General features: G+C 70.0%; 57 protein-coding genes, 1 tRNA gene and 2 pseudogenes (1 of these 60 only partly in view). 41 read left to right on the plus strand and 19 right to left on the minus strand.

Annotation, left to right across the window (positions count from 1 at the left end; translation table 11 throughout):
- The 3 genes and pseudogenes from ACLNEE_RS06010 to ACLNEE_RS06020 all read left to right on the plus strand — a co-directional run.
- A pseudogene (locus tag ACLNEE_RS06010) lies at window positions 1-136 on the plus strand (photosystem II D2 protein (photosystem q(a) protein)); the annotation flags it as partial.
- Window positions 120-1,508, plus strand: a complete 1,389-nt coding sequence (psbC, locus tag ACLNEE_RS06015; protein ID WP_411424445.1) for a photosystem II reaction center protein CP43 — start codon at window positions 120-122, stop codon at window positions 1,506-1,508. The pseudogene ACLNEE_RS06010 and the gene psbC, both read left to right, overlap by 17 nt.
- Window positions 1,509-1,723: 215 nt before the next feature.
- On the plus strand, window positions 1,724-2,452 hold the full coding sequence (locus ACLNEE_RS06020; RefSeq protein ID WP_411424446.1) for a YcgJ family protein: 729 nt from the start codon (window positions 1,724-1,726) through the stop codon (window positions 2,450-2,452).
- Here the strand turns inward: ACLNEE_RS06020 and ACLNEE_RS06025 are convergent.
- Complete coding sequence (locus tag ACLNEE_RS06025) at window positions 2,439-3,029, minus strand: Maf family protein (RefSeq protein WP_411424447.1); 591 nt, start codon at window positions 3,027-3,029, stop codon at window positions 2,439-2,441. The two genes, ACLNEE_RS06020 and ACLNEE_RS06025, sit on opposite strands and share 14 nt — an antisense overlap.
- 45 nt (window positions 3,030-3,074) lie before the next feature.
- Here ACLNEE_RS06025 and ACLNEE_RS06030 point away from each other — a divergent pair, with 45 nt between their 5' ends.
- The 3 genes from ACLNEE_RS06030 to ACLNEE_RS06040 are packed head-to-tail and all read left to right on the plus strand — an operon-like array spanning window position 3,075 to window position 5,238.
- Window positions 3,075-3,455, plus strand: a complete 381-nt coding sequence (locus tag ACLNEE_RS06030; RefSeq protein ID WP_412006899.1) for an Npun_F0494 family protein — start codon at window positions 3,075-3,077, stop codon at window positions 3,453-3,455.
- Window positions 3,456-3,493: 38 nt separating this feature from the next.
- Window positions 3,494-4,993: a cobyric acid synthase gene (locus tag ACLNEE_RS06035; RefSeq protein WP_411424453.1), complete on the plus strand. Its 1,500-nt coding sequence runs from the start codon at window positions 3,494-3,496 to the stop codon at window positions 4,991-4,993.
- The gene (locus ACLNEE_RS06040) at window positions 4,993-5,238 is read left to right on the plus strand and encodes a 2Fe-2S iron-sulfur cluster-binding protein (RefSeq protein ID WP_411424449.1); all 246 of its coding nucleotides are present in this window, start codon (window positions 4,993-4,995) and stop codon (window positions 5,236-5,238) included. Before ACLNEE_RS06035 ends, ACLNEE_RS06040 begins: the two co-directional genes overlap by 1 nt.
- A gap of 38 nt (window positions 5,239-5,276) precedes the next feature.
- On the opposite strand, the gene mnmA is transcribed toward ACLNEE_RS06040, so the two are convergent.
- Window positions 5,277-6,491: a tRNA 2-thiouridine(34) synthase MnmA gene (gene mnmA, locus ACLNEE_RS06045; RefSeq protein WP_411424450.1), complete on the minus strand. Its 1,215-nt coding sequence runs from the start codon at window positions 6,489-6,491 to the stop codon at window positions 5,277-5,279.
- Between the two features lie 50 nt (window positions 6,492-6,541).
- Between mnmA and ACLNEE_RS06050 the strand changes: the two genes are divergently transcribed.
- The 3 genes from ACLNEE_RS06050 to ACLNEE_RS06060 all read left to right on the plus strand — a co-directional run bounded on the left by ACLNEE_RS06050 (window position 6,542) and on the right by ACLNEE_RS06060 (window position 10,273).
- Entirely contained in the window at window positions 6,542-8,278 is a 1,737-nt protein-coding gene (locus ACLNEE_RS06050) for an NAD(P)H-hydrate epimerase (RefSeq protein ID WP_411424451.1), read from the plus strand.
- A 154-nt stretch (window positions 8,279-8,432) separates the two neighbouring features.
- Complete coding sequence (locus ACLNEE_RS06055; protein ID WP_411424452.1) at window positions 8,433-9,359, plus strand: sigma-70 family RNA polymerase sigma factor; 927 nt, start codon at window positions 8,433-8,435, stop codon at window positions 9,357-9,359.
- Between the two features lie 65 nt (window positions 9,360-9,424).
- Complete coding sequence (locus ACLNEE_RS06060) at window positions 9,425-10,273, plus strand: histone deacetylase family protein (protein WP_412006900.1); 849 nt, start codon at window positions 9,425-9,427, stop codon at window positions 10,271-10,273.
- Between the two features lie 67 nt (window positions 10,274-10,340).
- Here the strand turns inward: ACLNEE_RS06060 and pdhA are convergent, their stop codons facing one another.
- Entirely contained in the window at window positions 10,341-11,471 is a 1,131-nt protein-coding gene (gene pdhA / locus ACLNEE_RS06065) for a pyruvate dehydrogenase (acetyl-transferring) E1 component subunit alpha (protein WP_412006901.1), read from the minus strand.
- 138 nt (window positions 11,472-11,609) lie between these two features.
- On the opposite strand from pdhA, the gene ACLNEE_RS06070 reads away from it, so the two are divergent.
- The 5 genes and pseudogenes from ACLNEE_RS06070 to ACLNEE_RS06090 all read left to right on the plus strand — a co-directional run bounded on the left by ACLNEE_RS06070 (window position 11,610) and on the right by ACLNEE_RS06090 (window position 17,540).
- Window positions 11,610-13,658 carry an ARC6/PARC6 family protein gene (locus ACLNEE_RS06070; RefSeq protein WP_411421738.1) on the plus strand — a complete coding sequence of 683 codons (2,049 nt, stop codon included), beginning with the start codon at window positions 11,610-11,612 and terminating at the stop codon, window positions 13,656-13,658.
- 126 nt (window positions 13,659-13,784) lie between these two features.
- Complete coding sequence (gene ffh / locus ACLNEE_RS06075) at window positions 13,785-15,254, plus strand: signal recognition particle protein (RefSeq protein ID WP_411421737.1); 1,470 nt, start codon at window positions 13,785-13,787, stop codon at window positions 15,252-15,254.
- A 50-nt stretch (window positions 15,255-15,304) separates the two neighbouring features.
- A pseudogene (gene rpsP / locus ACLNEE_RS06080) lies at window positions 15,305-15,541 on the plus strand (30S ribosomal protein S16); the annotation flags it as partial.
- A 170-nt stretch (window positions 15,542-15,711) separates the two neighbouring features.
- Entirely contained in the window at window positions 15,712-16,713 is a 1,002-nt protein-coding gene (locus ACLNEE_RS06085; protein WP_411421748.1) for a PhoH family protein, read from the plus strand.
- A gap of 89 nt (window positions 16,714-16,802) precedes the next feature.
- A complete protein-coding gene (locus ACLNEE_RS06090) occupies window positions 16,803-17,540 on the plus strand; it encodes a Bax inhibitor-1/YccA family protein (RefSeq protein ID WP_411421736.1) in 738 nt (245 codons plus the stop codon).
- Window positions 17,541-17,664: 124 nt separating this feature from the next.
- Here the strand turns inward: ACLNEE_RS06090 and ACLNEE_RS06095 are convergent, their stop codons facing one another.
- Complete coding sequence (locus ACLNEE_RS06095) at window positions 17,665-18,192, minus strand: hypothetical protein (protein ID WP_411421735.1); 528 nt, start codon at window positions 18,190-18,192, stop codon at window positions 17,665-17,667.
- A 90-nt stretch (window positions 18,193-18,282) separates the two neighbouring features.
- On the opposite strand from ACLNEE_RS06095, the gene era reads away from it, so the two are divergent.
- Genes era through ACLNEE_RS06115 form a run of 4 tightly spaced genes read left to right on the plus strand, consistent with a single transcriptional unit; the run spans window position 18,283 to window position 20,998 of the window.
- Complete coding sequence (gene era, locus ACLNEE_RS06100) at window positions 18,283-19,329, plus strand: GTPase Era (protein ID WP_411421734.1); 1,047 nt, start codon at window positions 18,283-18,285, stop codon at window positions 19,327-19,329.
- Between the two features lie 54 nt (window positions 19,330-19,383).
- Window positions 19,384-19,908 carry a phycobiliprotein lyase gene (locus ACLNEE_RS06105; protein ID WP_411421733.1) on the plus strand — a complete coding sequence of 175 codons (525 nt, stop codon included), beginning with the start codon at window positions 19,384-19,386 and terminating at the stop codon, window positions 19,906-19,908.
- 5 nt (window positions 19,909-19,913) lie between these two features.
- Window positions 19,914-20,648, plus strand: coding sequence for a tRNA (guanosine(37)-N1)-methyltransferase TrmD (trmD, locus tag ACLNEE_RS06110; protein ID WP_411421732.1), 735 nt, complete (start codon window positions 19,914-19,916; stop codon window positions 20,646-20,648).
- Window positions 20,642-20,998: a heavy metal-binding domain-containing protein gene (locus ACLNEE_RS06115; RefSeq protein WP_411421731.1), complete on the plus strand. Its 357-nt coding sequence runs from the start codon at window positions 20,642-20,644 to the stop codon at window positions 20,996-20,998. Before trmD ends, ACLNEE_RS06115 begins: the two co-directional genes overlap by 7 nt.
- Here the strand turns inward: ACLNEE_RS06115 and ACLNEE_RS06120 are convergent.
- Window positions 20,989-21,870, minus strand: a complete 882-nt coding sequence (locus ACLNEE_RS06120; protein WP_411421730.1) for an SPFH domain-containing protein — start codon at window positions 21,868-21,870, stop codon at window positions 20,989-20,991. The genes ACLNEE_RS06115 and ACLNEE_RS06120 overlap by 10 nt on opposite strands.
- 64 nt (window positions 21,871-21,934) lie before the next feature.
- Between ACLNEE_RS06120 and ACLNEE_RS06125 the strand changes: the two genes are divergently transcribed.
- From ACLNEE_RS06125 to larB, 5 genes are read left to right on the plus strand one after another with little or no spacing between them, the layout of a single operon-like run.
- A complete protein-coding gene (locus ACLNEE_RS06125; RefSeq protein ID WP_411421729.1) occupies window positions 21,935-22,387 on the plus strand; it encodes an NfeD family protein in 453 nt (150 codons plus the stop codon).
- 21 nt (window positions 22,388-22,408) lie between these two features.
- Window positions 22,409-22,894 carry a 2-C-methyl-D-erythritol 2,4-cyclodiphosphate synthase gene (gene ispF, locus ACLNEE_RS06130; RefSeq protein ID WP_411421728.1) on the plus strand — a complete coding sequence of 162 codons (486 nt, stop codon included), beginning with the start codon at window positions 22,409-22,411 and terminating at the stop codon, window positions 22,892-22,894.
- Window positions 22,895-22,950: 56 nt separating this feature from the next.
- Window positions 22,951-23,412, plus strand: coding sequence for a TIGR03792 family protein (locus tag ACLNEE_RS06135; RefSeq protein ID WP_411421727.1), 462 nt, complete (start codon window positions 22,951-22,953; stop codon window positions 23,410-23,412).
- A 58-nt stretch (window positions 23,413-23,470) separates the two neighbouring features.
- Entirely contained in the window at window positions 23,471-24,301 is an 831-nt protein-coding gene (locus ACLNEE_RS06140; protein ID WP_411421726.1) for an SAM-dependent methyltransferase, read from the plus strand.
- The gene (gene larB, locus ACLNEE_RS06145) at window positions 24,298-25,026 is read left to right on the plus strand and encodes a nickel pincer cofactor biosynthesis protein LarB (RefSeq protein ID WP_411421725.1); all 729 of its coding nucleotides are present in this window, start codon (window positions 24,298-24,300) and stop codon (window positions 25,024-25,026) included. The genes ACLNEE_RS06140 and larB overlap by 4 nt, the downstream gene beginning before the upstream one ends.
- A gap of 232 nt (window positions 25,027-25,258) precedes the next feature.
- Here the strand turns inward: larB and ACLNEE_RS06150 are convergent, their stop codons facing one another.
- From ACLNEE_RS06150 to ACLNEE_RS06165, 4 genes are all read right to left on the minus strand, one after another.
- On the minus strand, window positions 25,259-26,287 hold the full coding sequence (locus tag ACLNEE_RS06150; protein ID WP_411421724.1) for a DUF1517 domain-containing protein: 1,029 nt from the start codon (window positions 26,285-26,287) through the stop codon (window positions 25,259-25,261).
- Between the two features lie 25 nt (window positions 26,288-26,312).
- Window positions 26,313-26,516, minus strand: coding sequence for a sulfur carrier protein ThiS (gene thiS / locus ACLNEE_RS06155; protein ID WP_411421747.1), 204 nt, complete (start codon window positions 26,514-26,516; stop codon window positions 26,313-26,315).
- 123 nt (window positions 26,517-26,639) lie between these two features.
- Window positions 26,640-27,734, minus strand: a complete 1,095-nt coding sequence (locus ACLNEE_RS06160) for a thiamine phosphate synthase (RefSeq protein WP_411421723.1) — start codon at window positions 27,732-27,734, stop codon at window positions 26,640-26,642.
- 160 nt (window positions 27,735-27,894) lie between these two features.
- Entirely contained in the window at window positions 27,895-28,878 is a 984-nt protein-coding gene (locus ACLNEE_RS06165; RefSeq protein ID WP_411421722.1) for a bifunctional riboflavin kinase/FAD synthetase, read from the minus strand.
- Between the two features lie 77 nt (window positions 28,879-28,955).
- On the opposite strand from ACLNEE_RS06165, the gene ACLNEE_RS06170 reads away from it, so the two are divergent.
- On the plus strand, window positions 28,956-29,537 hold the full coding sequence (locus tag ACLNEE_RS06170) for a DUF3611 family protein (RefSeq protein WP_411421721.1): 582 nt from the start codon (window positions 28,956-28,958) through the stop codon (window positions 29,535-29,537).
- On the opposite strand, the gene surE is transcribed toward ACLNEE_RS06170, so the two are convergent.
- Window positions 29,522-30,328 carry a 5'/3'-nucleotidase SurE gene (gene surE / locus ACLNEE_RS06175; protein ID WP_411421746.1) on the minus strand — a complete coding sequence of 269 codons (807 nt, stop codon included), beginning with the start codon at window positions 30,326-30,328 and terminating at the stop codon, window positions 29,522-29,524. The genes ACLNEE_RS06170 and surE overlap by 16 nt on opposite strands.
- 59 nt (window positions 30,329-30,387) lie before the next feature.
- On the opposite strand from surE, the gene pheS reads away from it, so the two are divergent.
- The 4 genes from pheS (at window position 30,388) to ACLNEE_RS06195 (ending at window position 33,612) form a co-directional block, all read left to right on the plus strand.
- Window positions 30,388-31,395 carry a phenylalanine--tRNA ligase subunit alpha gene (pheS, locus tag ACLNEE_RS06180; RefSeq protein ID WP_411421720.1) on the plus strand — a complete coding sequence of 336 codons (1,008 nt, stop codon included), beginning with the start codon at window positions 30,388-30,390 and terminating at the stop codon, window positions 31,393-31,395.
- Between the two features lie 82 nt (window positions 31,396-31,477).
- Window positions 31,478-32,413, plus strand: a complete 936-nt coding sequence (locus ACLNEE_RS06185) for an NAD(+) kinase (protein WP_411421719.1) — start codon at window positions 31,478-31,480, stop codon at window positions 32,411-32,413.
- A gap of 15 nt (window positions 32,414-32,428) precedes the next feature.
- A complete protein-coding gene (locus ACLNEE_RS06190) occupies window positions 32,429-33,082 on the plus strand; it encodes a winged helix-turn-helix transcriptional regulator (RefSeq protein ID WP_411421718.1) in 654 nt (217 codons plus the stop codon).
- A complete protein-coding gene (locus tag ACLNEE_RS06195) occupies window positions 33,082-33,612 on the plus strand; it encodes a DUF192 domain-containing protein (protein WP_411421717.1) in 531 nt (176 codons plus the stop codon). Before ACLNEE_RS06190 ends, ACLNEE_RS06195 begins: the two co-directional genes overlap by 1 nt.
- Here the strand turns inward: ACLNEE_RS06195 and cbiE are convergent.
- The gene (cbiE, locus tag ACLNEE_RS06200; protein ID WP_411421716.1) at window positions 33,560-34,873 is read right to left on the minus strand and encodes a precorrin-6y C5,15-methyltransferase (decarboxylating) subunit CbiE; all 1,314 of its coding nucleotides are present in this window, start codon (window positions 34,871-34,873) and stop codon (window positions 33,560-33,562) included. The genes ACLNEE_RS06195 and cbiE overlap by 53 nt on opposite strands.
- A 29-nt stretch (window positions 34,874-34,902) precedes the next feature.
- Between cbiE and ACLNEE_RS06205 the strand changes: the two genes are divergently transcribed.
- The 4 genes from ACLNEE_RS06205 to ribD all read left to right on the plus strand — a co-directional run bounded on the left by ACLNEE_RS06205 (window position 34,903) and on the right by ribD (window position 39,326).
- A complete protein-coding gene (locus ACLNEE_RS06205) occupies window positions 34,903-35,133 on the plus strand; it encodes a hypothetical protein (RefSeq protein WP_411421715.1) in 231 nt (76 codons plus the stop codon).
- Window positions 35,134-35,161: 28 nt separating this feature from the next.
- A complete protein-coding gene (locus ACLNEE_RS06210; protein WP_411421714.1) occupies window positions 35,162-37,684 on the plus strand; it encodes a GH116 family glycosyl hydrolase in 2,523 nt (840 codons plus the stop codon).
- Entirely contained in the window at window positions 37,684-38,196 is a 513-nt protein-coding gene (locus ACLNEE_RS06215; RefSeq protein WP_411421713.1) for a DUF3122 domain-containing protein, read from the plus strand. The genes ACLNEE_RS06210 and ACLNEE_RS06215 overlap by 1 nt, the downstream gene beginning before the upstream one ends.
- A 65-nt stretch (window positions 38,197-38,261) precedes the next feature.
- A complete protein-coding gene (gene ribD / locus ACLNEE_RS06220) occupies window positions 38,262-39,326 on the plus strand; it encodes a bifunctional diaminohydroxyphosphoribosylaminopyrimidine deaminase/5-amino-6-(5-phosphoribosylamino)uracil reductase RibD (RefSeq protein WP_459382400.1) in 1,065 nt (354 codons plus the stop codon).
- Between the two features lie 31 nt (window positions 39,327-39,357).
- Here ribD and ACLNEE_RS06225 read toward each other — a convergent pair whose 3' ends face one another.
- Genes ACLNEE_RS06225 through ACLNEE_RS06235 form a run of 3 tightly spaced genes read right to left on the minus strand, consistent with a single transcriptional unit; the run spans window position 39,358 to window position 40,822 of the window.
- Window positions 39,358-39,891: a DUF427 domain-containing protein gene (locus ACLNEE_RS06225; protein ID WP_411421711.1), complete on the minus strand. Its 534-nt coding sequence runs from the start codon at window positions 39,889-39,891 to the stop codon at window positions 39,358-39,360.
- Window positions 39,892-39,908: 17 nt separating this feature from the next.
- Window positions 39,909-40,154, minus strand: a complete 246-nt coding sequence (locus ACLNEE_RS06230; protein WP_411421710.1) for a Nif11-like leader peptide family RiPP precursor — start codon at window positions 40,152-40,154, stop codon at window positions 39,909-39,911.
- On the minus strand, window positions 40,151-40,822 hold the full coding sequence (locus ACLNEE_RS06235) for an SOS response-associated peptidase (RefSeq protein WP_411421709.1): 672 nt from the start codon (window positions 40,820-40,822) through the stop codon (window positions 40,151-40,153). The genes ACLNEE_RS06230 and ACLNEE_RS06235 overlap by 4 nt, the downstream gene beginning before the upstream one ends.
- A 99-nt stretch (window positions 40,823-40,921) precedes the next feature.
- Here ACLNEE_RS06235 and ftsH point away from each other — a divergent pair, with 99 nt between their 5' ends.
- Entirely contained in the window at window positions 40,922-42,802 is a 1,881-nt protein-coding gene (ftsH, locus tag ACLNEE_RS06240) for an ATP-dependent zinc metalloprotease FtsH (RefSeq protein ID WP_411421708.1), read from the plus strand.
- Window positions 42,803-42,856: 54 nt separating this feature from the next.
- A complete protein-coding gene (argF, locus tag ACLNEE_RS06245; protein ID WP_411421707.1) occupies window positions 42,857-43,828 on the plus strand; it encodes an ornithine carbamoyltransferase in 972 nt (323 codons plus the stop codon).
- 56 nt (window positions 43,829-43,884) lie between these two features.
- Here argF and ACLNEE_RS06250 read toward each other — a convergent pair whose 3' ends face one another.
- Window positions 43,885-45,312 carry a hypothetical protein gene (locus ACLNEE_RS06250; RefSeq protein ID WP_412006903.1) on the minus strand — a complete coding sequence of 476 codons (1,428 nt, stop codon included), beginning with the start codon at window positions 45,310-45,312 and terminating at the stop codon, window positions 43,885-43,887.
- Between ACLNEE_RS06250 and ACLNEE_RS06255 the strand changes: the two genes are divergently transcribed.
- On the plus strand, window positions 45,311-45,580 hold the full coding sequence (locus tag ACLNEE_RS06255) for a type 2 periplasmic-binding domain-containing protein (protein ID WP_412006904.1): 270 nt from the start codon (window positions 45,311-45,313) through the stop codon (window positions 45,578-45,580). The two genes, ACLNEE_RS06250 and ACLNEE_RS06255, sit on opposite strands and share 2 nt — an antisense overlap.
- A 218-nt stretch (window positions 45,581-45,798) precedes the next feature.
- Here the strand turns inward: ACLNEE_RS06255 and ACLNEE_RS06260 are convergent, their stop codons facing one another.
- Window positions 45,799-46,503: an HD domain-containing protein gene (locus ACLNEE_RS06260; protein WP_411421703.1), complete on the minus strand. Its 705-nt coding sequence runs from the start codon at window positions 46,501-46,503 to the stop codon at window positions 45,799-45,801.
- Window positions 46,504-46,929: 426 nt separating this feature from the next.
- Here ACLNEE_RS06260 and lexA point away from each other — a divergent pair, with 426 nt between their 5' ends.
- Both lexA and ACLNEE_RS06270 read left to right on the plus strand, forming a co-directional pair.
- Window positions 46,930-47,541, plus strand: coding sequence for a transcriptional repressor LexA (gene lexA, locus ACLNEE_RS06265; protein WP_412006905.1), 612 nt, complete (start codon window positions 46,930-46,932; stop codon window positions 47,539-47,541).
- A gap of 128 nt (window positions 47,542-47,669) precedes the next feature.
- A tRNA-Ala gene (locus tag ACLNEE_RS06270) sits at window positions 47,670-47,742 on the plus strand.
- 1,144 nt (window positions 47,743-48,886) lie between these two features.
- Here the strand turns inward: ACLNEE_RS06270 and ACLNEE_RS06275 are convergent.
- Entirely contained in the window at window positions 48,887-49,423 is a 537-nt protein-coding gene (locus ACLNEE_RS06275) for a cytochrome b/b6 domain-containing protein (RefSeq protein WP_411421745.1), read from the minus strand.
- Window positions 49,424-49,592: 169 nt separating this feature from the next.
- Between ACLNEE_RS06275 and ACLNEE_RS06280 the strand changes: the two genes are divergently transcribed.
- Window positions 49,593-50,006, plus strand: coding sequence for a Crp/Fnr family transcriptional regulator (locus tag ACLNEE_RS06280; protein WP_412006906.1), 414 nt, complete (start codon window positions 49,593-49,595; stop codon window positions 50,004-50,006).
- Here the strand turns inward: ACLNEE_RS06280 and ACLNEE_RS06285 are convergent.
- Complete coding sequence (locus tag ACLNEE_RS06285; protein WP_412006907.1) at window positions 49,982-50,422, minus strand: DUF1499 domain-containing protein; 441 nt, start codon at window positions 50,420-50,422, stop codon at window positions 49,982-49,984. The two genes, ACLNEE_RS06280 and ACLNEE_RS06285, sit on opposite strands and share 25 nt — an antisense overlap.
- A gap of 134 nt (window positions 50,423-50,556) precedes the next feature.
- Here ACLNEE_RS06285 and pdxH point away from each other — a divergent pair, with 134 nt between their 5' ends.
- From pdxH to ACLNEE_RS06300, 3 genes are all read left to right on the plus strand, one after another.
- Window positions 50,557-51,225 carry a pyridoxamine 5'-phosphate oxidase gene (gene pdxH / locus ACLNEE_RS06290; RefSeq protein WP_411421699.1) on the plus strand — a complete coding sequence of 223 codons (669 nt, stop codon included), beginning with the start codon at window positions 50,557-50,559 and terminating at the stop codon, window positions 51,223-51,225.
- Window positions 51,226-51,356: 131 nt separating this feature from the next.
- On the plus strand, window positions 51,357-51,794 hold the full coding sequence (locus ACLNEE_RS06295) for a hypothetical protein (RefSeq protein WP_412006908.1): 438 nt from the start codon (window positions 51,357-51,359) through the stop codon (window positions 51,792-51,794).
- 212 nt (window positions 51,795-52,006) lie between these two features.
- Complete coding sequence (locus ACLNEE_RS06300) at window positions 52,007-52,579, plus strand: peroxiredoxin (RefSeq protein WP_411421697.1); 573 nt, start codon at window positions 52,007-52,009, stop codon at window positions 52,577-52,579.
- Between the two features lie 181 nt (window positions 52,580-52,760).
- On the opposite strand, the gene ACLNEE_RS06305 is transcribed toward ACLNEE_RS06300, so the two are convergent.
- Window positions 52,761-53,796, minus strand: partial view of an apolipoprotein N-acyltransferase gene (locus ACLNEE_RS06305; RefSeq protein WP_411421696.1) — the 3' portion only. It continues 560 nt past the right edge of the window; the window shows 1,036 of its 1,596 coding nt (coding positions 561-1,596); the start codon falls outside the window, past its right edge — the gene reads right to left on this strand; the stop codon is at window positions 52,761-52,763.

Consider the following 53,796-nt stretch of genomic DNA (forward strand, 5'->3'; position numbering starts at 1 on the left):
CCCCGAATTCGAGACCTTCTACACGAAGAACATCCTTCTGAACGAAGGCCTCCGCGCCTGGATGGCCCCGGCTGACCAGCCGCACGAAAACTTCGTCTTCCCTGAAGAGGTACTGCCCCGTGGAAACGCCCTTTAATTCCGGGCTGGTGAGTGTGGGGGGCAAGGACCTCGACTCCACCGGTTACGCCTGGTGGGCGGGCAACGCCCGCCTGATCAACCTCTCCGGCCGCCTGCTCGGCGCCCACGTGGCCCATGCCGGCCTCATGGTCTTCTGGGCCGGAGCGATGATGCTGTTCGAGGTGAGCCACTTCACCTTCGACAAGCCCATGTACGAGCAGGGGCTGATCTGCATGCCCCACGTGGCCACCCTCGGCTACGGCGTCGGCCCTGGTGGTGAGGTCACCGACCTCTACCCCTTCTTCGTGGTCGGTGTGCTCCACCTGATCAGCTCGGCCGTGCTCGGCCTGGGCGGCCTGTACCACGCGCTGCGTGGTCCCGAGATCCTTGAGAACTACTCCTCGTTCTTCTCCCAGGACTGGCGCGACAAGAACCAGATGACCAACATCATTGGTTATCACCTGATTCTTCTCGGCGTCGGCGCCCTGCTGCTGGTCTTCAAGGCCATGTTCTTCGGCGGTGTGTATGACACCTGGGCCCCCGGTGGCGGCGACGTGCGCCTGATCACCAACCCCACCCTCAATCCCGGGGTCATCTTCGGCTACCTGACCCGCGCGCCGTTCGGCGGTGAGGGCTGGATCATCGGGGTGGACTCGATGGAAGACATCATCGGTGGGCACATCTGGATCGGCCTGATCTGCATCTTCGGTGGCATCTGGCACGTGATCACCAAGCCCTTCGGCTGGGTGCGTCGCGCCTTCATCTGGAACGGTGAGGCTTACCTGAGCTACAGCCTCGGCGCGCTCAGCCTGATGAGCTTCATCGCCTCGGCCTACATCTGGTTCAACAACACCGCCTACCCCTCGGAGTTCTACGGCCCCACCAACGCCGAAGCCTCCCAGGCCCAGAGCTTCACCTTCCTGGTGCGCGACCAGCGCCTCGGCGCCAACATCGGTTCGGCCATGGGCCCCACCGGTCTGGGCAAGTACCTGATGCGCTCCCCCACCGGCGAGATCATCTTCGGCGGTGAGACCATGCGCTTCTGGGATTTCCGTGGCCCCTGGCTGGAGCCCCTGCGGGGCCCCAACGGCCTCAGCCTCGACAAGCTCCAGAACGACATTCAGCCCTGGCAGGTCCGCCGCGCGGCTGAGTACATGACCCACGCCCCCAACGCCTCCCTCAACTCCGTGGGCGGCATCATCACCGAGCCCAACTCGGTGAACTTCGTCAACATCCGCCAGTGGCTGGCCTCCACGCAGTTCGTGCTGGCCTTCTTCTTCCTGGTCGGCCACCTCTGGCATGCCGGCCGCGCCCGGGCTGCCGCCGCCGGCTTCGAGAAGGGCATCGACCGTCAGGCCGAGCCCACCCTGGCCATGCCGGATCTCGACTGATTCCTGGTTCAGGCCCCAAGGGCCTCGGGAGTTTCAGCAGATCTGAGCCAAGCCCTCGCCCTGCGGCGGGGGCTTTTTCATGCCGTGGTCGCGCTGTCAGATCTGGTCAGATCTTGGCGGCTGGCCGTCATGGCTGGTGCACACCCGCTCCATACCGTATGGACCAGCGTTGCCCGCAGCGCCTGCAACGCCAGTCCTCACACCCCCTCCCAACGATGAAAGCTCGGCCTCACAACGTCTGTCTCACCGCCCTGGCTGGGGCCGCGGCCGTGACGGCGGGCCTCCTGGCCACCCATGCACCGGTGGAGGCCCGGCCGGATCCCGTCTCCATGCCCGGCAGTGGCGTGATCTGCGATCAGGCCAGCCAGACCTGCTACGACCGCGATGGCGTCTCCCTGCCGCACACCCGCACGTACTTCGGTCCCCAGGCGGAACGCAGGCTCTGGAGCGGATTGATCGGTCGCCCCCCCAGCCGTGAATTCAGCCTGAGCAACGGCACGGTCTGTGACGTCCGCGAGGAGACCTGCTGGAGTGACGGCAACGGTCGTCGGCGCCTGGACCGGGAGATGACCCGCGAGCTGTTCGGCAAGGTGACCCGCCCAGACCGGGAGATCACCACCTATTCCGGCCGCTGCACCCTGGCCAGGGGCGCCAACCTGATGCACGACGGAACCTGCTCCCTGCGGCTCGTGGAGCGCCGGGACGGTGTGACCCGCTACGTGGTGAACCTGCCCGACGAACGGCGCTTCGTCTTCTCCGACCGCAGCGACCGCCTTCAAGTCACCGACGCCACGGGCTCCTGGCCGGTGACCTACATCGACCATGGTTACACCGGCGTGTTCCGCTGGCGTGACATGACCCTTGTGGCCACCCGGGCCAACAGTGGCCTGGGCCGCAGCCGCAATGCCAGCGAGGGCATCGGCGAACTGTTCAAGGATCGCTGAGTTCGTGATCGGCCAGCCAGCGCCGCAGCAGGGGCAGGCTGAGGCCGATCACATTGCTGAAGCAGCCCTCGATCCGTTCCACCAGCATCCCGCCCCGGCCCTCGAGGGCAAAGCCCCCGGCACACTGCAGGGGCTCACCGCTGGCGACATAGGCCAGGATCGAGGGCTCCCTCAGCAGGGCGAAGTGGACCCGGGTCGTCACCACAGCCTCGGCCGGCGACGGGGCGGCTGCCGGGGCAGGGGCCCGGGACAGCAAGCAGTGACCGGTGTGCAGCTCGCCCCAGTTCCCCGCCATCCGCCGCCAGCGGGCTGCCGCCTCCTCGGCATCCCGGGGCTTGCCGAACACCTCCCCCTCAAACACGAGCACCGAATCACAGCCGAGCACCGGGCCCTCACCAGGCTCGAGGCGGCCCCGCACGGCCTCGGCCTTGGCCCGGGCGAGGGCCACCACAAGGTCCCGGGGGTCGGAGCGCTGGAACAGCTGCTCATCCACCCCGCTCACCCTGACCCGATGGGGGATCCCGGCCTGTTCCAGCAGGCGCCGGCGCGCCGGTGAGGCGGAGGCAAGAACCAGCATGGCCGGGGGGGACTCGGGGAGAATCCCCCCATGAAACATCGGCCGGTGACCAGCCTCAGCCCCCTGTTGCGGGACGATCGAGCCCGGTCGCGGGCAGCCCAGGCGCTGCGCTGTCTGCCGTTCCGCCGGGCCTTCTATGAGCGGGTGGCATCCGAGCCCCTCAGCAGCACCGCCTTCTGCCGGCTCCCCGAGGCGGGCCAGCTCTGCCGCGGCAGGCTCAGCAGCCAGGGCGTGGAAGAGCACTGGCTCTGGCTGATCCGCCTCGGCGTGCTGCGCCGCGAGGTCGACGGTCAGGGTCTGACCGAACGGGTCAGGCTGACGCCGATGGGGCGGGAGCTGTTGCAGCTCTGGCCCGGCGAGATCCCCCCGGCCCCCCTGCTGGAGCGGCTTCACCATCAGCTGCGGCGCCGCCGCCCCCGACTGTGACGGCAGCATCGCGCCGCTTGGCAGGGCCCCCGGCCCTCATGGTGCTGGGCACCAGCAGCGGCGCGGGCAAGTCGCTGATGACCGCCGCCCTCTGCCGGGTGCTGCGGCGGCGGGGCGAGCAACCCCTGCCCTTCAAGGGGCAGAACATGAGCAACAACGCCTGGGTGGACGCCGGCGGGGGGGAGATGGCCTACTCCCAGGCCCTCCAGGCCTGGGCCGCCGGGCTGGAACCCCACCACACCATGAACCCGGTGCTGCTCAAACCACAGGGAGACAGCACCAGTGAGGTGATTCACCTCGGCCGCGCCGCCGGCATCGCCCGAGCCGAGCACTACTACCGCGACTGGTTCAGACCCGGCTGGGCCGCGATCCGTCAGGGGCTGGCGACCCTGCAGAGCGCCCACCCCGGGGGCCGGCTGGTGCTCGAGGGGGCCGGGAGTCCGGTGGAGGTGAACCTGCAGGCCCGCGATCTCACCAACCTGCGGCTGGCCCAGTTCCTGCGGGCCCGGTGCCTGCTGGTGGCGGACATCGAGCGCGGCGGGGTGTTCGCCCAGCTGGTCGGCACCCTGCAGCTGCTGTCCCCGGTGCAGCGCCCCCTGATCCGCGGTCTGCTGATCAACCGCTTCCGCGGCAGGCGGGAGCTCTTCGACGCGGGACGGCAGTGGCTCCAGGAGCACACCGGGGTGCCGGTGCTGGGGGTGATGCCCTGGCTGGAGGAGCTCTTTCCCCCGGAGGATTCACTCGATCTGCTGGAACGCCGCGGCCGCAAGCGCGAGTCGGAGCTGGAGATCGCCGTGCTGCGGCTGCCGTCGCTCAGCAACTTCTCCGACCTCGATCCCCTCGAGGCCGAACCGAGCGTGCAGCTGCGCTGGGTGCGCCCCGGGGACAGCCTGGGCCAGCCCGATGCCGTGATCCTGCCCGGCAGCAAGCAGACCCTGCGCGATCTCGCCAGCCTGCGCCGCCACGGCCTGCCTGCCGCCCTGGCGAGCTATCTGAGCGCCGGTGGGCACGTCTTCGGCCTGTGCGGCGGGCTGCAGATGATGGGGCAGGAACTGGCCGACCCCGAGGGGCTGGAAGGCGACGCCGGGGAGCAGGCAGGCCTTGGGCTGATGCCGCTGCGCACGGTCTTCGCCCCGGGCAAGGCGCTGCGGCAGCGCCGCAGCGCCGCCCTCTGGCCGCCGGGCTCCCCGCTCGAACTGCGGGGCTTCGAGCTGCACCGTGGCCACAGCGAGCTCCTGGGGGACGCCGGAGGGCCGGGGCAGCCGCAGTCGACGGCGCCGCTCTCGATCGACGCGGGGCTCGGATGGTGGCGCCCCGTGGGTGCATGCGGCGGCATGGCCGCGGGCACCTACCTGCATGGTGTGTTCGAGAGTGGCCCCTGGCGGCGACGCTGGCTCAACCGGCTGCGCGAACGGCGGGGACTGCCGCCGCTCAGCGAGCAGCAGCCCCACCATGGGGAGCAGCGTGAGCTGCTGCTCGAGCGCCTCGCCGACGCCTTCGAAGCCCACACCGACCTCACCCCCCTGCTCGCTCCCTGATGCCCAGCAGCGTCCTGCGCATCCACTGGCCGGATGGCACCACCAGCCAGGCCACCAGCGGTTCCGCCTGGCTGGAGGCGGCCCGGGCCGCCGGTGTGACCATCCCCACGGGCTGCCTGGGGGGGAGCTGCGGCGCCTGTGAGATCGAGGTCAACGGCCGGATGGTGAGGGCCTGCATCGCCACGGTTCCGCCAGCCCGCAGCGGCGAGCTGCGGGTGGAACTGGCCAGCGATCCCTACTGGTGAGCGATCCCCACTGATGAGCGTTCGGGCCTGGGAGGTGGTCAGGGTTGAATCAGCCCACCCCCCAGCAGCACCTCGCCGGCGTAGAAGACCGCCGCCTGGCCGGGGGTGATCGAGAACTGCTCCTCGGCGAAGTCCAGCCGGACCCTGTAGGGCCGTCCGGCCTGCCGGTCAGCCTCGCTGGCCGGCAGTGGGGTGAGCAGGGCCCGCTCCGGCCCGCTGCGGTAGCGCACCTGCACGGTCAGCTCGACGGGCTCCTCGGGCGGGGCCATCGACACCCAGTTCACCGCCCCCACGACGCAGGAGCCGCGGGCCGCCTCCGAGCGCGGGGCGACCACCACCCGGTTCATCGCCGCCTCCAGCCGCACCACATGCAGGGGCTCCCGCCAGGCGACCCCGAGCCCCTTGCGCTGCCCGATCGTGAAGTGCTCGATGCCGTCGTGGTGGCCGACCACGGTGCCATCAGCCAGCACGATCTCCCCCTGGCGCGGGGGCAGGTAGGCATCCAGAAAGGCCCGCATCGATCCATGGTGATCGGCCAGGCAGAGGTCCTGGCTCTCGGGCTTCTGCGCCGTCCGCAGGCCGTGGCGCTCGGCCTCGAGGCGCGTGTCGGCCTTGGTGAGCTCCCCGAGGGGAAACACCAGCCGGCCCAGGTTCCCCTGGGGAAGGTCGTAGAGGAAATAGCTCTGGTCCTTGCGCCCATCCAGGCCGCGCAGCAGCTGGTGCCGATCCCGGCCATCCCCAGGGACGGGCAGGGGATCACCGGCGGCGCCGTGACGCACCCGGGCGTAATGGCCGGTGGCGATCCGCTCGATCCCCCGCTCCGTCTCGGCCCAGGCGAGCATCGGGCCGAACTTCACCTCGCGGTTGCAGCGGGAACAGGGCAGGGGCGTCACCCCGGCCGCATAGCCAGCCACCAGAAAATCGACGATCTGGCCGCGGAAGTGCTCGCGGAAATCGACCACGTGGTGAGGCACCCCCAGCTGGTCACAGATCGCCGCGGCATCCACCAGGCCCTCGGCACAGCAGGCGCCCTTGCCGCTCATCAGCCAGAGGGTGAGGCCCTCCACCTGCCAGCCGGCTTCCACGAGCAGGGCGGCCGTGAGCGAACTGTCCACCCCTCCGGAGAGCCCCACCGCCACCCGATGCTCCCCGGGCCAGGCGCGCAGCCGCGCCAGGGCCTCGGCACCGGCGGGGGTGGCGCAGGAGCTGGCTGCAGGGGCGTCGCGGGGCAACGTGAGGTGTATGGCGGCCATGGTCTCCACCATGAGGTCTCCATCATGAGACCGAGCGCCCCGCCCCTGCCGTGTCCGAGCCGCCATCCCCACCGTCCTGGCCTTCCCGCGATGCCCGGCACCTCCTGGTCAGCGGCGCCCAGATGGCCGCCCTGGAGGAGCAGCTGTTCGCCAGCGGCCTGCCCGTCGAGGCCCTGATGGAGAAGGCCGCCCTGGCGGTGAGCCGGCGGCTGCTGGCACAGCATGGGCCGCGGCTCCGCAACAGCGGCGCCGTGGTGCTGGTGGGGCCGGGGCACAACGGCGGGGACGGGCTGGTGATCGCCCGGGAACTGCATCTGGCCGGGATCGCCGTGGAGATCTGGAGTCCGTTCGAGCGCAGCAAGCCGCTCACCGCCCTGCACCGGCGCCATGCCGACTGGCTGGGCATCGCGGCGGTCACAGGCACGCCGGATCCCGGCGGCGGCGCCCTCTGGATCGATGCCCTGCTGGGCATCGGCCAGCGCCGCCCCCCCGGGGAGCTGATCGAAGCGCTGCTGGCGCAGCGCCAGCAGCGCGCCCCCCAGGGGCTGGTGGCCGTGGACGTTCCCACCGGACTCTGCAGCGACAGCGGCATCTGCCTGGGTCAGGTGGCTGCCCGCGCCAGCCAGACCCTCTGCATCGGCCTGATCAAGCAGGGGCTGGTGCAGGACCAGGCTCTGGCCTGGGTGGGGCAGCTCGAGCGGATCGACCTCGGACTGCCGGCTCCCCTGCTGGCCAGCCTGCCCCAGGCCCAGCCGCTCGCTCTGGCGCCGGGCGACCTGGCGAACGCCCCCTGGCCGCGGCTCGAGCCGGCAGCCGGCAAATACGCCCGCGGGCGGGTGCTGGTGGTGGCGGGAAGCCGGCGCTTCCGGGGGGCGGGGCATCTGGCCCTGGCCGGTGCCAGTGCGGCCGGCTGCGGCAGCCTGCGGGCCGCCGGACCAGCGGGCCTGGGGGACGCCCTCCAGACCAGCGCGCCCCATGTGGTGGTGAGCCGGGAACTGGACGGCGACCCCCACGGCAACCTGCTGCTGGCCGGCCTGTCCTGCGCCGACCTGGAACGGCTCGATGCGGTGCTGGTGGGCCCCGGGCTGGGCTGCCCGCACCCGTCCACGGCATCGATCCCCTCCAGCCTGGCGGCGGCTGAACGGGAGAGCTGGGAGCGGCTGGGGGCCTTTGGCGGCCTGTTGGTGCTGGATGCCGACGGTCTCAACCGCCTGGCAGTGGGGGTGGCAGAGGGGGTGGCGGGCGGTTCGGACCCGACCCCCACCGCGTGGCTGCAGCAGCGCCGGGGACCGACCTGGATCACCCCCCATGCCGGGGAATTCGCGCGCCTGTTCCCCCAATGGGCCGAACGCCCACCCCTGGAGGCCGCGGCCGCCGCGGCCTGCCAGAGCGGTGTCGCCGTGGTGCTCAAGGGGGCCCGCAGCGTGGTGGCCGCACCCGATGGCCGCTGCTGGCAGCTGCTGGAGAGCGAACCCAACGCCGCCCGGGCGGGTCTGGGCGATGTGCTGGCCGGGTATGTGACGGCGGTGGGCGCCATGGCCCTGGCGGCAAGCGGTGAACCGCACCGCCCGCATCCGGCATCGGAGCTGACGACCGTGCTGGCCCCCGTGCTGGCCGCCGCCACCCTGGCCCATGCCGAGGCCGGCCGACGCCTGGGGGTCCTGGGCGGCCCGGGACGCTGCTCCCCACCGGCCATCGCCGCTGAACTGGCGGGCATCGGGCTCGACCCCGCTCGATCCTCAGGAGACAGCGGAGCTGCTTGGTCAGCAACGCCCAGCCAGAACTGACCACCCGGACCTTGCCGGAAAGGCTGATCGGTGCTTTGACCAATCAGCCCGCCGACAATTGTGTGGTTTTGCAAGCAAAAGCTGAAGCGTTACTGAAACTACACAGGGCATGCCATTTCTGGGTTGATAGTTTAACTCCCATTCCTGCGTCACGATGACCGCTTCCCCCTCAAGGGCCAGCGACAGCAGTCGCCGGCGCAGCAGTGATCCGATCAGCTGGTACCTGGCCAGCATCGGCCGGGAACCCCTGCTCACCCCTGCCGAGGAGATCGAACTCGGCAACCAGGTTCAGGTGATGATGCACCTGCTGGAGGAGGGGAAGGTGACCTACTCCGACCATGAACGCAAACTGCTGCGCATCGGCAAGCGCTCCAAGCAGCGGATGATGAAGGCCAACCTCCGGCTGGTGGTGAGCGTCGCCAAGAAATACCAGGGCAAGGGACTGGAACTGCTCGATCTCATCCAGGAAGGCTCCCTGGGTCTGGAGCGGGCGGTCGAAAAATTCGATCCCACCCGCGGTTACAAGTTCTCCACCTATGCCTTCTGGTGGATCCGCCAGAGCATGACCCGGGCCATCGCCTGCCAGTCCCGCACCATCCGCCTCCCCGTCCATCTCAGTGAACGCCTCAGCGCGATCCGCAAGGTGAGCCTGGATCTGGCCCACAAACTGGGCGCCATGCCCAGCCGTCAGGAAATCGCCGAGGCGATGGCCCTTCCCCTCGACGAGCTGGACAGCCTGCTGCGCCAGGCCCTCACCACCTCCAGCCTCGATGCCCCGGTGAATGGCGATGAAGGCCGCAGCTTCCTGGGGGATCTGATTGCCGATTCCAGCAACGAAGAGCCCCTGGACCAGGTGGAGCGGGGCATGCATCAGGAGCAGCTCGACCACTGGCTCACCCACCTCAGCGACCAGGAGCGTCAGGTGCTGCAGCTGCGTTTCGGCCTCGAGGGGGCCGATCGCCACACCCTCGCCGAGATCGGACGGCAGCTGGAGGTCTCCCGCGAGCGGGTCCGCCAGGTTGAACTGAAGGCCCTGCGAAAACTCCGGAACCTCACCCGGCGCATGCCCAGCAGCATCTGAGCCCACCACCGCTCGTCTACCACCCCGCCTATTCCGCCCCGCTGCCGAGCAGCCATCGCTTTCCGATGGCCAAGTTCCGGCTGCTCTTCGAGCTGCTCCAAAGGCAGGGCCTGGCCGACGCCACCAGCGTGCACCGACCGCTGCCCATTCCCCGGCGTTGGCTGGAGCTGGTGCACCCCCGCCGCTACCACCAGGCCTTTGCCCGCGATGAGCTGAGCCCAGGCGAGCAGCGCAGGATCGGGCTGCCCAGCAGCCAGCCCCTGGTGCGACGCACCTGGTTGTCGGTGGGAGGCACCCTGCTCACGGCGCGGCTCGCCCTGCGCCATGGGGTGGCCTGTCATCTGGCCGGCGGGACCCACCATGCCTTTCCCGACCAGGGGAGCGGCTTCTGCATCTTCAATGACGTGGCGGTCGCCGCCCGGGTTCTGCTGCAGGAAGGGAGCGTGGGGCGACTGGTGGTGGTGGATCTGGATGTGCATCAGGGGGATGCCACCGCGTTGATCTTTGCCGGAGATCCACGGGTGTTCACCTTCTCAGCCCATTGCGCCAGCAATTTTCCATTGCGCAAACAAGTGAGCGATTGCGATCTTCCCCTGGCGGATGGCCTGGAAGACCAGGAGTATCTGGCGGCCGTCGGTGATCACCTGCCCGAGCTGCTGGATCAGATCCAACCCGACCTGGTGCTCTACAACGCCGGGGTGGATCCCCACCGCGAAGACCGTCTCGGCAGGCTCTGCCTCACCGATCAGGGGCTGATGAACCGCGACAGGCTGGTGCTGGATGCCTGCCTGAGACGGCGCATTCCGGTGGCGACGGTGATCGGCGGCGGCTACGGCCCCCTGCCGGACCTGGTGAGGCGCCACGCACTGGTGTTCCGGGCTGCGGCGGAACAGGCCCGCCTGCACGGGCTGTGACATGGGCTGTGACACAGGCTTGGAAGGCCCCGGCTTTGACCGCTCTGCCAGTCAGGCCTGAGCCCAGTCAGTCCTCAGCCCAGATGTAACGGGTCAGTTCCTCGGGGCTCGGCTCGGGAGCCTCGAGGGCAAAGGCCACACAGTCGGCGATCTCCGCATCGATGTCCTTGTCGATGCCCTTGAGCTCCTCGGCCGTGGCGAGGGTGTGCTCCACCAGATGGGCCGCCAGGCGCTTGATCGGGTCACGCCGGGCCCAGAACTCCTTCTCCGCCTCGGCCCGCAGTTCGTCAGGATCGGCCAGGGAATGGCCCCGGTAGCGGTAGGTGAGGCACTCCAGCACGGTGGGGCCTTCACCGGCCCGGGCCCGTTCGATGGCCCGCTGGGCGGCGGCGCGCACGGCGAGCACATCCATGCCGTCGACCTCCTCGCCGGCCATGCCGAAGGCCGCGGCCTTGCGCCAGATTTCCGGATCACTCGTGGCGCGGTTGTGGTCCATGCCGATGGCCCACTTGTTGTTCTCCACCACGAACAGGATGGGGAGCTTCCAGAGCGCCGCCATGTTGAGGCACTCGTAGAACTGACCGATGTTGCAGGTGCCGTCGCCGAAGAACGCCGCGGTCACGGCGTCACTGCTGGCATCGCCGAGGGCATCGCGCTTGTAGCGGCTGGTGAAGGCGGCCCCCAGAGCCACGGGAATGCCCTCGCCGATGAAGGCATAGCCACCCAGCAGGTGGTGCTCCCGTGAGAACAGGTGCATGGAGCCCCCCCGGCCCTTGCTGCAGCCCGTCTCCTTGCCGAAGAGCTCGCTCATCACCTCGCGGGCGGGGACGCCGCAGCTGAGGGCATGGACGTGGTCGCGGTAGGTGCTGCAGAACCAGTCGTGCTGAGCCTTCATCGCCTTGATGACGCCCGTGCTCACGGCCTCCTGGCCGTTGTAGAGATGCACGAAGCCGAACATCTTGCCGCGGTAGTACATCTCCGCGCACTTGTCTTCGAATCGGCGCCCCAGCACCATGTCCCGGTAGAGCATCAGCCCCTCGTCCCGGGTCACCGTGGCGGGCGTGGCGGGGTAGAGGTTCTCGAGCCGTTCGGCGTGGGGGCCGGCCACGTGGGTGGAATCGGCGGAGCAGCCGGGAGCTCCGGATCCGGCCAGGGCGGAATCCGCCGTCATATCGCGACTGGTGTCGGCCTGGGTCATGTCGGGAAGTCCGTCGGGCGGCCCTTCAGCGAAGGCGGAAGCTGCACGAACTGTACGGGGTCTGGCAGCCACGACTGTGATCGGGGCAGCCAAAACCGAAGACCCTGACTACAGTCGGCCTCCAGTTGGCCGCATGGGTTGGAACTGCCGATCGATCACTTCCGGTTGCTCGGTGTCAGCCCGACCACGGACGCCCAGTCGGTGCTCCGCACCCTGGAGCACCGGCTCAACCGGGCTCCCGACGACGGATTCACCAGCGAGACGCTCCAGGCCCGCGAGGCCCTGCTGCGTGACAGTGCCGACCTGCTCACCGACACCGCCCGACGCCAGGTCTACGAGGCCGAGCTGACGGCCCATGCCGGCACGGGCCATCCCGTCCATGGCCTGAAGATCCCGAGCAGCCGGGAACTGGGTGGCCTGCTGCTCCTCCTCGAGGCTGGCCAGCCCCTGGAGTGCTTCGACCTGGCCTGCCGACGGCTGCAGCCTCCCCAGGCTCCGACACTCGGCAGCGGCCGCGAAACGGACCTCAGCCGCCTGGCCGCTCTGGCCTGTCTGGCGGCCTCCCGGGAGCAGAAGGACCACCGCCTCTATGAAGCGGCCGCCCATACCCTGCGCAGCGGGCTGCAGCTGCTGCAGCGGGTGGGCCAGCATCCGCACCTGCGGCAGGCGATCAGCGAGGAACTCCAGCGCCTGCGTCCCTTCCGGGTGCTCGATCTGCTCAGCCGCAACCTCGCGGCGATCGAGGAACGCTCCGAAGGCCTGGCACTGCTGGAGGAGCTCGTGCGCGACCGGGGGGGGCTCGAGGGTGATGCGGACCCGACCCTCAGCCCCGAGGACTTCCAGGCCTTCTTCAAGCAGATCCGCGACCATCTCACCGTCCAGGAGCAGATCGATCTGTTCAGTCGCTGGGCCAGCGACTCGCCCGCCGCCGATTTCGTGGCGAGCACGGCCCTCACCGCGTCCGGCTTCGCCCAGCGCAAACCGGAGCGGATCGCCGAAGCCCAGCAGCGGCTGGAGTCCAGCGGGCTGGAGGGACTCCAGCCCCTGCTGGCCTGCCTGCACCTGCTGCTCGGCCAGGTGGAGGCGGCCCAGCGTGCCTTCCAGGTGGGGGCCGACCCAGCCCTGCTGCGCTGGGCCGAGAACCAGAGCAGTGATCCCCTCGGCCAGCTCTGCGCCTGGTGCAGTGAGTGGCTCGCCCGGGATGTCCTGCCCCACTACCGCGATCTGGAAGCCGAAGCCGACCTTGAGGCCTACTTCGCCGACCGGGATGTGCAGGCCTACATCGAACGGCTGGCTCCCCCTGTGCTGTCGCCTCCGTTCGACAGTCCAGGTCTGGATCCCTTCAGCAACCCCTTCACCGCTGCACAGGGCTCGGCCGAGTCGGGACCGTTCCGTCCCCCCCTGGAGCCGGAGGCCCCGGGCGGAGACGACTTCGACGACGAACTCGACTGGCAGGAGAGCTGGATGCCCCACTGGCCCCCCCAGTGGCGTCTCCCCTCGCTGAACTGGCCCTCCTGGCGCCCCCCCGGCGGACGCCGTGGTCTGATCACGGCTGCGGCCGTGGCCGCCGGGGTGCTCGGCCTCGGCCTGGTCGCCCTGCTGCGCCCCCGCCCACCGGCCACGCCGATCGTGGTCCAACCCGTCGCCGGGGAGGCACCGCCCGGCCAATCGGCTGAGAAACCAGCGGGGCAGCAGGCCGGACAACCGGCCAGCAGCACTCCGACGGCCCCCCAGTCGACGGCACCCCAGTCGACAGCCAGCCAACCGACACCCTCCCAACCGGCAGCCGCACCGCTGCGCAGCGCCGAGCCCTCCGAGGCCGAGATCAAGGCCCTGCTGGAACGGTGGCTCGCCGCCAAGGCCGCCGTTCTGGCGGGCAAGGAGGCGGGGCAGCCCCTCGACTCCCTCGCGCGCCCCGCCCAGATCGAGCGGCTCGAACAGGAACGCCGCGACGATGCGGCCCGCAATGAGACCCAGGCGATCACCACCGCCGTGGAAGGGTTGACCATCACGGAACAGGGGCCCAACCGGATCGCCGCCGAGGCCACGATCCGCTACAGCGACCAGCGTCGGGGGCCGGATGGCAATCCCCTCGGCCAGGCCAGCCAACTGGAGCTGCGCAACCGGTATGTCTTCGGCCGCGATGGGGACGTCTGGCGACTGGCCGGCTTCGGGCCGACCCGCTGACGCCGGCTCGCGCGGCGCCGCTTGTTCGGCAGCATCCTGCTGTGCAGCTCCTTCTGCAGCTCCGCTTTTTACGATCAACCCACCCGGCGGCAACCACCGCCCCTGCTCCCCTGAGACCCGGCCTCGATGTTCGACGAGCTTTCCCAGCGGTTTGAAGACGCCGTCAAGAACCTGCGCGGCCAGGGGACCATCAGCGAAACCAACGTCGACGGGGCCCTGAAGGAGGTGCGGCGCGCCCTGCTGGAGGCCGATGTGAGCCTGCCGGTGGTGAAGGACTTCGTCGCCGAGGTGCGGCGCAAGGCCCTCGGGGCCGAGGTGGTGCGCGGCATCAGCCCGGATCAGAAGTTCATCCAGGTGGTCCACGAGCAGCTCGTGGACACCATGGGCGGCGAGAACGCCCCCCTGGCCGCCGGCGGCAAGCCCGGTGCGCCCTCGGTCGTGTTGATGGCCGGCCTGCAGGGTGCAGGGAAAACCACCGCCACCGCCAAGCTCGGCCTCCACCTCAAGGATCAGGGCCGCAAGGCGCTGCTGGTGGGGGCCGACGTGTACCGCCCGGCGGCGATCGAGCAGCTCAAGACCCTCGGCGGCCAGATTGGCGTGGAGGTGTTCAGCCTGGGCACCGAGGCCAAGCCCGAGGCCATCGCCGCCGCCGGGATCGAGAAAGCCAAGGCCGAGGGCTTCGACACGGTGCTGGTGGACACCGCCGGACGCCTCCAGATCGACCAGTCGATGATGGAGGAGATGGTGCGGATCCGCGAGGCCTGCAGCCCCGACGAGGTGCTGCTGGTGGTGGATTCGATGATCGGCCAGGAAGCGGCCGAGCTCACCCGCGCCTTCCACGAGCAGGTGGGCATCACCGGCGCCGTGCTCACCAAGCTCGACGGCGACTCCCGCGGCGGCGCCGCCCTCTCGATCCGCAAGGTGAGCGGCGCGCCGATCAAGTTCATCGGCACCGGCGAGAAGGTGGAGGCACTGCAGCCCTTTCACCCGGAGCGGATGGCCAGCCGCATCCTCGGCATGGGCGATGTGCTCACGCTGGTGGAGAAGGCCCAGAAGGAGGTGGAGCTGGCCGATGTGGCCAAGATGCAGCAGAAGCTCCAGGAAGCCACCTTCGACTTCTCCGACTTCGTGCAGCAGATGCGCCTGATCAAGCGCATGGGCTCCCTGGGCGGCCTGATGAAGATGATCCCGGGCATGAACAAGATCGACGACGGCATGCTCAAACAGGGCGAAGAGCAGCTCCGGAAGATCGAGGCGATGATCGGCTCGATGACCGAAGCCGAGCGACGCGATCCCGATCTGCTGGCCGCGGCACCCTCCCGGAGGCGGCGCATCGCCGGCGGCAGCGGCCACAGTCCGGCCGACGTGGACAAGGTGCTGGCGGACTTCCAGCGCATGCGCGGCTTCATGCAGCAGATGACCCGGGGTGGCGGGATGCCGGGGATGCCGGGGATGGGCGGCGGATTCCCGGGGATGGGGGGAATGCCCGGAATGGGGGGCGGCATGCCGGGCATGGGGGCGGCCGGCAACCGGGCCGGGAGCCCCCGCAAGGCCCCCAGGCCAGCCAAGAAACGCAAGGGGTTCGGCCAGCTCTAGGCACCCGAAGAGGTACTCTGGTTGTTTGGACACTTAGCGGCACAGCCACGATGATCAAGCTCCGCCTGAAGCGGTTTGGCAAGAAGCGGGAAGCGAGCTTCCGCCTGGTGGCCACCAACAGCACGTCCCGCCGGGACGGGCGCCCGCTCGAGGAGCTCGGCTTCTACAACCCGCGCACCAAGGAGACCCGGCTCGACACCGAGGCCATCCGCGCCCGTCTCGCCCAGGGTGCCCAGCCCACCGACACGGTGCTGACCCTGCTCGAGCGTGGCGGCCTCGTCGAGAAGCGCGTGCGTGCTTCCGTGGTGGTGGGGCAGGCCAAGCAGGCCGCAGCCCGCGAAGCTGCCGCCAAGCAGGCGGCCAAGGAGGCCGCCGAAGCCAAGGCCGCCGAGGCTGCCGCTGCTGCGGAAGCCGCCGCTGAAGCTCCAGCCACCGCCGAGGCTTGAGTCCCGGCCCGATGGGCGGGCTGGAGCAGCCCACCAAGGCCTCGGTCTGCCTGCCCGACACCAGCGCAGCCCTCGCTCTGGCGGGGCAGGGGGAGGTCAACCTCCGGCGCCTCGAGGCCCTGACGGGAGCCTCGCTGGTGCTGCGTGGTCTCGAGCTCTGCATCAACGCCAGGCCCAACCAGCTGGAGCGCACCCAGACCCTGATCGAGATGCTGCGCCCCCTCTGGCAGGAGGGGCAGGGCATCAGCGAGGTCGATGTCCAATCCGCCCTGCAGGCCCTGGACACCGGCCGCAGCGCCGAGCACCGCTCCCTGGGGGAGCAGGTCCTGGCCCGCAGCCAGAGCGGCCAGCTGCTGCGGCCGCGCACGCTGCGCCAGAAGGCCTACGTCGAGGCGATGGAATCCCATGACCTCACGGTCGCCCTGGGTCCCGCCGGCACGGGCAAGACCTTCCTGGCCACCGTGCTGGCGGTGCGCATGCTCAATGAGCGCAAGGTCCAGCGGCTCGTCCTCACCCGCCCGGCCGTGGAGGCCGGCGAGCGGCTGGGATTCCTGCCCGGGGACCTCCAGCAGAAGGTCGACCCCTACCTCCGTCCGCTCTATGACGCGCTGCACGCGCTGCTGGGGGCGGAACGCACCTCGGCCCTGCTCGAGAAGGGTGTGATCGAAGTCGCACCCCTGGCTTACATGCGGGGCCGCACCCTCGCCGATGCCTTCGTCATCCTCGACGAGGCGCAGAACACCACCACGGCCCAGATGCGCATGGTGCTGACGCGCCTCGGGGAGAACTCCCGCATGGTGGTGACCGGGGACCCCACCCAGCTGGACCTGCCGCCGGGGGTGATGAGCGGGCTGAGCGAGGCGGCCCAGGTGCTCGATGGGGTGGAGGGTGTGGCGATCTGCCATCTCTCGGCGGCCGATGTGGTGCGTCACCCGCTGGTGCAGCGGCTGGTGAACGCCTACGCCCAGCGCGATGCCCGCCGGCCCCTGCGGGAGCCGGCCCGCCGTTCATAGGGAGATCCGCACCTGCCGCGAGCCCCGGTGCCCTGCCGCCACCCGCTCGACACTGGCAGGATGGTTCCAGTTCGAAACTCTGGGGCGTCATGCCTGCCAGCAGCAATTTCCAGGAGGCCATCCGCGAGGCGCAATCCAGCGCCCTGGTGGGGCCCAATGTCGTCAACAGGGCCCTTCCCTACGTGGGGGGCGGCATGGTGCTCACCGCCGGCGGCGTGCTCGGAGGCCTGACCCTGATGGCCAGCAGCCCGGGGCTGTTCATGCCCCTCTTCTGGGTGGCCCTGATCGGCAACTTCATCCTCTTCTTCGTGGCCCAGAACGTGGCCATGAAGGGCAACAACGGCACGGCCCTGCCCCTGCTCGCCACCTACAGCCTGATCACCGGCTTCACCCTGAGCGGGATCGTGGCCTACGCGCTCAGCGTCGCCGGGGTCGGAGCCATCGGCACCGCCACGCTGGCCACCGGCATCACGTTCGTGATCGCCTCGGTGACCGGCCGCCGCATGAGTGACAGCGTCGGCCAGGCCCTCAGCGCCGTGGTCGGTCTGGGCATCATCGGCCTGCTCATCGCCATGGTGGTGCAGATCGTGGGGAGCCTGTTCGTGCCCGGCATGTTCGGGGGCAACGGTTTCGAGTTGCTGATCGCAGGCTTCGGCACCGTGCTGTTCATCGGCGCGGCCTTCGTGGACTTCTACACGATGCCCCGCACCTACAGCGACGAGCAGTACCTGGCCGGTGCCCTGGGGATGTACCTCACCTACATCAATCTGTTCATCTTCATCCTGCGCCTGATCATTGCCCTCCAGGGTGGAGGCCGCCGCGACTGAATGTGCCTGGCGGCTGAGATCCGTCGCGGGCCCTTCTCATCCGGCGACCACCGCCTCAGCGCCCCCATCCGGGGCGCTTTTTCTTGGTCAGGCGTTGCATGGTCAGGGTCGGAATATCGAGGGCTCAGGTCTCCGCCACCGCCACGACGGCCCTCGCGATCGCCTCCCGCTGCTCCGCGTCGTAACCCCAGCGCTCGAGGAAGGCGACATCCGCGCCGCTGCCGTGGCGGGCGGCTTCGAGCAGGCCTTCGAGTCGCTGCTTGACGGCCTGGGGCTCGAGCAGGCGAAGCAGCTCGGTGCAGCGGCTGGCCACCCGTTCGGAGGAGGCCTCCTGACCCCCATCCCCGGCGCGCCGGTGGTGGAGCGCCATGGCGGTGCTCATGGCCAGGTTGCGGGCGGAGAGGTCCACCACGCCATCGCCCGCGGCCCGCAGCTGCTGGACCAGCGGCTCGGGCAGGCGGTCCATCAGGGGGCAGTCCCCGGCCAGGCTCACCACGAAGAAGCCGCGGGCCCCGTCGCGGCTGGACACGAGCTCACCGATCCGATCGGCCAGCACCTCCTCGCTCAGTTCACCGTTCTCCCACAGTCCCAGCCACTGGGCGGTGATTTCCATCGCCTGCGGGAAGGAGGGTTCGAGGGGCGGCGCAGTCATGGTGTGAGGAAACCCAGGGAAGGGCGAACAGACCTGAGGTTATGGAACCAGGGCCACCACGGGTCCCTGCGGACTGGCACTGTTGGAGGGATGGACCCTTCCGACCAGCCCCCCAGCGCTACGGCCCCGCAGGCCGAGGAGGGAGTGCTGCTGCCGATCCCTGATCCCGCCGAATCAGCGCGACTGCTGGGGCAGCCGGATGGGGTTGAACCGTTCCGTTCCGGTTTCGTGGCCCTGATCGGGCGGCCCAACGTGGGCAAATCCACCCTGCTCAACCAGCTGGTGGGCCAGAAGGTGGCGATCACCTCCCCGATCGCCCAGACCACCCGCAACCGGCTGCGGGCCATCCTCACCACCCCCCAGGCCCAGCTGGTACTGCTCGACACCCCGGGTATCCACAAGCCCCACCACCTGCTCGGCGAACGGCTGGTGAAGACCGCCCGGGGCGCCATCGGCGAGGTGGACGTGGTGCTGCTGCTCGTGGACGGCAGCCAGCCGGCCGGCCGCGGCGACGGCTTCATCGTCGAACTGCTGCGGCACTGCAGGGCGCCGGTGCATGTGGCCCTGAACAAGCACGACCTGGTCAGCCCCGAGCGGCGGCAGGAGCTCGCGGCCAGCTACCGGGAGCTGCTGGCCGGTGGCGGCCAGGACGCGGATCCTGGGGGGCCTCCGCCCCTGGACTGGCCCCTCCACCCCGTCAGCGCCCTGACGGGAGCGGGCACCTCCGAACTGGTGCAGGCCCTGAGTGCGGCCCTGCCGCCTGGCCCCCACCTCTATCCGGCCGACGCCGTCAGCGACCAGCCGGAGCAGCTGCTGATGGCCGAGCTGATCCGCGAACAGGTGCTCAGCCACACCCGCGAGGAAGTCCCCCATTCGGTGGCCGTGAGCATCGACCGGGTCGTCGAGGATGGGCCCCGCACGGCCGTGCTGGCCACGGTGCTGGTGGAGCGCTCCAGCCAGAAGGGCATCCTGATCGGCAAGGGGGGGCGCATGCTCCGGACCATCGGCCAGGGCGCGCGCCTCCAGATGGAAAAGGTGTTCGCCGGCCCGGTCTACCTGGAACTGTTCGTGAAGGTGGTGCCCGGCTGGCGCCGCAGCGCGGCCAGGCTGGCGGAGCTGGGGTATCGGGGCGACTAGCCCCGCAGCCTCGCCACCCGAGCGGTGGGGAAGGGGAGCTGAGAAGATGGCTCCATGACTGAAACGCCCGCCACCGCCACCGCCACCCCCACCGCAGCGCCGCCGCCCTTCCCTCCCCAGGAGATCGGTGACTTCCTGCGGTTCTGTGCGGGCGAGTGGATGAGCCTGCGCAGCCAGTTCGCCCTCGACGCCGCCGCGGCGGGGGAGCAGGGGGACGAATGGCACAGCAGCGAGCGGGGGGAGCTGGTGGTGGCCTTTCTGGAGCCGCTGGAGGCCAGCCGCGATCCCGGGGGCCTGAGCGTGGGGCCGAAGGGCGGCGTGCCCCGCCAGCTTCAGTTCAGCGCTGATGGCCGCTTCTCCGCGGCCCACGGCGGCGAAGGGCACTGGGAGCTCTGGCCTGACGGCAGCCTCGAGCTGCGGATCCGCAAGGGCAGCGGCGAGGTTCGCGAGCGCATCTGGTTCACCAAGCCCAACCTGCGGCTGCGCAGCACGGTGGAACACCCGGGGGACGGCCTCCCCGCCCGGGCCAGCTTCAGTTCCGAGATTCGCCGCGTCAGCCGGCCCGCGACCGGGGCCTGAGCGCCATGCGTCTCGATGTGGTCAGCCTGGCCCCCGATGCCTTCGCGCCGCTGCTGGCGCTGGGGGTGATCGGTCGGGCCTTCGCGGCCGGAATCGCCTCGCTGCACCTGCACAACCCGCGGGACCACGCCAGCGACCGGTACCGCAAGGTCGACGACGAGCCCTACGGCGGTGGCGCCGGCATGGTGCTCAAGCCCGAGCCGGTATTCGCCGCCGTGGAGGCGATCCCCGTGCTGCCGCGGCGGCGGGTGCTGCTGATGAGCCCCCAGGGCCAGCCGCTCCGCCAGGCCGACCTGCGGCGCTGGGCCAGCAGCTGCGACCAGCTGGTGCTGCTCTGCGGCCACTACGAGGGCTTTGACGAGCGGATCCGCAGCCTGGCCGACGAAGAGGTGTCGATCGGCGATTTCGTGCTCACGGGCGGCGAGCTGCCCGCGGCGGTGATCATCAACGGCGTGGTGCGGCTGCTGCCGGGCACGGTGGGAACCGAGGCCTGCCTGGAGGACGAGAGCCATTCCAACCTGCTGCTCGAGCACCCCCACTACACCCGGCCCGCCAGTTTCCGCGGCCTCGAGGTGCCGGCGGTGCTGCGCAGCGGCGACCACGGCGCCGTGGCCCGCTGGAGAGCCGAACAGCAGCAGACGCGCACCTCGGAGCGCCGGCCGGACCTCTACGCCCGCTGGCAGGCCGCCCGAAACCCCGCGGGTCAGTCCTCGACTGAGGAGTCGAGCAGCCCATGCTGATCACGACCACACCGACGGTCGAAGGTCGGCCGATCCTCCGCTACCTCGGGGTGGTGCATGGAGAGACCATCCTGGGCGCCAACATCTTCCGCGACCTGCTCGCCAGCGTGCGGGACGTGGTGGGTGGCCGCGCCCGGGCCTACGAGGACGCCCTGCAGAAGGCACGCGATGCCGCCATGGACGAGCTCGACAGGCGGGCCCGGCTGATGGGAGCCGATGCAGTGGTGGGCCTCAGCCTCGACTACGAGGTGGTGGGGCAGGCCGGCGGCATGCTGATGGTGTGTGCCACCGGCACCGCCGTGCAGCTGACCGTCCCCCTGCCGCCGGCACCGGCGCCCCCTCAGGTCTGACCCTGCTGCAGTCCCTTCAGGGCGGCGAGCAGGGACGCCGGACTCTGGGGATCCACCATGAGCACGCTGCCGCCCTTCGCCTGGGCCAGTTGCTCCCCCATGGCCATCCACTCACTGGCCAGCAGAAGCCGCAGGGCCTCTGCGGTGGCGGGGTTGGCCTCGATGGCTTCGGCCAGACGGGTGGCGGCGGAAGCCCGGGCTTCGGCCTGCAGGGTCTGCTGGCGGGCCTCGGCCTCGGCCTGCAGGATCAGGGCCTGGGCCCGCCCCCGGGCGGCATTGAGCTCGCTCTCCTTCACCCCCTCGGAGCGCAGGATCGCCGCCCGCTTTTCGCGTTCGGCGGTCATCTGCTGCTCCATCGCCTGCTGCACCCCGGCGGAGGGCTTGATGTCGCGCATTTCCACCCGGGTCACCTTCACGCCCCAGGGATCGGTGGCCTGGTCGAGCTCCCGCAGCAGCGCCTCATTCACCTCCTGGCGGGTGGTGAAGGTCTGGTCGAGGTCGAGCTTGCCCATCTCGGCGCGGATCTGGGTGAGCACCAGGTTCACCATCGCCGCCTGCAGGTTGTCGACGGCGTAGTAGGCCCGGGCGTGCTCCAACAGTTGCCAGTAGACGACCGCATCCACCTCGATCGAGACGTTGTCGCGGGTGATGCACTGCTGGGGCGGAATGTCGAGCACCCGTTCCTTGAGCGACTCATGGCTCACCACCTTCTCCACCACCGGCAGCACGAAGGAGAGGCCCGGCTGCAGCTGGCGGTCGTACTTGCCCAGCCGCTCCACGAGTCGCGACTGACCGCCGCTGGTGACCTTGACGCTGTTGAGGCCGAGGAAGGCCATCACCACCAGCGCCGGCAGGCCGAGGACGGGTTCCATGGTGCAAAGGGTGCAGCGCGGTCCAACCCTAAGCAGCATGGATGGTGCACACCATCCACTCCGCATGGCCCTGGCCTCCGTGATCTGGCTGCTGGTGGGACTGGCGCTGCTGGGGGTCGAGTGGCTGGGCGCGGAGTTCGATGGCCTCCTGGAAGCGGGCGTGGCCGCGCTGCTGGTCTCCGTGCTCTGCGCCCTGCTGCCCTGGCCGCCCCTCGTGCAGGTGGGGGTGTTCGCCGCACTGAGCCTGGCGGGTCTGCTCGCCCTGCGCCGCTGGGAGCGTCAGAGCCGCGAACGTGCCATCCCCGCCAGCAGCCGCAGCCAGCGGGCCGAGGTGATCGGCGGCTTCGAGGGGAATGCGGAGGGGCGGGTGCGCTGGCAGGGCCAGAGCTGGGCCGCCACCAATCTCGAGGCCGGCCAGAGGCTGCCGCCCGGCACCGCGGTGACCGTGATGGGCCGCGATGGCAACCATCTGCAGGTGCTCCCCGAGCCCACGGCAGGGGGTGGTGGTGGAAACTGAGCGCAGCGGGAGGCTGGCGTCATGCAGCTGCGGATCGGCAACGGCTACGACATCCATCGCCTGGTGCCCGGGCGGCCGCTGATCCTGGGGGGACAGCGGCTCGACCACCCGGACAAGCTCGGTCTCGATGGCCACAGCGACGCCGACGTGCTGGTGCATGCCCTGATGGACGCCCTGCTGGGGGCAGTGGCCCTGGGGGACATCGGCCAGCACTTCCCCCCCGAGGAGGCCCAGTGGAAAGGGGCCGACAGCCTGGTGCTGCTGGAGCGGGTGATGGCCCTGGTGCGGGAACGGGGCTGGGAAGTGATCAACCTCGATGCCGTGGTGGTGGCGGAGCGCCCCAAACTGAAACCCCACATCACCGCGATGCAGGCCGCCATCGCCACCCGCCTGGGCCTGGCCAGCGATCAGGTGGGCATCAAGGCCACCACCAACGAACGGCTCGGCCCCGAGGGGCGGGAGGAAGGCATTGCCTGCCATGCCGTGGCCCTGCTGCAGAAGCCATGATCCGGCCAGGCCCACCACAGCCCCGGCGCCCGCGATGGACGGGGCTTCCTAGGCTGGTGGCGCTGTCGCTGGGCCTGTTGCTGCTGCTCAGCAGCCACCCTTCGGCCAGCCTGGCCGCCCCCCCCGCCAATTCCACGCCGGCCGCCATCGCCACGGTTCTGGATCGCGACACAGTGCCTGATTCCCCCTACCGCACAGAAGGCCCCGTGGTCGAAATCCTCAGGCTCAAGGTGCCCGCCCCGCTGCGGCAGGCCTGGCTGCGGGCCGAACGGGCCAGCTGGGAGCCCTGGCTGCGCCAACAACCCGGCTTCCTCGATCGCCAGGTGCTCTGGGATCCCGCCAACGAGGAGGCCACCCTGCTGATCCGCTGGGCCGACCGGGCCTCGTGGCAAGGCATTCCGGCCGAGGAGGTCCAGAGGATCCAGCAGGCGTTCGAGAGCCTCGCCCGGGAACACACGGGCACGGCGCGGGGCAACCCGTTCCCGCTGGTGTTCGAAGGCGAACTGGTGCCCCAATGACAGCCCGCCCACCCACGGCTGCCCTGATGGGTCGAGCTGACCGCGAGCCCCCCGGACCGTGAGCCCAACGGACTATGTGCTCGGCTGCGATCCCGAGGAGGTGCAACGGCTGGGGCGCCAGCACGCCATCTGGCGGGAGGATTGCCAGGAAGGCTGGCGGCGGGGAGGGTTCGCCAGCGGGCAGCACCTGCTCGACCTGGGGTGCGGCCCAGGGTTCGCCAGTCTCGAGCTGGCCGACCTGGTCGGCAGCCACGGCAGGGTGCTGGGCGTTGATGCGTCGGAGTCCTTCATCAGCCATCTGCAGGCCCAGGCCCGCCAGCAGGGACTCTCCCAGCTGGACAGCCTGCGGCTCGATCTGGCCCAGCCCACCCCGGACCGGTGGCGTCAGGCCATTCCCAGCGGAGCATGGGATGGGATCTGGTGCCGCTGGCTGGCGATGTTCCTGCCCCGGCTCGATCCCCTGCTCGACCTGATCGCCCGGGCCCTGCGCCCCGGCGGACGGCTGGTGCTGCAGGAGTACGTGCGGTGGGACACCTTTTCCCTGCACCCCCAGGGCGCCGAGCTGGCCCGCTTCGTGGCCCGCTGCATCGCCCACTGGCGCAGCCACGGCGGGGACCCGGACGTGGCCTCCCGCCTGCCGGCCCTGCTGGAGCGGCGGGGCCTGCGACTGCGCCAGTGCCGCAGCCTGATCGCCTGTGGCACCGGCCACGACCCGAAGGCCCGCTGGTTGCACGACTTTCTGGACACCTACCCCTCCCGGCTGATCGCCGCAGGGGTCTGGAGTCCGGCGGAGCAGGAGGCCCTGGAGGCCGAACGCCGCCGCTCGACTCACCAGGCCAGCCTGTGGATGACGCCCGGCCTGATCGAAATGGTGTGGGAGCAGCCATGACCACGGCGGAACACCGGCTGGATCTGCAGCGCCGCCGCAGGCTGGGGATGGTCGAGGCCGTCTGGGGGGAGAACAAGAGCCCGGAACAGATCGCCGCCATCGCTGTGGGGCTGCAGGAGGCAGGCGAGGTGCTGCTGGCCACCCGGATCTCCGCCGAGAAGGCCGAGGCCGTGATCGCCCTGCTGGGCACGCCGGGGGTGCAGCACCATCCCGAGGCCCGCTGCCTCACCAGCCCCGAGCTGCCGGCGGCCATCCCGGAGCGGGGACGGGTGGGGATCGTGGCCGGGGGGACCAGTGATCTGGCGGTGGCCCGGGAAGCCCAGCTGTCCCTCGCCTGCCACGGCATCGCCTCGGAGCTGGTGCTGGATGTGGGCGTGGCCGGACTGCACCGCTTGCTCGACCAACTCGAGGGGTTGCGCCAGGCCGACGTGCTGATCGCCTGTGCCGGCATGGAAGGCGCCCTGCCCACGGTGCTGGCGGGCCTGCTGCCCCAACCGGTGATCGGTGTGCCGGTGTCGGTGGGCTATGGCGTCAGTGCCGGCGGCCTGGCCGCGCTGAACGGCATGCTGGCCAGCTGCGCCCCAGGCCTGACCGTGGTCAACGTGGACAACGGCTACGGGGCTGCGATGGCTTCGCTGCGCATTCTCTCGGGGCGCAGCCTGGGGGCCCCGCTGGCCCCGGGAGCCTTGGGATCCAGCTCCAGCACAGCCTCGAGCCAGAGCTGAAGCGGCCGGGCGAGAACGCCCTGCTCATAGCGCTCGATCGCCTGCAGCAGAACAGCGGCATTGACCCACTGGATCGGCCGGGATCCCATGGTGCTCGAGGCGATTGAGCCGCAGTGTGCTGGGCTTCCCGGGAGGGTGCAAGGCCCTCCCGGATACCGTTCGGATGCACCCCTCCAGATCGGTGAAGCCGCTAGATCGGGGACCCCAGCTGAAACCGGGCCCCCGGGTGGCGTCAGAGATGCTGCAGCTGGGGGTAGGCCGTCAGCAGCTCTTCCATGCTGAACACCTCGCCGACCCCGTCGGGCTGCCAGATCACCTCGATCGCCAGCAGATCGGAGGCCGGCACGCCCCCGAGCGCCTGGAGCGAAGACCGCAGCTGCTCCGCCGTACCGGCCCCCTTCAGGGCCAGCCTCTGGCGCGTGGCGACCAGCAGGGTCACCGCGATGAAGTCGCTGCTGGCGTCACTGTCACCGGCCGCCTCCGGGGCCGCCGTGAGGCGCTGACCGGCCACGTTGGTGGTGAGCTCGCGGTCGAGCTTGCTGCGCTCGGCCATCGAGAGGCGGTTGAAGGTGGCCTCGGCGCTGGCGAAGGGGACCTGCCCCACCTCGGCATTGGCGTAGACCCAGAGATCGGGATGGCGCAGCAGGGCCAAGGTGGTCTCCTGGAGGACGGTCTGAAGACCGATGCTGCTGGAGGTGTCCGCACGGCCGGCCAGCCCCCGCAGATCGCTCTGGAGGTCCCTGGCGGAAGCCAGAAGACCCACCTGAACCTGGCTGATCGTCACGGGACCATCGGGCCTGCTGACGTAACCACCGCCATCAGGCAGCGCCGGACTGCCGCCCGAGCCCCGTACGGCATTGGCGATCAGGCCCACCACGGCCATCAGGATCAGGAAGCCGAACAGACCGCCGCCGCCGAAGCCGAAGATCGGAATCAGGAAGGGGAAGCCGATGCCACCACCGCCGTAGCCACCTCCATAACCGCCACCGCGATAGCCACCGCCGCCGTAGCTGCGGGGCATCGAGGGGGCCGAGCGGAAGCTGCCGCCACCGATCCGCCCGCCACTGGCGGCCATGGAGGGATCGGGCGCCAGGAGCAGCAGGCTGAACACCAGGGCCGGAAGGGCCAGCCAGCTCAGGGTGCGGCGCAGCAGCAGGGGCGCCGGCCGGCAGGGCGTGGAGCGAGGCTGGAGATCTGACCGGAGACCTGATGCGTGCGGATCCGGCAGGACGGGGGGGTTGGGGCGTTGAAGGGGCGGCAAAAGCGCCGGTGCAAGTGAAAAAAATCTAGGAGCCACCTCCCACGATGGTGACGACCTCGAGCACATCGGATTCCACCACCGTCTGCTCAGCCCAGTGCTGGCGGGGCAGGATCGCGCCGTTGTATTCCACCACCACCAGCTGGGGGCGATAGCCGAGCTGCTCCAGCACCTGCTCGAGCCGCAGGCCCCGGCCACAGCGGCGCGGCTCACCGTTCAGCTGGATCGCGATCCCGGCCGTCCCGTCCGCTGCCCGGCTGCCGGCGTCCTTGTCGGGGTGGGGATCAGGGCTGTCCACGGATGACCAGCACGGCAGGGATCCGTCAGGGTTGCATGCGGAGCGTCAGCCGGAGCGTCAGCTCGAGCGCCCGAGGGCCTGGAGCAGAGCGCGGCTGGCCCCCTGCGGATCCACCGCCGCGGTGATCGCCCGCACCACCGCCACCCGGGCGGCTCCGGCGGCGAGCAGCTCCGGAACCTCCTCCATCCCGATCCCCCCGATCGCAAAGAAGGGGATCGGGCACTCGGCCGCCGCCGCCCGCACATAGTCCAGGCCCACGGGGGAGCGGCCTGGCTTGGTCGGCGTGGCCCGCACGGGGCCGACCCCGACGTAGTCACAGCCGTCCCGCACCGCCTGGCGGAGCTGGTCGAGGCCATGGGTGCTCCGGCCGATCAGGCGCTCCGGACCCAGCAGCCGCCGGGCCAGGGCAGGGGGCAGGTCCCCCTGGCCCAGGTGCACCCCGTCGGCCTCCACGGCCAGGGCCAGATCCACCCGGTCATTGACGATGAACAGGGCCCCATGGCGCGCACACAGCGCACGCAGGGCCCGGGCCTGCCGCAGCCGCTCCTGGTCATCGATGGGCTGGCCCGCCGCGCCGGGGCTTCCCTCCTTGGCCCGGTACTGGACCAGCCGCACCCCGCCGGCGATGGCGGCGCCCACGACTCGCTCCAGATCGGGGATCGGACTGGTCACCAGATAGAGGTGACACTGCGCCAGGGCCAGGCGCCGGCTCTCGGCCTCTCCCCCTGCCCTCAGCAGCTCCACCTCCAGGTCATAGAGCTCGTAGCGGATCGCCGCGGCCTCCGCGGCCAGCGCGGGGTCCGGGGCCCGGGCGAACTCCTCAATCACCCGCAGGGCCTCCTGCACCCGGGCCGCGTTGGCGGCCACGACCTGCGGGGGGTCGCGGCGCTCGGCCTGGGCGGGATGGGTCATCCCCGCCCCCGGATCGGTGGCGGTGTGGCGGGCAAACTTGTAGGGGGCCCCGTGCAGCCGGCCCAGCCGCTGGCGCATGTCCTTGGTGCGGGCGACCAGATCGGCCCGCCCGAGGCCGAAGCGCGCCCAGTCCTCCAGCACCCGCAGGCCCTCCCGGGCCCGGTCCAGATTGGCGTCGAGCAACCGCTGCACGGCCGCTTCGGCCTGCGGGCTTGGCGGTGGAACCTCGGGAGCAACCATGGGCGTGGCCAGGTCTGGAAGAGCGGAGCGCAGCCTGTCTAGACCGAAGCCTGTCTAGGCCGAAACCTGTCTAGGTTGGGGCCGTATCCGTGGGCCGGCCGGCCCGACCCGAGGGGAGATGGAGCAGGGAGGAGCCGACAGCCCGATGCTGGTGCTGGTCTCAGGAATTCTGCTGCTGGGCGGGATCGCCGCCTTCATGGGCTGGGGTCTCACCCATGCCTACCCGGCCGGCTAGGACCCGTGCCTGCTCGGCATCCAGGCCGATCTGACGGCTGAGGGCCTCCAGGCCCGCAAACCGTTGCTGCCCGCGCAGCAGGGCCAGGGGTTCCACCCGCAGCCGTCTTCCCGTCAGCTCCACCACCCGGTCCAGCAGGTGCACTTCGACCGCGGAGGGGGCCCCCGGATCGACGGTGGGCTGGAGGCCGAGGTTCATCACGGCCGGCAACCAGTCGCCCACCCCATCGAGCTGGGCCCGGGCCGCGTAGACGCCCTCCAGGGGCAGGAACTTGCGCCCATCCACCTGGAGGTTGGCGGTGGGCCACCCCAGCTGCCGTCCCAGGCCACGGCCCGCCACCACCTCACCGCTGAAGCGGTAGGGGCGCTCCAGCAGCCGCTGGGCCTCGCCCAGATCCCCGGCGGCCAGGGCCCGCCGGATGCGGCTGCTGCTGAGCCGCTCCCCCCCGTCGGACAGCATGGGCAGCACCTCCACCCGGATGCCCCGCACCGCGCCGAGCGCCTGGAGGGTGGCGGTGTCGCCGCGGCGATCCACCCCGAAGCGGAAGTTGGTGCCCACGGCGATCACCCGGGCATCCAGCTGGCCGACCAGCACCTGATCGACGAAGGTCTCCGGATCGAGGGCAGCCAGCGGGCGGTCGAACGGCACGAGCACCAGCTGGCGGATGCCCAGCGGCTCGAGCAGCTCGAGCTTCTCGGAGGGGAGATCCAGCCGCAGCCGGGTCTCCCCATGCAGCACCTCCCGCGGGTGGGGCCAGAAACTCACCACCGTGGGCACCAGACTGGCGGGCCGCTGATCGCCGGTCACAGCCGCGATCACCCGCCGATGGCCCCGGTGGAGACCGTCGAAACTGCCGAGGGCGATGGCCGTGGGGCGCCGGGCCTCCTGGGGTGTTCGCAGCGGAATCAACGCGACAGATCCCAACGCCGGTGCAGGCCTGGCCGATCTTCCCATGGCACCTTTGGGGCAACCCTCACGGTGCCGCGATGGCTGACCGCCTCGATCTGCAGCTCGTCTCGGCGGCCCTGCGACGCATGGGCTGGGTGCGCTTCTGGACCCAGCTCGTGCTCGGCGTGGTGGTGGTGGGCGTGCTCGTCTTCAACAACATCGGTGGGCGGCTGGCCGCCAATTCCTCCCGGGCCCTCGGGCTGGGACCAGGGATTTCCCTCACCACCCTGGCCTTCCTGCTGCTGCTGTGGTGCATCTGGCAGAGCTGGCTGGTGGTGCGCTGCGGCAGGGCCCTGGCCGGCCCCGTGCGCCCCAGCCGGGGGGAAACGGCCCGTCTGATCAAACGGGGCCTGCTCGGGGACCTGCTCGGCCTCACCCTCGCCGCCGTGGGTTACCAGGCCATGGCGGGGAGCCTGTTCGTGCAGGCCTCCCAGCAGGTGCCCGGCTTCTTCGGAGCGCAGATCCAGCAGGCGCCGGGGGTCGGTGGCCGCCTGGTGGGACTGCCGATCACCTCGATCGAGATGTTTTCGGTGCTGGGCAACACCCAGGTGCTCTTCGCCCACCTGATCGGTCTGGCGATCAGCCTGTGGCTGCTGCAGCGGATCTACAGGACCGGCTGAGACAGTTCCAGTCGCGGCAGATCGCTGGCCGCCCCACGCCAGAACAGCTCCGGCTGCAGCGGGGTGAGCGAGACCCCACCGCCATGGACGTGGGCGACGTCGATGGGCCAGCCCGCCGGACCGGCCACCTCCGCCTCGAGGTCGTTGGCCACCTCACCGGCCAGCCAGTAGTAGGCGCGGCCGCGGGGATCGACCCGCCGGTCGAACTGGTCGGTGTAGCGGCGCACGGCGGTGCGGCACCAGCGCAGGGCGCCGATGCTCTCGGCGGGCAGGGGAGGCACGTTGAGGTTCAGCAGCATGCCGCTGGGCCAGCCGGCCGCCAGCATCTGCTCCGCCACGTCCAGGGCGATCCCGGCCGCCGGGACGAACTGGCGCCACTGGAAGTCCGCACTGCTCACCGCCAGGGAGGGCAGCCCCTCGATCGTGCCCTCCATCGCAGCGCTCACCGTGCCCGAATAGAGCACGTCGGTCCCGAGATTCGGACCGTGGTTGATGCCGGAGAGCACCAGATCGGGCCACTCCTCGAGCAGGGAGAACAGGGCCAGCTTGACGCAGTCGCTGGGGGTGCCGCTGCAGGCCCAGGCCGTGACGCCGTCATCGAAGAGCTCATCGGCCCGCTCCGCCCGGATCGGCGTCTGGAGGGTGAGCCCATGGCCGGTGGCGGAGCGCTCCTGATCCGGACACACCACGCTCACCTGATGGCCCCGGGCGACGGCAGCGTTGGCCAGGGTGCGGATGCCGCCGGCGAAGACCCCGTCGTCGTTGCTGATCAGGATCTTCAGGGAGGCCATCGGTGGAGTTCGCGCTGCTCCGTACAGTCTCCCCCTAGCCACCCGAGCCTGCGACCGCCGTGACCGCCACCGTGTCCCTGCAGCAGCTCAACGACCAGCTCGAGCAGCTGGAGGCCCAGGCCTCGGCCGAGATCGCTGCGGCGACCACCGCACCGGAACTCGAGGACCTGCGGGTTCGGCTGCTCGGCAAGAAGGGCCGCCTCTCCACCGTGCTGGGGGCGATGGGCAAGCTGAGCGGCCCGGAGCGCCCCCTGATCGGCCAGCGGGCCAACCAGCTCAAGGATCAGCTGCAGAGCCTCCTGGCCGAGCGGCTGGCCGCCGTGAAGGCCGCGGCCATGGCGGAGCGGATCGCCGCCGAAAGTCTCGATGTCACCGCCCCGTGCAGCTACGTGCCGCCGGGCCACCGCCATCCGCTGCTCAGCACGATCGAGGAGATCGTGGACATCTTCTCCGGCCTCGGCTACGGGGTCTCGGAAGGGCCTGAGATCGAATCGGACTACTACAACTTCACCGCCCTCAACATCCCGGAGCACCACCCGGCCCGGGACATGCAGGACACCTTTTATCTGGCCGACGGTCGCCTGCTGCGCACCCACACCTCCCCGGTGCAGATCCGCTACCTGGAGAACAACCCTCCACCGGTGCGGGTGATCGCCCCGGGGCGGGTCTACCGGCGTGACGCTGTGGATGCCACCCATTCACCGGTGTTTCACCAGGTGGAGGTGCTGGCGATCGACGAGGGGCTCGATTTCAGCCACCTGCGCGGCACCGTGACCACCTTCCTGCAGCGCTTCTTCGGCGACCTGCCGGTGCGCTTCCGCGCCAGCTACTTCCCCTTCACCGAACCCAGTGCCGAGGTGGACGTGCAGTGGCGGGGCCGCTGGCTGGAGGTGATGGGCTGCGGCATGGTCGACCCGGCCGTGCTCCATGGCATGGGCCTCGATCCCGAGCGCTGGAGCGGCTTCGCCGCCGGCCTGGGGGTGGAACGCTTCTGCATGGTCCGCCATGGCATCGACGACATCCGCCGGCTCTACACCAGCGACCTGCGCTTCCTCGAACAGTTCTGAGCTGACCCACCCCAGCCCGCGCCACCTTCCGGCGCAACCACCGGACCCCCATAAACTCGAGCAGCCCCCCGCCACCCGATCGGTGCCCCGCGTCGGACTGATCGTGAATGACGGCAAGGATCTGGCCCTGGCGACGGCGGATTCGATCGAAGCCCGCCTGGTGGCGAGCGGGCGCGAAGTGGTGCGGGTGAGCAGTTCCGGCGGCATGGTGGGGTTCGCCAACCCGGACCAGCACCTGCGCGCCAGGGGTTACGCCGCCTGCGTACCGGCCAGCTTCAGCGAGGAGATGGAGCTGGCGATCGTGCTCGGGGGCGACGGCACGGTGCTCTCGGCCGCGCGGCAGACCGCCCCGATCGGGGTTCCGATCCTCACGGTGAACACCGGGCACCTGGGGTTCCTGGCCGAGGCGTACCTCCATCAGCTCGACCAGGTGCTGGCCCGGGTGCTGGCGGGGGAGTGGACCGTGGAGGAACGCACCCTGCTGGTGGTGAGCGTGATGCGCAGCGAGCAGCGACGCTGGGAAGTGCTGTGTCTCAACGAGATGGCGCTGCACCGCGAACCGCTCACCTCGATGTGCCACTTCGAGATCGCCATCGGTCGCCACGCTCCGGTGGACATCGCCGCTGACGGGGTGATCCTCTCGACCCCCACCGGTTCGACGGCCTACGCCCTCTCGGCCGGCGGACCGGTGATCACGCCCGACTGCCCGGTGCTCCAGCTCACACCGATCGCCCCCCACTCCCTGGCCTCCCGGGCGCTGGTGTTCAACGATCGCGAACCGGTGACGGTGTTCCCCGCCACACCGGAGCGGCTGATGATGGTCGTCGACGGCAGTGCGGGCTGTTACATCTGGCCGGAGGACCGGGTGCTGATCCGTCGCAGCGAGCACCCCGTGCGGTTCGTGCGCCTCAACGACCACGAGTTCTTCCAGGTGCTGCGCAACAAGCTGGGCTGGGGGCTGCCCCATGTGGCCAAACCCGGCAACGGTCTCGAAGGCGGAGCGGGACCGCAGCCATGACCCGGCGGAGAGCCCATGAACCCTGACCGGGTATGGCTGCTGGGACCGGAGGCCGAGGCACTCGCCGACAGGCTGAAGGCCTCCGGCTATGCCCTCTGCGCCAGCGCTGCGGAGCAGCCTGAGCTGGTGGTGCTCTCGGCCTGCCAGGCCGGCCGGATCGCCGCCTTGCGGCGCGTACTCGGCGCGGTGCCCCTGCTGCTCGACGTGCGCGACGACACCGTGGAGGCCCGATCCCACTGCCTCAGCGCCGGTGCCGATGACTTCTGGCTCTCCAGCCTCGGTCCCAGCGACCTGCTGATGCGGCTGCGGCTGCAGCTGCGCATCAGCCGCAGCGTGCCGCTGCCGACCCAGCTGCTGACGATCGCGGATCTGATGGTGAATCCCACCACCCGCCAGGTGAAGCGTGGCCAGCGGACCGTGGCGCTCACCGCCCGGGAATACCAGCTGCTGCTGTTGCTGCTGGAGCGCAGGGGCACGGTGGTGAGCCGAGACCAGATCCTGCGCCAGGTGTGGGACGACCGCCAGGCCACGAACAGCAACGTGATCGAGGTCTACGTGCGCTATCTGCGCCAGAAGCTGGAGGAGGGGGGGGAGCGGCGCCTGATCCACACGGTGCGGGGCCAGGGGTACTGCCTGAGCGAACGGCTTCCCCAGCAGGAGGACCGCTGATGCGCGCTCCCACCACGCCCCGGCGGCCCCGGACCGTTCTGGGCCTGGCTCTGGGCCTCGGCCTGGGGACGGCCCTGGCCCTCAGCCCCGCCGGCCCGGGGCCCCGGGCCTCCGCCCAGGCCCAGCAGCCTCCCCAGTTCCTGGCGATCGAAGCCCGCTGGTGCCTGGAGCCCAACCGCTGCATCGCCCTCGAGGTGGCCGCCACTCCCCGCCAACAGGCCCTGGGCCTGCAGCTGCGTCCACCGCTGCCGCCGCTGCGGGGCATGTGGTTTCCCTATGCCCAGCCGACACCGACCCGCTTCTGGATGCACCGCACCCCCGAACCGCTGGACATGCTGTTCGTGGCCGGGGGCCGGGTGATCGCGATCGAGGCGGCAGCCCAGCCCTGCCCCCATCTTCCCTGCCGCAGCTATGGCCCCGACGAGCCGGTGGATGGGGTGATCGAGCTGGCCGCCGGCCAGGCGACGGCCCAGGGCATCACCCTGGGCACTCCGGTGCGGATCGAACGGTTGCCGGGAGCCGTCCCGTGAGCACCAGCACCGGGTTCATCGGAGCCAGTCGCGTGCCATCGGCCAGCGGCGCGCCCCGCCAGCTCTGAAGCTGCGCCACCGTCACCGCCAGACCGGCCTGCTCCAGCACGGGCCTCAGCTCCGCCAGGGCTTCCAGGGTGGCCAGGGGAATCACCACCATCCCCCCGGGGCGCAACCGGGGCAGGAGGGCCTGCAGGATGGCCGCCCGCTCCCGCCCGCCGCCGCCGAGCAGCACCCGATCCGGATCCGGCAGCTCCGCCAGCACGGCCGGCACCCGCCCCTCCAGCACGCCCTGGGGCTCCACCCCCAACCGCCCGGCGTTGGCCCGGATCAGGCCGGCGGAACCGCCCCGTGCCTCCACGGCCCACAGCTGCAGAGCGGGCCGCAGCCGCAGGGCCTCCAGGCCGATCGAGCCCACGCCGGCCCCGACGTCCCAGAGCACCCCGCTGGCGGGGAGGTCGAGATCCGCCAGCACCTGGATCCGCACCTCCCGCTTGGTCATCAGGCCGGGACGATCGGGATGCTGCAGGAAGAGCCCATCCGGCAGCCCGAACAGCGGCAGGGAGTCCGGCGGTGGGGACGGGGGGGGCTCGGCCAGCAGCACCACCAGGTGGAGGGGATCGAGGTCGGCCGGCAGGGGTTCGGCCGCGTCCAGCCGCACCACCCGCTCCTGGGGATGGCCGAGGCGCTCACAGAGCCAGAGGGCATAGCAGCCGGCAAGTCCGGAGGCGCCCAGCACCCGCCGCACCTCCTCGACCCCGCCGCGGCCGGGGTCGGTGAGCACGGCCAGGGCGGTGGGCCGCCGCTGCAGCGCCGCCGCCAGGGGGGCCGGATCCCGACCGTGCAGGCTGATCCAGCTGGCGTCCTGCCAGGGCTGGGCGAGCCGCGCGAAGGCCAGTTGCAGGGAGCTGGGGGCGGGGTGGAAGCGCAGCGCCTCGGCCCCCAGCGCCTGCACCAGCAGGCGCCCGATACCGAACCAGAGGGGATCGCCGCTCGCCAGCACCACCGCCGGCTCAGCCGCGGCCAGCGCCTGCTGCAGCCGCGGCATCAGCGCGGCGGGGCTGTCGCTGGCCAGGCACTCCGCCTGGGGGAAGGCAGCGCGCACGGCATCGAGCAGGCGCCGGGGGGCGGCCAGCAGCCGGGCCTGCTCGAGCAGGGCCCGCTGGAGCGGGCCCAGGCCGGCCGGTCCGGCGGCATCGCAGCCCACCACATCGATCCAGCCGGTGGTTCTGGCCAGCGCCGTGCCTGTCACTGGAGCCATGATGCTGAGCTGCGCCCCCCGCCGCCGCCGTGAGCGATCGCCGCCAGCGCCTCCATGAACTCGTGCTCGCCCTGATCCGGCAGCAGGACGGCCTGGAACTGCTCGACGCCGACGGGGTCGTGGGTGGCGCCGCCGGCGGGCGCGACCCGGCCAGCTGGCTGGATCGCAACCGCCGGCTCGTGGAGCACTACCAGGCCCTGGTGCGCACCGCCGTCACCCTGGACGCCCTAATCGATCAGGAAAGCGCCGACCATCTCTGACAAGCTGGCCCCCACTTCCCACCGCTCCATGGCGCGCCTCGGCCTTTCCGCCCTCAAGACCCTGCTGCAGGGGCGAGGCTCCGATCGCCAGGGCCCTCCCCCCCCGGCCAGCTGGTCCCGCCCCTTCGGCCTGGGCTGGGAGGAGCCCTACACGGTGCGCTACGCCAGCAACCTCGATGACGGGCCGAACCACGGCATGCCCCTGGGCGGATTCGGGGCCGGCTGCGTCGGCCGTGCGCCGGACGGCAGCTTCAACCTGTGGCATCTCGATGGCGGGGAACACTGGTTCGGCACCCTGCCCGACTGCCAGTTCGCCCTGTTCGAACGCGGTGCCAGCGGCAGCCGCGCCCATGCCCTGGCCGTTCAGCCTGAGCGCGACGCCTCCCGACCGGAAGCCGGCCAGCCCCTGGGCGCCTGGAGCTGGTACCCGGCCAGCACACCCGAGCGGAGCAGCGGCACCTATGCCGCGCGCTACCCGCTGAGCTGGACGACCTACACGGGGGTCTTCGAAGCCCAGGTCGGCTGCGAGGCCTTCAGTCCGATCCTGCCGGGCGACTATCTGCGCAGCAGCTACCCGGTGGCGGTGTTCCGCTGGAGGCTCACCAACCCCGGGCGCGAGCCGCTCGACCTCTCCCTGCTGCTGAGCTGGCGCAACACGACGGGCTGGTTCACCAACACCGATCCGGCCGCGGCGGTGCACTTCCGCGACGACGGCAGCCCCGAGCACAACTACCTGCCGGCGATCGGCCGCACCGAAGGCCAGCGCAACCGCTGGGTGGATGCGGGCCGGCTCAAAGGGGTCCTGCTCGACGGCCAGCGCTCCGAGCCCCTGGCCGAGGGCCAGGGGCAGTGGTGCATCGCCACCGATGCAGGGCTGGAGGAGCGCCACCCCGGCCTGCGCATCCATCGCTGCAGCCGCTGGAACCCCGCCGGTGACGGGGCCGAACTGTGGGAGCCGTTCGCCCGCGACGGCTCGATCCCCGACAGCAACAACGACCGCCACAGCGGCAACGACGACCCCGCCAGCGCCGCCCTGGCCGTGCAGCTGCAGCTGCAGCCCGGCGAGTCGATCGAGATCCCAGTGGTGATCAGCTGGGACCTGCCGGTGACGGCCTTCGCGACCGGCAGCCGGACCCTGCGCCGCTACACCGACCGGTTCGGGAGCGATGGCGGCCAGGCCGCCGCCATCGCGGCGGAGGCCCTCAGCGACTGGCCGGACTGGCTCGAGCAGGTCGAGGCCTGGCAGCAGCCCGTGCTGGAGCGCACGGACCTCCCCGAACCGCTGCGGATGGCCCTGTTCAACGAGCTCTACGACCTGGCCTCCGGCGGCACCCTCTGGACCGCGGCCTCGCCGGAGGATCCGTTGGGGCGCTTCGGAGTGCTGGAGTGCCTCGATTACGCCTGGTACGAGAGCCTCGATGTGCGGCTCTACGGCTCCTTCGCCCTGCTGCAGCTCTGGCCCGAGCTCGACAAGGCGGTGCTGCGCAGCTTCGCCCGGGCCATTCCCGCCGCCGACCCCACCCCGCGGCCGATCGGCTGGTACTTCACCCAGGGCCGGGGCCGGGTGGAGGCGCCCCGCAAGGTGGCCGGGGCCACCCCCCACGACCTGGGCGCCCCCAACGAGCGCCCCTGGGATGCCACCAACTACACCGCCTACCAGGACTGCAACCTCTGGAAGGACCTGGCCAGCGACTTCGTGCTGCAGGTGTGGCGCACCTTCCGGCTCGCCCCCACCGGCGAGGACCTGCGCTTCCTGGCCGACTGCTGGCCGGCCGCAGTCACGGCCCTCCGGTACCTCAAGACCTTCGATGCCAACGCTGACGGCCTGCCCGACAACGGCGGCGCCCCCGACCAGACCTTCGACGACTGGCCGCTGCAGGGGGTGAGCGCCTACTGCGGCGCCCTCTGGATCGCCGCCCTGGAGGCGGCCCTGGCCATGGCCCAGCAGCTCCAGCTCGCCATGGGGCTGGACACCTCGGCCGAGCAGCGGGAATTCGGCACCTGGCTGGAGCAGTCGCGCGGCAACTTCGACCGGCTGCTCTGGAATGGCGAGTTCTACAGGATCGATGCCGAGAGCGGCACACCGGTGGTGATGGCCGACCAGCTCTGCGGCGATTTCTATGCCCGGCTGCTCGGCCTGCCCGCCGTGGTCGCCGAGGAGCGCGCCCGCAGTGCCCTGCAGGCGGTGAAGGAGGCCTGCTTCGAGGGCTTCCAGGGGGGACGCCTGGGCGTGGCGAACGGCCTGCGCCGCGACGGCACCCCCCTCGATCCCGACGGCACCCATCCCCTGGAGGTCTGGACCGGGATCAACTTCGGCCTGGCGGCCTACTACCGCCTGATGGGCGAGCGCGACACCGCCCTGGCGATCACCGGAGCCGTGGTGCGGCAGGTGTACGACGGTGGCCTGCAGTTCCGCACCCCGGAAGCGATCACGGCGGTGAACACCTTCCGGGCCTGTCACTACCTGCGGGCCATGGCGATCTGGGCCCTCTGGGCCACCCACACCGGCTGGCAGCCGATCCCGGGGGCCGACCGGGAGGCCCTGGCGTGATGGGCCCTCCCACCACCACCCCCTGGCTGGAGCGGCTGGCCCTGGGCGTGGTGGTGGCCCTGCTGATCGGCCTGATCACGGCCCCGCCGGCCCTGGCCCAGCTGCACAGCCATCCGGATGAGAACGGCACGCCGGTGGTGCGCAGCCTGGAGAGCCTCCGCGACCTCGACTATCAGAGCTGGCAGCTGGTCGCCTACCGCGAGGGGCGTGCCGGAGGCCCCCTGCGGCTGCGGGTGGTGGGCTACCCCGGCAAGGTGCGGCTGGACCACCCCACGGCGCTGATCGTGCGCAGCGGCCGCAGCCGCTGGGAGCTCCCCGACCTCACCCTGGCCAATCCCCGTCTGGCGGCCGATGGCCGAGCCGCGGCCGCCGAGTTCGACCTCTCCCCCCTGCTGGCCGAGCTACGGCAGGACCGTCCGCTGCGGCTGCAGCTGCCGGGGGTCTTCGTGGAGCTGCCCGTGCCGCCCTTCGTGGTCGCCGAGTGGCGCAGCCTGCCGAGCGCTCCGGCATGAGCGCGCCTCCCGGCAGGCTCACCGGCGGGGTCAGCGGCGGGGCCACGGCCCTCTGGCGCCCCTGGATGGAACGGGCCCTGCAGCTGGCGGCGCTGGGCTGCGGCCGCACCAGCCCCAACCCGCTGGTGGGCTGTGTGGTGCTGGATGCGGAGGGCCGGCTCGTGGGCGAAGGCTTCCACGCCAGGGCCGGTACCGCCCATGCGGAGGTGGGGGCCCTGGCCCAGGCCGGCCAGCGGGCCCGGGGGGGGACCGCGGTGGTGACCCTGGAGCCCTGCTGCCACCACGGCCGGACCCCACCCTGCACCGAGGCCCTCATCGACGCGGGCATCAGCCGGGTGGTGGTGGCGATGGGCGACCCGAACCCCCTGGTGGGCGGGGGGGGCCTCGCGCGGCTGCGGCAGGCCGGTCTGGAGGTGATCGAGGGCGTCGCCACGGCTGAGGCCCAGGAGCTCAACCGGGCCTTTGTGCACCGGATTCGCCACGGCCGACCGCTGGGGATCCTCAAATGGGCGATGGGGGCCGATGGACGCACCGCCCTCGGGAACGGCGCCAGCCAGTGGATCAGCGGCCAGCAGGCCCGGGACTGGGTGCATGGCCTGCGGGCCAGCTGCGATGCGGTGATCGTCGGCGGTGGGACCCTCCGTGCGGACGATCCCCTGCTCACCTCCCGCGGCCGGCGGGATCCCGAACCGCTGCGGGTGGTGCTCAGCCGCAGCCTCGACCTTCCCGCCGATGCCAGGCTCTGGCAGAGCGCCACCGCCCCCACGCTGGTGGCCCATGGCTTCGGCGCGCCGGCCCGGCGCCGCTTCCAGCTGGATCAGCGCGGCGTGGAGCGGCTGGTGCTCGAGACCTGCGAACCCCTGGCGCTGCTGGAGCGGCTCGCGGCGCGGGGCTGCAACCAGGTGCTGTGGGAATGCGGCCCCGACCTGGCCGCCGCGGCCCTCGCCCAGGGATGCGTGCAGCAGGTGGCCGCCGTGATCGCGCCGAAACTGATGGGCGGCACCCCGGCCCGCACCCCCCTGGGGGATCTCGGCTTCACCAGCATGGAGCAGGTGCCCGCCTGGCAGGCAACCCCGCCCCGCGGCCTCGGGCCAGACCTGCTCTGGCAGCTGAAGGCACCCCAGAACTGAGCGGGAGCCCGACCGCTTGCCAGCCCCACGCTCAGACCAGCTCCGGGTGCGCCGGATCGCCCTTGAACGGACCCTGGTGCCAGGGCAGGATCCAGCCGCCATAGAAGCCCCCGGGCTGGGGCACCACCGCCACGCCATCCACCCAGCAGCCGTCCATCAGGCCCGGATAGAGCGAGAACCAGCCGGCCAGGGGGGCATAGGCGGGGCTGGGGTGGGGATAGCTCCAGAGTGCCCGGCGCAGCCGGCGCTCCTCGCCACCACCGGGCGCCACCACCACATCCCAGTAGCTGGCGACACCCTTCCACTCGCAGTAGGAATGGCCGGCGGCGGGGCTGAGCAGCTCCTGGCGCAGGGCGTCCGGAGGCAGGTAGACCGTGGGGGGATGGAAGGTTTCCTTCACCCAGAGGGAGCGGTCGGAGAGGGCCAGCAGCTGCCCGAGTGCTTCGACGCGCACGGGCCGATCGAAAGCCACCAGGGCGGGAGGACGGGGGTAGTCGGCCACGCGCTCCAGGGGGTGCCGGGCTGGCCCGGGGGCGTCCTGGCGGCCTGGCACTGGATCGACCATGGGATGCCCGCGGCCCCTCAGGCGTTGATGAAGTGGCGCAGCCGCCTGGCCTCCTGTCCGGCCCGACGCTGCAGCTCCGCGTCGCTGAGCCGGGATTCCTGGCGCTGCTGGGCGGCGATCACATCGGCCTCCTCGACGGCATAGCCGGCGCCCCGGGCGAGGTCGAGGAAGTCCACCAGTTCCAGCGGTTCAGCCAGCCTGGCGGCCAGGGGTTGACGCTGGCGGGCCTCAGCCAGAAAGGCATCCAGTTGCTCGAGGCTCACCAGCGCAGCTCCATCTGCTTCTGGTCTAACGGTTGGTCTGACGGTGGCGGGGGCGCGGCCGGCGGCTTCGACACGGGCTCGACCAGCCAGCCCTGGTCATCCCACGGCTGCAGGAGTGGCTCCAGGGCCCGCAGTGCCGGGCCATCGCAGGGCGAGAGCCAGGGATCCTCCAACCCATCCGGGATCAGCACGGGCATGCGGTCATGGAGCGGGGCGATCAACCGGTTGGCGGCGGTGGTGAGCACGCAGCAGGTGTCGAGCTCCGTGCCGTCGGCGCCGATCCACCGCTCCCACAGCCCCGCCAGCCAGAACGGAGCCCCATCACAGCGGCGGATGTGGTGCCCCTTCTCATAGAAGGCATCGGCGGGGATCAGGCAGCGGTGATGGCGCCACGGTCCCCGGAAACTGGCCTTCTGCGCCACGGTCTCGGCGCGGGCGTTGATCGGTCGGGCGTGGCCGGCAGGGTCCTTGACCCAGGCGGGCAGCAGCCCCCAGAGGGCCAGATCGGCGTGGCTGCGGCCGTGCTCCCGGCGCAGCAGAAGCACCGGCTCGCCCGGGCGGATCAGGGGCCGGGGGGCGTAATGCTGGAGCAGTCCTGCGGGCAGGGGCCCGTCCAGGCGGGGCAGCAGGCGATCGAGCGGACTGGTGAGGGAATAGCGGCCGCACATGGGCCCAGTCTGCCGGTGAGGATCGGTTCTCCCACCCCCGGGCGGAAACGGCGCCGATCTGGCCAGACCTAGTTTGGGACCACCTTTGGCTGCCGCCCCATGCCGATCCGCCAGGACGACAACCGGCCCACGCGGCGCTTCGGCCTGATCAACCTGATCCTGATCGGCGTCGGCGTGCTGCTCCTGTTCAGCAACTTCCTGCCCAACGGCAATGCCCAGGTGCCCCGGGTGCCCTACTCCCTGTTCATTGATCAGGTGAACGATGACGGCGTCAAGCGCGCCTACATCACCCAGGAGCAGATCCGCTACGAACTCAAGGAGCCCCCGGCGGAAGGGGCTCCCACGGTGCTGGCCACCACACCGATCTTCGACATGGAGCTGCCCCAGCGGCTCGAACAGCACGGCGTGGAGTTCGCCGCAGCGCCGCCCCAGAAACCGAACTTCTTCACCACGCTGCTGAGCTGGGTGGTGCCGCCCCTGATCTTCATCCTGGTGCTCCAGTTCTTCGCCCGCCGCAGCGGCATGGGCGGCGCCCAGGGAGCCCTGAGCTTCACCAAGAGCAAGGCCAAGGTGTACGTGCCGGATGAGGAATCCCGGGTCACCTTCGCCGATGTGGCCGGTGTGGATGAGGCCAAGACCGAACTCACCGAGATCGTCGACTTCCTCAAGACCCCCGAGCGCTACGCCGCCATCGGCGCCCGCATCCCCAAGGGTGTGCTGCTGGTCGGGCCTCCCGGCACCGGCAAGACCCTGCTCTCCAAGGCTGTGGCCGGTGAGGCCAGCGTGCCCTTCTTCATCATTTCAGGCTCGGAATTCGTGGAGCTGTTCGTGGGCGCCGGTGCGGCCCGCGTGCGTGATCTGTTCGAAGAGGCCAAGAAGAAGGCCCCTTGCATCATCTTCATTGACGAACTCGATGCCATCGGCAAGAGCCGTTCCGGTTCGATGGGCGTGGTGGGCGGCAACGACGAGCGGGAGCAGACCCTCAACCAGCTGCTCACCGAAATGGATGGCTTCAGCGCCCAGGACAAGCCGGTGATCGTCCTGGCGGCCACCAACCAGCCCGAAACCCTCGATGCCGCCCTGCTGCGGCCCGGCCGCTTCGACCGGCAGGTACTGGTCGACCGTCCCGATCTCTCCGGCCGCCGCACCATTCTCGACATCTACGCCAAGAAAGTGAAGCTGGCCGATGGGGTCGACCTCGACCGCATTGCCCAGGCCACGGCGGGCTTCGCCGGCGCCGACCTGGCCAATCTGGTCAACGAGGCGGCCCTGCTGGCTGCCCGGGCCTACCGCACCACCGTGGAGCAGGGCGACCTGAATGAAGCGATCGAGCGGGTGGTGGCCGGTCTGGAGAAGAAGAGCCGCGTGCTCCAGCCGGATGAGAAAAAGGTGGTGGCTTACCACGAGGTGGGCCACGCCATCGTGGGCCACCTCATGCCCGGGGGCGCCAAGGTGGCGAAGATCTCGATCGTGCCCCGCGGCATGAGCGCCCTCGGTTACACCCTCCAGCTCCCCACCGAGGAGCGCTTCCTGAACTCCAAGGAGGACCTCGAGGGCCAGATCGCGACCCTGCTCGGCGGCCGCAGTGCCGAGGAGATCGTCTTCGGTGAGGTCACCACCGGCGCCGCCAACGACCTGCAGCGGGCCACCGACATCGCCGAACAGATGGTGGGCACCTACGGGATGAGCGACACACTCGGCCCCCTCGCCTACGACAAGCAGGGCGGCAGCCGCTTCCTCGGCGGTCCCAGCAACCCCCGCCGCGTCGTCAGCGATGCCACGGCCCAGGCGATCGACAAGGAAGTGCGCTCCCTGGTGGACCGGGCCCACGACCGGGCCCTGGCCATCCTCCGCCACAACCGCTCCCTGCTCGAGAGCATCGCCCAGCAGATCCTCGAGAAGGAGGTGATCGAGGGCGACAACCTGCGCGACCTGCTGGGCGAGAGCGTCATGCCGGAGGAAGCCCGGGCCCTGGCATGACCCCTTGACTGGGGGGCAGGCGATCTCCGATAAGGGTTCTTTGAGACGGGCCCCATGGCCAGCCAGCCCATCCCTCTCGACGCCACGCTGGCCCCCCTCTGCGGCCGCGACCTTCTCTCTTCCGCGGATCTCACCTCCGCCCAGACCGCAGCCCTGCTTGAGCTGGCGTCCCGCCTCAAGCAGGGCGACCAACGCTTCGATCTGGGCGGCAAGGTGCTGGGGCTGATCTTCAGCAAGGCCTCCACCCGTACCCGCACGAGCTTCACGGTGGCGATGGCGCGCCTGGGGGGCCAGACCATCGACCTGAACCCCCAGGTGACCCAGGTGGGCCGGGGCGAGCCCGTGGCCGACACCGCCCGGGTGCTGAGCCGCTACGTGGACGCCCTGGCCATCCGCACGTTCGGCCAGGACGAACTGGACGACTACGCCCACTGGGCGACGGTGCCGGTGATCAACGCCCTCACCGACCTGGAGCATCCCTGCCAGGCCCTGGCCGACTACCTCACCCTGCAGGAGGCCTTCGGTGGGGGACCGGACGACCTGGCCGGCCTCACCCTCAGCTACGTGGGTGATGGCAACAACGTGGCCCACTCGCTGATGCTCTGCGGCGCCCTGCTGGGGGTGAACGTGCGGATCGGCTGCCCGGTGGGTTTCGAGCCCGATGCCGGTGTGCTGGAACGGTCCCAGGCGATCGCGGCAGAACGGGGCTGTGGGGTGGAGGTGCACCACGAACCGGTGGCGGCCGTGCGCGGCGCCCATGCCCTCTACACGGATGTGTGGGCCTCGATGGGCCAGGAAGACGAGAAGGACTCCCGCGATGCCGCCTTCGCCGGCTGGTGCCTCAATGAAGAGCTGATCGCCGAGGCCGACAGCCGCGCGATCGTGCTCCACTGCCTCCCCGCCTACCGCGGCAAGGAGATCAGCGCTGGAGCCATGGAGGGCAGCGCCAGCCGCATCTTCGATCAGGCGGAGAACCGCCTCCACGCCCAGCAGGCCCTGCTGGTGGCGCTGCTGGGCACCGGCTGAGGCGGGGAGCGCCCCCCGCGCCCGATCGCAGGTTGCGAAGGCAGAATCAGCAGGCGTCAGACCAGCGCGGCGGCGAAGGAGGCGATGCCGCTGCTGTCGACGGTGAGGATGCCGGGGGCATAGGAGAAACGGCCGCCGTTGATGCCTTCCAGAGCCTCGATACTCCTCAAGGGGAGAAAGGTTTCCGGAGTGCTGATGCGGAAGCGGCTCACCCGGTAGACCCCCTCAGGCAACACGACCGTGTCGTTGCCACGCCCGCCTCGGAGCAATCCTCCTGGGGCAGTTTCCTGCTCGGGATCGGGAATGACGGCAAAACCGATGAAACGATCATCCCCAGGGCCGAGATTCAACGTGTTGGCAGAGGAATTGAACAGATCAAGGCCGCCCTGAAGCACATTCACGGTGTCATTGTTTCTGCCCATCGTGACACTGCCATCACCCAGCACCATGCCGCCCCGCACCCGCAATGCGTCATCCCCATCTCCCATGTCCAAGGCACTCAGCTGGGCGCTGAGCATCCCGCCGCAGATGATGCGATCCTTGCCCATGCCGGCATCCAGCACACCCCCGATCAGGCTGATGTCTCTGGCGAGGATCCGGTCATCGCCATCGCCGAGGGCCAACGTGCTGTCTTCACCCACGATCAGCCTTCCTCCCTTCAGACCGATCGTGTCGGCTCCGGGCCCCATGTCCACCTTGCCGTTCAGATCGCCCACGGCCAGCAGGGACATGACGGTCTGGCCGGTGATCAGATCACGGCCCGGGCCCAGGGCGGTCTCCCCGCGAATCTGGATGAACGAGCGGCTGCGGATGCGGTCGTTTCCCTTGAGCAGACGAATGATCCCTCGGCTCCCGTTCCAGACTCCACGCCTTGTCGCGCTGTCCTGAACCAGATCATCCCCAGGGGTGCCGAGCAGCAGCTCCTGATTGATGCCATCCAACGTGAACACCGTTGCCATGATGTCTCTCCCTTTCGGATGCGCGGGCCTACCGCAAACCCTTGAGACAGCCGCCGCTGAGCCGCCAGAACTCTCCCTGATCTTTATTCTCAAAGCGATCGGGTCAAGACGCAGCTCGAGCAATGGAACGTCATGATGGCGGGCCCACCGGGTGTTCGTCACAGCCCCCCGAAGGCAAGCATCCGGATCAGCCGCTCGGGCACGGTCTTCCCGGTGATCGAGAAAGCCATCGCGCGCTACGCCGGCACGCAAGGGTGACGCAACCTGAAGATTGACCTCAGCGCGGTGGGCACTACTGGCGGCCTTCGGGACTTCTGCCAGGGAACGATTCCGATCGCCAAAGCCTCCCGCCCGATCCGCACAGCCGAACTGCAGAACTGCAGAACTGCAGAACTGCAGAACTGTGCCAAGAACGGTATGACGTTCATGGCGCTTGCGCTCGCCTTCGAGGCCCACACGGTGGTGGCGAACCCCGCCAGCGACAGGACCAGCAGCATCACCGCCAGGGTGCAGCCATGGAACCATGGTCAACATCGACTGGCCGGAGAAGCCTCTGCAACTGTGCGGACCTGGAGCGGACTCCGGCCCCTCTGACTGTTTCAAGGAGGCCAGGGAAGACGACACCGTGATCCTCCGATGTGTCGCCAGCCAGCCCGGCTCCACGGAATATGGCGGCTTTGCCTATGTCAAGGCCAACACCAGAAGGCTCAAGGCCCTGGTGCTCGCCAGCAAGGACGGCATTCCAGTGCGCCCTTCGATCAAGTCGGCTCAGTCAGGAGCTGGCAGGAGCTGACAAACCGCTCTCGAGCCCCCTCTTGATCCATGTGAATGACAAGCACATTCTTGGCCCATCCTTCGGAGGCGACCTGTCTGCCGGCCTGGATTGCGATGAAGCACTGAGCAAACGTGTTGATGAAACCCGGCGTCGCAAGTTTCGATGGCCCACAACAGCCTGCCTGCCAGGAGTCAAGCCAGTCGGCAGGAGACAGCTTCCGCAGAGCCGGGCGTCGCTCAGGTCCCTGATGCTGCCGCCCCCTGCTGCAACTGGGCCTGATCGGCGATGGCCTGGTTCAGCCGCCGTTCATACGCCAGAGCCCAGTCCATGGGATCTGTCCCTGAAGGAAGCACCTCGTGCAAGTCGGGCAGCTTGATCAGGCCTTCCACGGCCTGACCCAGCCGTTCCACCGAACGGCTGCCCGGCAGACGCTGCCCCAGCACCTGCTCCAAGCGCTGGAAGTACCAGGCCGAAGCCTCCAGACCCGCGCGGCAGTGCTGCCAGTGGGCTGGATCGCGGCGGGCATCGAGCAGGTGATCCTGGGCGTTGTGGGCCTTGTCCGCCGCCGTCACCAGCAGCGAAGCTTCGGGCTTGTGAGCGAGGCCGGCGAGGTAACGGGTCTTCCAGCGGAACCAGGTGGCGAGCTGGCCATCGGTGTCGTGTTTGCCCGGGTCGGTGCAGTGCTGCACGATGTCCGCCACGGCATCGCCGTAGCGATGGGCAATCGACGCGCGACTCTGGCCCGCATCCTCGATCGCATCGTGCAGCAGACCGGCGATGGCCTGGTCCTCGTTGCCACCGTCCTCCCAGACCAGGGAGCTCACGGCGATGACGTGCGACAGATAGGGCACCCGCTTCCCGGGACGGAGCTGGTCGCCATGCAGTTCCACGGCCCACTGCAGGGCTTCGCCGTAGCGGGGGGTGATCAGGGGATGGTGCACACCTCGAGCGCGAAACTGCCGGTCTGATACCGATCTAAAGCCCGTCTGATGCGGGTCTGATCCTGCCCCGCCGATCCGTGATTCAAGTGTATGGGCCAGTCGCAGCTCCCGAAGCATGGTCTGATGCATCGCGCCTGGTGGGCCTGCATCAAGAGATGCAGGCCGCGCCCCAAAGTTGCGCAAGATTCAGCTAAGGGAGGATCCACCGAAGGACCGTTGATCCCCTCTTCATCGCAGCTCAATCACGTCTTCATGGTTGAAGCCACGCCTCCACGTTCGCGCCAAAGCGTGCAGTGATCCATCGGAACCAGGCCCCGCCCCATCCCGCCGGCCAGCGACCGAGCCGGGGCTGGACAAAGCGCCGTGGCGGCGGTACATCTGTATCACTGCCTCCCGCTGCCGGTGCCAAAGCCTCAGTCCCAGCCGTTGCCCCTGACCTCCGCCCAGCAGGAGCTCTTCGACTGGCTGGCCGACTACATCGGCACCCACCGCCACAGCCCCTCGATCCGCCAGATGATGGAAGCGATGGGTCTGCGTTCACCCGCACCCATCCAGAGCCGCTTGCGCCACCTGCAGCAGAAGGGCTGGCTCACCTGGCAGGAGGGGCAGGCCCGCACCCTGCAGCTCCTCGGTGCCGCCGCCGAGGCCGTGGCACCCTCCATTCCGCTGCTGGGAGCCGTCGCCGCCGGCGGCCTGGTGGAGACCTTCGACGACCTTGAGGAGCGTCTGGACATCGCCCCAGTGCTCGAGACCCGTGGGCTGTTCGCGCTCACCGTGAATGGGGATTCGATGGTCGATGCCCACATCGCCGATGGCGATGTGGTGCTGCTGGAGCCGGTCAGCGACCCCTCCCGGCTGAAGCCGGGCACGATCGTGAGCGCCCTGGTCCCCGGCAGCGGGACCACCCTGAAACACTTTCACCGCAAGGGCGCCATGGTGACGCTGGAAGCCGCCAATCCCGCCTACCCGCCTCTCGTGGTCCCTGCGGACCAGGTCACGGTGCAGGGCAAGCTCGTGGCGGTGTGGCGACAGATCTGAGCCGCTTCGCCGGCGTGATGGCGCCAGGCCGCCAGGGGGACCCCCACGTTGTAAGCTCTTCCAGCGCCAGGCAAGGCCTTCGGGCCACCGGCTGAACGACCAGCGTTCATCCCGCCCAGCGTCACCTTGGGGCCATAGCTCAGCTGGTAGAGCACCTGCATGGCATGCAGGGGGTCAGGAGTTCGAGTCTCCTTGGCTCCATATTGAGAGCCATGTCACATTCCTAGCTGTGACATGGCTGATCTACTCCACAAATATTCGGAAATCGGCTCAGAAGTGGGCGCTCATACCGATCCATCCAGAATCTCAATCAACGCGGCCAATCCTTTCCCTGCGCAACGCTTCTTTTTGGTTGTGCTGTTGTCTCAAGGAGCCTGCGAACTCCCGCAATAAGGGCCTGCTGCTTCCAGGAAAGCCACCACCCGCTTGGTGACGACAGTTTGCAGGCGGGGGACCTTGTGCCAGCCATCGCCGGGGCTGTCCACGCCCCCCCTCCATCAGCACCCCTCTCCCCAAAAGACCGAGGGACCCGGCTGAGCTGGCGTCTCAGCAGCCCAACGGCTCCAACAGCCCAGACACCCTCAACCCCCAGCTCCTCGCCAGCAATCCCCTCAACCCCGATCAGGCCCTGGTGCTCTGAAGCAGAACCCTTCAACCCACGAGCGACCGGGAACCCGAGAAGCCAACTGCCCCGTCTCATGGAGAACTCCAAGGCCATCGCCATCACACCGCACCCCTTCCATTGGGAGAACGCTGCGGGGGACGCCACACCGTGAAGGCCCCTTCATGAACAGCCATTGCCGCCCATGAAGAGCGGTGTCGATCCCAGCTCAGCCCTTGTGGGCTGCGGCGGTCGGATCCATGGTGGTTTCAACGGGATTCGGAGGCTCCATTGATGGAAGACACCCCCCCTGAGCAGCCAACAGGAGCGCGCTGACGATCCGGCCCCTGCTCCAACACTCTCGACGGATCTCTGATGTTCCTGGCGTGTCGCCATGTCGCCGTCCATTGCACCGTTCACGGCTCTGCCTCAGGTGCCCCGGACCCAACGGAACATCCCACTCGACACCTGGCCCCAGGTGCCAGCGCCGGCAGCTCCGACCACAACTGAAAACCATCTGATCTGACGATCAGCCTTTATCCACGCCAATCCAACGCCCAGGTGCGCCCCGATGTCCTCGCGGGTACCGCGGCTGAGCCAACAACGGCCCGGGGCCAACGCTTCCGGGCTTTGTTGTGTTCATCTACCCAGAGCCCACCCCATCCATCGCCCTTGCCGCGGTGCGGAGCTCGGCGTAGGTTGCCGCCCCCATCGAGGTTGGCGGCCTGAGCCCCTGCGGCAGCCTCAGGCCCGACGTTGGAACCAGGTCTTCACCTGTGAGGGCCAATGGCGCGGTTGGTCATTGGCGCGCACCTGCAGCTGGAGCATGGAGCTGGCCAGCGCCCGTCCGCCGCGCCGCAGCACTGCGGTCAGGTGCCAGATCACGACTGCCGCGATCAACAGCCAGGCCGTGAGGTGTGCGCCGTACACGAGGTGATCGAGCTGGCCCGAACGCAACCATGCTTCGTTCATGAGCTTGCCGCTCCCCACAGCCAGCACCAGAGCGATCAGGGCGGCAGCATTGGCCGCCTGGCGCAGCCGTGAACGTCCCAGGCTGAGGGCATAGAGGGCAAACAGCAGGGCCAGGGGCCAGAGCAGCACGCCGAACGTGCCGTGGATGTCGATCCACTCACCGGGGATCACCCAGGCCAGGCGACCCCAGCGGCCGTCCTGGTTGGAGTACACCACGAAGCCACTCAGCCAGCACAGAGGCACAAGCACGACCATCGCGCCATGCAACAGCCGCAGCAGGGAGGGTTGATAGGGGCTCACAGGTGGCATCGCCACGCGCCGATCCAGCTGTGGCCTGTTGTAGTGGAGCTGACGCCCTGACAGGCAAGCGCGGTGCTGAGGCGTCTCTTAACCAGCCGTTGGCAAGCTGGTGCCAGGCATCAGCATGGGCTTCCCTCTCCCTGGGGTCCATGTGCCCCAAGCCTCCACTCCGGAGTCCATGCATCTCACGTCCAGCAACGCCCTGGCAACGATCCAGGCCATCGCCCACAACCGTCCCGTGATGGCGATCCAGAAGGGCCAGGTGATCTTCCGCAGCGGAGACCCCGGCGACTGCCTCTACGGGGTGCTGGAGGGTTCCGTGCAGCTCGAATGGAACGCCGGCGGCATGAGCGAAACCATGGGCCCCGGCCAGACCTTCGGCATCGGCGCCTTCCTCGATCCTCAGCAGCGTCGCTTCGGCACGGCCACGGCGCTGAGCGATGGCCAGCTGGTGGTGATGAACCAGCAGGAATTTCTGTTCGCCGTTCAGGAGACGCCGATGTTCGCCCTGGAGATGCTCCAGTCGCTGGGCGCACGGCTGCGGGATCTCAAACGACGCCTTCAGGATCAGGTGGCCAGCATGGGCATCTGATCCTCCAGCAGCTGCTGGAGCTGGGCCAGTCGCCGGGCATTCACCCCCAGATCGGAATCCCCCAGACGCGACACGGAGCGAGCCTGCAGCAGCCCGCGCCGCCCGTCGGCGTACAACTCCAGATCATCGACGAAGCCGAACAGGGCACTGGTGGCTGTGGCATGGACGTAGCCCGGCCCCTGCTCCACCACCTCCACCCGGGGCATCGCCGTGAGCGCAGGCAGCAGGGCGGCAAGCGCATGCTCCGGATCGGCCACCGGCCAGTCCACCCGGGCGCAATGGGCCGGCGAGGAACATGCCGCCAGGGCGCCCTGGTCCACGCCGAGCTCCGCAGGCACCGGGCCCACCAGGTGGAACAGGGCGAGGCTGACGACCAGGACCCCATGGCGCAGCAGGTGGTGCAGCAGCTGGTGCATCAGAGCGATCATGGCGTCGGGCAGGCCGTGGGGCTGACACCGCCTTGGTTTCAAGCTAGGTACGTTGGCGGACCGCGTCCGCTGCGGGCCGGCAACGGCACCACAACGGCTTGGCGCCGAGCGCCCCCTTCCCGATGACGGACCCCAGCGCCGATTCCCCCCTCGCCGCCCTGCGGCGGGAGTACCGCCGTGGGGGTCTGCGCCGCGCTGATCTGGCCAGCGATCCGGTGGAGCAGTTCCGCACCTGGTTTGAGCAGGCCAGGACGGCGGAACTGCCCGAACCCAACGCGATGGTGCTCTCCACCAGTGACGGCCAGCGTCCCAGTTCCCGCACGGTGCTGCTGAAGGCTTTCGATGCCCGCGGCTTCGTGTTCTTCACCAACTACGGCAGCCGCAAGGCCCGCCAGATCGCCGAGCACCCGGGCGTAAGCCTGTTGTTCCCCTGGTATCCGCTGGAGCGACAGGTGGCGATCGAGGGCCTCGCCGAGCGGATCTCCGCGGCCGAGTCGCTGGCCTATTTCATCTCCCGCCCGATCGGCAGCCGCCTGGGCGCCTGGGTCTCCCAGCAGAGTGCGGTGATCAGCTCCCGCCGCATCCTCGAGATGCAGTGGGATCACATTCAGCGGCGCTTTGCCCACGGCGAGGTGCCGCTCCCCCCCGCCTGGGGAGGGTTCCGGGTCGTGCCCGAGGCGTTCGAGTTCTGGCAGGGTCGCGAGAACCGTCTGCACGATCGCTTCCTCTACCGGCGCGGCACTGACCAGCCCGAGGCTGATCGGTGGACCATCGAGCGGCTGGCGCCCTGAGCCCTCCAGCACCCCCTCTTGGTACGGGGCCTGGGACCGGGGAGCGGGGACCTGGGACGGGGGCGGGATGGAACCCCCGCAGCCAGGGGCCTGCGCCGAAGCCAACCTGGAGGGAGCTGCACCCCGCGGTGATGTCGGCCCCCATCGACCATGCCCTTCGCCTGATCGTCCTCTGGCTCGCCTGGCTGCTGGCGATGCTCTTCCACGTGGACCTCGGCCTGATGCCGCTGTTTCACGGCCAGTCAGCGGAAATTCACAGCCACGTTCCCGCGAGCCAGTTGCCGCTGCTGTTCGGCACGATGCTCGCCTACTTCCTGCTGCCCCTGATCGCCCTGGTGCTGATCGCCTACGCGACCAGCTCGGCGGATCCGGGCCGACCCTGGCGCCGCTGGCGGAGGGTGCACTTCTGGTTCAGTGTCGTGTACACCGTGACCAACATCCCCCACCTCCTGGCCGACATCCTCATCCCGGATGCCCGGCTCGACCAGATCGTGCTGATGGTGGCGCTGACGGTGTTCGGCGTGCTGATCAACGTGGAGGGGTGGCGCTGGTGGCGCCAGCTGCGCTGAGGTTCAGAGGGCGTGCCGGAGGGGGAGTTCCGCGACCCGCCCGGCAGACACCCCGGAGCCCCACCAGGGCACGGCGATGAGCACTTTCACCCATTGGCGCCTATTGCAAAGCGGAGTCATTATGGATAAGTGTCACGGCCGCGCTCCCGCCCGGCTCCGGCTGGCCCCGACCGCCGTGTCCCCATCGCAGTCCCTCGCGTCACTCCGCAACCATGGCCGTCATCGACCGCGTCCCCGACGTCACCTTCAAGACCCGGGTGCGCGATGAATCCGTTCCCGGACCGAACCCGTTCCGCTGGCAGGACCTCAGCAGCGACGAGATCTTCAAGGGCAGAAAGGTGGTGCTGTTCTCCCTTCCCGGAGCCTTCACCCCCACCTGCTCCTCCAACCACCTGCCCCGCTACGAGGAGCTCTACGACGAGTTCCGCGCCCTCGGCGTCGACCAGATCATCTGCCTCTCGGTCAATGACGCTTTCGTGATGTTCCAGTGGGGCAAGCACGTGGGAGCGAGCCGCGTCTTCCTGCTGCCCGATGGGAACGGGGAGTTCACCCGCAAGATGGGGATGCTCGTGGACAAGTCGAACCTGGGCTTCGGCCTGCGCTCCTGGCGCTACTCGATGCTCGTGAACGACGGCCGGATCGAGAAGATCTTCCTCGAGCCCGACTTCGGCGACAACTGCCCGATCGACCCCTTCGAGGTTTCGGACGCCGACACGATGCTGGCCTACCTCAAGGGGAGCGAGCCCACCGGCGTCTCCGCACCGCGCCAGGCCTTCGAGGGGTGAACGATCCAGGCCCGCCTCCGGCGGAGCCGGCGTAACGATTCACCCCTCGGTGACCGTCGCTACGACCCCGGCCTTAAGGATTTCGTCAGAATCTCGTCCAACGACCCCAGGCTCCCGCCAAGGGAGACATTTCTGATGACCGGATCCGGCTCACTGCTCGCCCTCGCCGGACTGCTCGGCTTCACCCTCGTGGAGGTGGCTCTTCAGTTCGTCGGTTGAACCCCGCAAGGCCGGGGGGCCGACCAGGCCCCCGGCCGCGCCAGCGCAGCAGGCCCGCCAGCACGATGGCCAGCCAGAGCGGAGCCTCGCCCCAGCGGACATAGCCGGTGTCTCCGCTGCTCTGACCCAGCGGGAACAGGCCCATGGAGGCACCCCCGGGCGCCAGCCGGGCGATCACCGCTCCGCGGGGACTCACCAGCAGGCTGGGGCCGGTGTTGGCCGAACTGACCAGCCAGCGGCCCGTCTCGAGCGCCCGCAGCCTGGACAGCGCCTCGAACTGCCGCTGCAGCAGCAACGGGTAGGGGTCGAGGTTGGCCGTGGCCAACAGCCAGGTCGCGCCGTCGCGGCTGGCAGCCGCCAGGGCGGCACCATCGGACAGCTCGTAACAGATGGCCACCCCCACCGCCCCGGCCGGCCTCGCCAGCAAGCGGGAGGCGGCACCCGGCTCGAGGCCGCCCACCGCCGAGAGGCCACTCCAGCGCACCAGGCCCGCCAGCGGCACCCATTCGCCCAGCGGCACCAGACGGTGCTTGTCCACGGCGGACTGCGGCTGGGTCGCCCCGACCGGGAAACGCAGCAGGGCACTGCGCTGCTCCTGTCCCTCTTCACCCTGCTGCCAGCGGAAGCCACCGCTGAGCAGCTCCACGGGCGCCGGGGCCTCCAGCACGGGCTCGAGACCGAGGGCTCCCTCCGGCAGCAGCACCGCATCCGCCTCCAGGTCCTGGGCGCGCTGCAGGGCCAGAGCCAGCAGCCGATCGAGGCGCTGCCGTGAGGCCCCGCTGAATTTCTCCCGGGTGGGGATGCCCGGCTGCAGCACCAGGACCCGCTCTCCGGCACCCTGCGGCAGGACCCCACGGGCGAGCCACCAGGCTCCACCGGCATGCAGGAGCACGACCGCCAGCACCCAGGCCGCGATAGCGCGGCGGCGCTGCGGGGCGACGGCCAGCCGCCAGAGCCCCCAACCCAGCAGCAGCTGCACCGCAGCCACCAGACCGCCC

The organism is Aphanothece stagnina RSMan2012 (assembly GCF_046764815.1).
Taxonomy (GTDB): Bacteria; Cyanobacteriota; Cyanobacteriia; order PCC-6307; family Cyanobiaceae; genus NIES-981.

Coding starts and splice junctions, on each gene's coding strand:
- ACLNEE_RS06055 (WP_411424452.1), top strand. CDS start 8,433: ATGACCGCTTCCCCCTCAAGGGCCAGCGACAGCAGTCGCCGGCGCAGC.
- trmD (WP_411421732.1), top strand. CDS start 19,914: ATGCGTCTCGATGTGGTCAGCCTGGCCCCCGATGCCTTCGCGCCGCTG.
- ispF (WP_411421728.1), top strand. CDS start 22,409: ATGCAGCTGCGGATCGGCAACGGCTACGACATCCATCGCCTGGTGCCC.
- ACLNEE_RS06170 (WP_411421721.1), top strand. CDS start 28,956: ATGGCTGACCGCCTCGATCTGCAGCTCGTCTCGGCGGCCCTGCGACGC.
- era (WP_411421734.1), top strand. CDS start 18,283: ATGGACCCTTCCGACCAGCCCCCCAGCGCTACGGCCCCGCAGGCCGAG.
- ACLNEE_RS06160 (WP_411421723.1), bottom strand. CDS start 27,734: ATGGTTGCTCCCGAGGTTCCACCGCCAAGCCCGCAGGCCGAAGCGGCC.
- ACLNEE_RS06040 (WP_411424449.1), top strand. CDS start 4,993: ATGCCCAGCAGCGTCCTGCGCATCCACTGGCCGGATGGCACCACCAGC.
- ACLNEE_RS06195 (WP_411421717.1), top strand. CDS start 33,082: ATGCGCGCTCCCACCACGCCCCGGCGGCCCCGGACCGTTCTGGGCCTG.
- ACLNEE_RS06275 (WP_411421745.1), bottom strand. CDS start 49,423: ATGCCACCTGTGAGCCCCTATCAACCCTCCCTGCTGCGGCTGTTGCAT.
- ACLNEE_RS06285 (WP_412006907.1), bottom strand. CDS start 50,422: ATGCACCAGCTGCTGCACCACCTGCTGCGCCATGGGGTCCTGGTCGTC.
- ACLNEE_RS06295 (WP_412006908.1), top strand. CDS start 51,357: ATGTCGGCCCCCATCGACCATGCCCTTCGCCTGATCGTCCTCTGGCTC.
- ACLNEE_RS06035 (WP_411424453.1), top strand. CDS start 3,494: ATGGTGCTGGGCACCAGCAGCGGCGCGGGCAAGTCGCTGATGACCGCC.
- cbiE (WP_411421716.1), bottom strand. CDS start 34,873: ATGGCTCCAGTGACAGGCACGGCGCTGGCCAGAACCACCGGCTGGATC.
- mnmA (WP_411424450.1), bottom strand. CDS start 6,491: ATGGCCGCCATACACCTCACGTTGCCCCGCGACGCCCCTGCAGCCAGC.
- argF (WP_411421707.1), top strand. CDS start 42,857: ATGGCCAGCCAGCCCATCCCTCTCGACGCCACGCTGGCCCCCCTCTGC.
- ACLNEE_RS06095 (WP_411421735.1), bottom strand. CDS start 18,192: ATGACTGCGCCGCCCCTCGAACCCTCCTTCCCGCAGGCGATGGAAATC.
- ACLNEE_RS06115 (WP_411421731.1), top strand. CDS start 20,642: ATGCTGATCACGACCACACCGACGGTCGAAGGTCGGCCGATCCTCCGC.
- ribD (WP_459382400.1), top strand. CDS start 38,262: ATGGAACGGGCCCTGCAGCTGGCGGCGCTGGGCTGCGGCCGCACCAGC.
- ACLNEE_RS06190 (WP_411421718.1), top strand. CDS start 32,429: ATGAACCCTGACCGGGTATGGCTGCTGGGACCGGAGGCCGAGGCACTC.
- ACLNEE_RS06025 (WP_411424447.1), bottom strand. CDS start 3,029: ATGCTGGTTCTTGCCTCCGCCTCACCGGCGCGCCGGCGCCTGCTGGAA.
- ACLNEE_RS06255 (WP_412006904.1), top strand. CDS start 45,311: ATGGTCAACATCGACTGGCCGGAGAAGCCTCTGCAACTGTGCGGACCT.
- ACLNEE_RS06085 (WP_411421748.1), top strand. CDS start 15,712: ATGGGCGGGCTGGAGCAGCCCACCAAGGCCTCGGTCTGCCTGCCCGAC.
- ACLNEE_RS06125 (WP_411421729.1), top strand. CDS start 21,935: ATGGCCCTGGCCTCCGTGATCTGGCTGCTGGTGGGACTGGCGCTGCTG.
- ACLNEE_RS06280 (WP_412006906.1), top strand. CDS start 49,593: ATGCATCTCACGTCCAGCAACGCCCTGGCAACGATCCAGGCCATCGCC.
- ACLNEE_RS06105 (WP_411421733.1), top strand. CDS start 19,384: ATGACTGAAACGCCCGCCACCGCCACCGCCACCCCCACCGCAGCGCCG.
- pdxH (WP_411421699.1), top strand. CDS start 50,557: ATGACGGACCCCAGCGCCGATTCCCCCCTCGCCGCCCTGCGGCGGGAG.
- ACLNEE_RS06120 (WP_411421730.1), bottom strand. CDS start 21,870: ATGGAACCCGTCCTCGGCCTGCCGGCGCTGGTGGTGATGGCCTTCCTC.
- ftsH (WP_411421708.1), top strand. CDS start 40,922: ATGCCGATCCGCCAGGACGACAACCGGCCCACGCGGCGCTTCGGCCTG.
- ACLNEE_RS06060 (WP_412006900.1), top strand. CDS start 9,425: ATGGCCAAGTTCCGGCTGCTCTTCGAGCTGCTCCAAAGGCAGGGCCTG.
- ACLNEE_RS06250 (WP_412006903.1), bottom strand. CDS start 45,312: ATGGTTCCATGGCTGCACCCTGGCGGTGATGCTGCTGGTCCTGTCGCT.
- ACLNEE_RS06235 (WP_411421709.1), bottom strand. CDS start 40,822: ATGTGCGGCCGCTATTCCCTCACCAGTCCGCTCGATCGCCTGCTGCCC.
- ACLNEE_RS06090 (WP_411421736.1), top strand. CDS start 16,803: ATGCCTGCCAGCAGCAATTTCCAGGAGGCCATCCGCGAGGCGCAATCC.
- pdhA (WP_412006901.1), bottom strand. CDS start 11,471: ATGACCCAGGCCGACACCAGTCGCGATATGACGGCGGATTCCGCCCTG.
- larB (WP_411421725.1), top strand. CDS start 24,298: ATGACCACGGCGGAACACCGGCTGGATCTGCAGCGCCGCCGCAGGCTG.
- ACLNEE_RS06225 (WP_411421711.1), bottom strand. CDS start 39,891: ATGGTCGATCCAGTGCCAGGCCGCCAGGACGCCCCCGGGCCAGCCCGG.
- surE (WP_411421746.1), bottom strand. CDS start 30,328: ATGGCCTCCCTGAAGATCCTGATCAGCAACGACGACGGGGTCTTCGCC.
- ACLNEE_RS06020 (WP_411424446.1), top strand. CDS start 1,724: ATGAAAGCTCGGCCTCACAACGTCTGTCTCACCGCCCTGGCTGGGGCC.
- ACLNEE_RS06210 (WP_411421714.1), top strand. CDS start 35,162: ATGGCGCGCCTCGGCCTTTCCGCCCTCAAGACCCTGCTGCAGGGGCGA.
- ACLNEE_RS06215 (WP_411421713.1), top strand. CDS start 37,684: ATGGGCCCTCCCACCACCACCCCCTGGCTGGAGCGGCTGGCCCTGGGC.
- ffh (WP_411421737.1), top strand. CDS start 13,785: ATGTTCGACGAGCTTTCCCAGCGGTTTGAAGACGCCGTCAAGAACCTG.
- ACLNEE_RS06300 (WP_411421697.1), top strand. CDS start 52,007: ATGGCCGTCATCGACCGCGTCCCCGACGTCACCTTCAAGACCCGGGTG.